Below are 57,671 nucleotides of genomic sequence, written 5' to 3'. Positions count from 1 at the left end.
CGAGAACGCTGACCAGCTGCTGACCACGAGTCTCGGAGGAGTCCGCCTTCTCGGTCATGATGCAACGTAGCAGCGTGCATCGAGTCGATCGGCTCGCGGCGACACGACGCTCTGCGAAGTTGCCCAAGGAAACTGTGTACCATTTGGTACATGCTGGTTCGGGAGCGGGCTGAGATGGGGGCGGCGGCCACCGCCGTGTGGGACGTCGTCGGGGACTTTCGCGGGCTGATCGAGGCGATGATCGAGGGCACCGGCGGACGGGTCGAGGTGGAGGGCGAGGGCGTCGGCGCGCTGCGCACCGTCACCCTCGGCACGGACGTCCTGGTCGAGCGGCTCGAGGACCAGGACGACGCCGCATGGCGTACCACCTACTCGATGCTGGTCACCGGCCCGTTCCCGGTCACCGGCTACCGCTCCACGATCGAGCTGACTCCCGCGGGCCGGGATCGCTGCGAATTGGAGTGGACCGGCACGTTCGAACCCGCTGGGGTGGACGACGACGTCGCCGACGCCGCCGTGCGCGGCGTCTACACCGGCGCGATCGCCATGCTGCACCGCCGATTCGGCGCCTGAACAGGAGAACCATGTCCCTGCACGTCATCGTCGGAGCCGGCGCGGTCGGCTCGGCCACCGCGAGGCTGTTGGCGCGGCGCGGCGACCAGGTGCGCGTGCTGACCCGCGGCGGCGGTGGACCCGTCGACCCGGGGATCGACCGCATCCGGGTCGACGCGACCGACAGCGCCGCGCTGACCGAACAGGCGCGCGGCGCCGTCGCCCTCTACCACTGCGCCGCCCCGCCCTACTGGCGCTGGACCACCGACTTCCCGCCGCTGGCCGACTCACTGCTGCGGGCCGCCGAGGCCACCGGCGCGGTCCTGGTCTCGGCCGGCAACCTCTACGCCTACGGCCCGGTCGACGGTCCGATCACCGAGGACCTGCCGCTCGCCGCGACCGGCGCGAAAGGCCGGGTGCGCGCCGACATGTGGCGTGCCGCGCTGGCCAGCCACCGGGCCGGCCGCGCGAGGGTCGTCGAGGCACGCGCCTCGGACTACATCGGCGCGGGCGCGCTGTCGATCCTCACCGAGATGGTGCTCAAGCCGGTCGCGCGCGGCCGGCGCGCGATGATCCCCGCCGACCTCGACGCCCCGCACTCCTGGACCTACACCGAGGACGTCGCCCACACCCTGATCGCGCTCGCCGACGACGAGCGGACCTGGGGCCGGGCCTGGCACGTTCCCAGCGAGCCGCCGATCTCGGTCCGCGACGTCGCCACGCGCGCGGCCGCGCTCGCCGGAGCGCCCGCCCCTCGGCTGTCCGTCATGCCGGACCCGGTGTTCCGGTTCGCCGGACTGCTCGCCCCGATCGGCGGTGACACCGCCAAGATGGCCCGTGAGCTGCGCGAGGTCGCCCACCAGCGGCAACGCCCGTGGGTGCTCGACTCCCGGGCCGCGACCACCGAGCTCGGGGTCGAGCCCACTCCGCTCGACGATTCGCTGCGCGACACAATGAGCCACATCCAAGGCGGCGGGTAGGGAGACGGTGCGCGGTGGCGGGGTCGAGCGGCACGACGGCGCGCAACTCGGCCACGGTCGCCGTGTGGACCCTGGTCAGCCGGGTGACCGGCCTGCTGCGGGTCGTCGTGGTCGGCGCGGCGCTCGGCGCCACCTACTTCGCGAACAGCTTCCAGGCCACCAACGTCGTACCGAACATCGTGTTCTCGCTGATCACCGGCCCGGTGCTGACGATGGTGCTGATCCCGGCACTCATCGGTGCCCTCGAACGCGGCGGCCCGGACGGTGCCCGCCAGCTGCTCGCCACGGTCGGGCGCTGGCTGGTCCTCGTCGCGGCCGCGGTGGCCGGGGTCCTCGTCGTCGCCGCGCCCGCGCTCGCCTGGACGCTGAGCCGGGGGATACCCGACCCCGCCCAGCAGCAACACGGCTGGTGGCTGACCACCCTGCTGCTGGTGCTGGTCGCGCCGCAGATCGTGCTGTACTGCCTCGTTCACCTCGGGATCTCCGCGCAGCGCGCACAGGGTCGGTTCGCGTTGTCCGCCGCCGCGCCAGCGGTGGAGAACGTGGTGCTGATCGGCGTCGTCGCGGCGGCCGGCTGGTGGTACGGCTACGGCCTCGACGTCGCCGACGTACCGGTCGGCCTGGTGATCGTGCTCGGGCTGGGCAGCACACTCGCCGTCGGGCTGCACGCGGCGCTGCAGCTGTTCGGCGCGGCCAGGGTCGGGCTGCCCGCCTGGCCGTCGCTGCGTCGGCGCGGGGACTCCCACTCGGCCGAGGTGATCGTGAGGCTGCGTCGTTCGGTCGGGGTGGCGGCGCTGCCGTCGTTGGCGATGTACGTCCTGATCGCGATCGCCAGCTCGGTTCCCGGCGGCGTGTTCGTCGTACAGATGTCGTACTCGGTGCAGTTCTCGATGTCCTACCTGAGCAGTCGCGCGGTGTCGATGGCGTCGCTGCCCGAGCTCGCCGACGCCCGCGCCGACACCTCGGCGTTCGCCACGATCTGGCGGCGCGGACTGGCCTACGCGCTGATCGCCGGACTCCCGCTCGCGGTGCTGCTGGCGGTGCTGGCCGCGCCCACAGCGGGACTGCTGGCCGCCGGTGAGCTGCGGGGCACCGCGCTGGTCGGGTCGCTCGCGGGCTGTCTCGTGCTGGTCGCGGTGTCGCAGCTGGTCACCGGGCTGAGCGACCTGGGAAACCAGGCGCTCTACGCCCGGCTCGAGGACCAGGTACCCCGGATCGCGAGCCGGGTGACGCTGGGTGTCACGGCCGTCGTGGGGCTGACCGCGCTGCTCGCCCCCGCCGGTGGTGCGCGGCTGGTATGGCTGGTCGCTGCCGTCCTGGCCGGCGAGCTGTGCGCGGCGGCGCTGGTGCTCGGCCGGATCCGGCGAGTGATCCGGCCGGAACGTTTCGTGGACCGTCGCGCGCTGGCCGGGACGGTATTCGCCGCGCTGGTGATGATCCCGGTGGTCGCCGGGACCTGGTGGGCGCAGCACGCCTACCCGGGCGGCCAGCTCGCCACGGTGCTCGTGCTGGCGGTCGGCTGCGGGGCAGCGGTCGCGGCCTACGCGCTGGTGCTGCGCGGGACCTGGCGCGCTATCTGACCGACCGCGCCAGCCGAACGCCGGCGATGATCACTCGTTTGGTCCTGTCGTAACCGGCGGATCCGGCTTTCGCGGTGCGGACCTTCTCGAAGTAATAGGTGCGAATCGGAACCTCGACCGCCCCGAACGAGGCCTTGAACCTGCGGAGGTCATCGGTCTGGGACAAACCGAAGTCATAGCTGCGTCCGCCGCTCTCACACGCCGCCTCGATTGCGTGCCGGTGCAGAATCTCGTTGGCGCCGGTGCCCCGCGCCAGGTCCTTGTCCATGGCCCCGCGCCAATAGGTGGCGCGACGGCCGCCGGACAGAACGATCAGGCCGGCAATCGGCTCACCGTGCAGTCGCGCAATCCACACCGTGCATTGTTCGCCCAGATTCCGGGCGACCTTCTCGAATTTGCTCATCGGGTGCTGACGATGGGACAGGAAGCGCATGAGGGGCAGCGGGTAGTTGCGCGCCCGCGCCCACCGGTCGACCGAGCTGCGGTACAGCTGATAGAAGACGGGGACCAGCCGGCCGGTGGTGTCCGACTCGACGGTGACGCCACGCCGGTGTGCCTTACGGGAGTGCGACCGGACCTTGCCGGTGAACCGGTCGGCCCAGACGGTGGAGAAGCCGCCGGTCAGGTCCAGGGTCTGGGCGGTACGCGCGGTGTAGTAGGTCCCGTCCGGCACCGCCGGATCCCAGTCCGCGACGTCGTCGCCGCCCACGACGATCCTGGTGCGCATCCCGGAGTTCCGGTGCACCGCGCGTACCAGCGCGGCGGTCTCCGCGCGGGACAGCGGCCCGCCCTCGGCCAGGAAGCCGTGCGCGTCGGCGCCGATGTTCCAGTGCCGTGAGGGCGAGGCGAAAACCCCGGGAACGCGTGGCACGCCGAGCCGGGGGAAAACTATTCGACGTCCGTCGCCGCCGCGGAACAACAACGTCTCATCGGTGAAAGAATCGCAGTCACAGATGCAGTCGATCCATCTCGGGGTTCGGGAGAGAGGCGCATCCGGATGGTCCGCCGCCAGCTCGTTCCAGACCGCTCGGGCCGCGCTGCCCGTCGCTTCCACGGACACCTGGTAATCGAGGACGATCGGCGCCATTCCAGGTCCACCTGAATCCGTCGGGCCACGAGCGGGACAAGTGCTCTGATCAATTGCCAGCGTAAGTTGGCCAACGCGGGGCGTCAAGAAACTCCGATGGGTGCACAACGTGGTTTTACGTTTCCGGTGGTTCTGTGGCCGCGCGCATCGCGACCTGCGACGATCATGCGATGGCGGCGACGATGGCGCGGTTGGGTTCGTTGCTGGTGGCCCTCGGCGTCCTGCTGATGACGGCGTTCGGCGCGAGCGGTGTGCACCTGGTCGGTCTCGGCCTGTGGTTCTGCGGCGCGGTGCTGCTGCTGGACTCGTTGATCGGTGGCGGGACGCCCGCGCAGTTCCTGTGGGCGGTGGCCGCGGCGGGCGCCGTGTACGCATACACCCAGACCACCGTGGCGACCTGGGCCACCGAAGGTGACGGGCGCCTGGTCGTCGCCGGTCTGACCGTGCCGCTCGCGGTGATCGCGGTGATCTGTCTACGCCGGAGCTGACACGGTGTGCTCGACCGTGCGGATGCCCGCCTCGCTCAGCGGGCCGCGCAGCCGGGGGAGGGTGAACAGCTCCTCGGGGTTGTGCACGCCGGGCGCGAGCGCGGGCAGACCGAGCAGTGCGTCGGCGAACACCACGGCGCTCGCCGCGGCCATCCGGTAGTCACCGGTGCCTTCGAGCGTGCGCACGCCGAGACGTCTGCCGTCTCGATACGCCGCCACCCAGTGGGCGACGGGTTCGCTGCTCGCCGCCCGATCGCCGCGCAGCGGACGCGACCGCAGTGCCGCCCTCGGCAGCCGGGACAGGAGCCTGGCGCCGTTCAGGGCGAGCATGAGTCGCGCCAGGCCGGGTTCCGAGAAACAGACGTAGGGCCGGACGGCCGGGTTCGTGCCGGTCAGCCAGCCGCCGTCGGGTTCGGCGAACCCCAGACAGCGCCGCGCACCGAACGGCGCGGGCAGGGTCACGGTCGTGGTCCGGTGGTGGACACGTCCGGTCAGGCCCCGGTGGACGAACGACGCACCCGCCGGACCCGCGGTGCTGGCCGCGCTGATCGTGAACACCATCTCCAGCTCGTCGGCGTCCGGGTGAGCGGCCACCAGGTCCGCCGCCAGGAGGTTCGTGACCCCGGGCGCGACGCCGGCGTTCATCAGGACCGCGCCGCGTGCCGGCCCGGCGTCCGATCGGAGCTCGGTCGCCGAGGCGGCGGGCATCGCGGACAGGTTGATCAGCACGCCGCCGTCCCGCAGCACCAGCCGCTCCGCGCCGAGCCGAGGGTCGGGCACCGTGTTGACGACGACGTCGGCCTGGGCGATCGCGGGGGCCGCGGTGTCGGGCTCGGTCAGGTCGAGCTGCCGGAAGCCGGGTGCCGCGCGCCGGCTCGCCGCGACCGTCCGCCACCCCGAGGCTCGGAACGCCTCGACGCACAGCGCGCCGAGCGACCCCCGTGCGCCCAGGACCAGTACCTCACGACCGCCGCCCATGATGTCCCTCTCGCCTCACCGATTCAAGGAACATACCGACTGTCGGTCTATTAGTAAACCGACGGTCCGTGAGGTGTCACAACAGGCCTAGGCGGGTCAGGTCCGCGGGGTACTTGTGGATCAGGGCGGGTGTGACGTGCGGGATGTCGCCGGTCGGGTCGAGGGCCAGCTCGTGCACCGCGGCCCGGAAGTGGCTCGTCGGGACGGTGGAGCCGGCGACCGGGTGCGTGGGTTCGGCGAACGCGTGCAGCAACGGCAGCAGGGAGTGGTGCCGCTGTCGCGGTGGCAGCGCGCGCAGGGCGGCCTCGAAGCGGGTCAGCCACGCGCGGTGGTCGTCGATCCGGGTGATCGGATGGCCCGCCTCGACGAGCCAGTCGACGTAGGTGTCGAAGGAGATCCCGTCGTCGTGCGGGTTGATCACGTTGTAGGTCTCGCAGCCCTTCACCGTGGCGGCGCCGAGAGCGGTGACGGCCCTGGCCACGAAGTCCACGGGCAGCCCACCGGAGTGCGCGCGCCCCTCGGTCGCGTAGAACGAGCGTGGCGCGACACCGGTGGCGAGGAGGCTCAGCACCAGCCGGGTGAACACGTCGGGCACGTTGAGCTGCCCGCCGTAGTGGCTGTGGGCCAGGATCAGGTCCGAGCGGAACGTCGCGACCGGAAGACCACACAGATCGTGTGCCTCCCTCAGCAGCACCTCGCCCGCCCACTTGCTGGCCGCGTAGCCGCTCGCGTAGCCGTCGTCGAGTCGTCGAGCCGGGATGGCCTGCCGAACGTCGGCGTCTTCGGCCATGTCGGCGGGCGCCCCGGTCAGCACACCGACGGTGGACACGTAGCTGACCGGTTTGAGCGTCGTGGTCAGGGCGAGGCGGATCACCTCAGCGGTGCCCACGACGTTGGGGCCGAACAGCTCGGCGTAGGGCAGGACGTGGTTGACGAACGCGCCCGCATGCACGATCAGGTCCACCGTGTCGGCGAGGCGTTGCCAGGTCTCGCGTTCGAGTCCGAAGCGGGGTTCGGCGAGGTCGCCTGCCAGCACGGTCAGTGTGGAGCCGGCGTGTTCGCGGTAGCGCCGGAGCAGGTCCGGGTCGCCGCTGTCGAACGCCGCGTCCAGCCGGGCGCGGGCGGCCTCGTCGTCGCCGCCACGGCCCACACAGATGAGGGTTCCGCCCTCGGGCCCGAGCCGCCGCAGCCACTCCAGGCAGAGGAACCGGCCGAGGTAGCCGTTCGCGCCGGTCAGCAGGACCGTCCTGGCACGCCCGGCCGGTTTCGGCAGGTTCGCGGCCGCGTCGAGTGTCTCGGCGTCGAGGAAGCCGTCCAGGGTGAGGTCACGAGCCCGCGGTTCGGTCAGGTCGGGGCCGTGGACGGTGGCGGCGGTGGGCCCGCTCCCCGGCCCGAGGGCGCGTTCGAGGTAGCCGGCCAGGGCACGCAGGTCGCCGGCAGGGCTGACGACGACGCCGACCGGGACGTCCACCGCGAAGATCTCGCGCAGCAGGTTCGACAGGCTCAGCGCGGACAGCGAGTCGCCGCCGAGGTCGATGAACCGCAGGTCCGGGGTGATCTCCTCGGCCGTGACGTCGAGTACCGCCCGGACCGAGGCGAGGACGGTGTCGAGCACCGGCTGATCGCGCCCGGTGGCGGTCAGCCGTCGCAGCTCGGCCGCTTCGCGCTCGGCGGCCTGGGTGTAGCGACGTTCGAGCAGGGCGCCGTAACGAGCGTCGAGCGTGGGGCGCTGCAGCTTCCGGACCGCGGACAGCAGCCCGTTCTCCGGGGTGAAGGGCTCGGTCTCGATCAGCAGGTCCCGAGGAACCTCGTACCCTTCCAGTCCCTCGGCGCCCGCGATCCGCCGCAGCGAGTCCCGCACGAGCGAGGCGACGCGGTGCACGTCGTGATCCACCTCGGCGAGCGACTCGGGTGTGGGCACGACCACCGCGAGCAGGTAGGCGCGCTCGCTGTTGCCGTAGAGGTAGATCTGCTGGACCACCGGGCTGGCGACGAACAACGCCTCCAGCCGGGAGATCGCGACGAACTCACCCTGGGACAGCTTCAGGATGTTCGTGCGCCGATCGAGGTAGGTCAGCTCGTCCGGTGCGACCTCGGCGACGATGTCGCCGGTGCGGTAGAAGCCGTCGGAGGTGAACGCCTCGGCGGTGGCGTCCGGGCGGTTGAAGTAGCCGGGGATCAGGGTGCTCGACCGGATCAGCAGCTCGCCGCGCGGGTGCGGCGAGTCGGTCGTGAAATAGCCGAGGTCCGGCACGTCGTCGAGGCGGTAGTCGACCACGTGCTCGCGCATCACGCGGCGGTCGAACAGCACCGCGCCCGCCTCGGTCGAGGCGTAGCCGTCCGACAACGGGACGCCGAGCGTGGAGCCGACGAAGTCCGTCAGCTCCGTCGACAACGGCGCCGATCCGCACACCGCCCACAGGACGCGGCCGCCGAACACGGTGTCACGCAGGTGCGCCTTCAGCCCGGACTCCTCGGCACCGTCGACACCGAGCTGCGCCTGGTAGCGCTGATACAGCAGGTCACAGAGGCGGGGAACGAGCATCATCACGGTCGGCCGGACGAGCGCGATGTCCTCGAACAGAGCGGACAGATCGCTGCGCACGGTGAAGAACGACGTCCCGCCCCTTGCCAGCGTGCTGAACAGCACCGCGCGGCCGGCCAGATGACTCATCGGCAGATAGGCGACATCGATCAGCGGAAGCCCGGGCCGTTCGGGGAAGAACCCGCGCCACAGCTGCGCGACCAGCCGCGCCGGGTACATCGCGCCCTTGGGCAGACCGGTCGTACCGGACGTGTAGATCAACAGGGCGAGCCGGTCCTCGTCCGCGTCGAGGTCCGGCGCCAGCGGCAGCGTGGCCCCCCGGTCGAGCAGCCGCGGCAGCGACCCGATCACCACGTCGTGGCCCGACGCGGTGAGGCGGGCGCGGGCGGCGTCGAGCCGGTCCCGCTCGTCGTCCACATCCGGGTGGTGGTCGAACACCACGACCCGTCGGATCGAGCTACCGGACTCGACGACCTCGACCGCCGTCGCCAGCTGCTCCAGGCCGACCGCGAGGACCCGGGGCTCGGTCTCGCCGAGGATGGGAAGCAGCTGGCCGGTCGAGGAGCCCGCCTGCAGCGGCACGGCGACCGCACCGAGCCGGACACAGGCCAGGTCGATCGTGGCGTAGTCACCGCTGGTGAAGCCGAGCGTCGCCACGCGGTCGCCGACCCGCACCGGATCGTGCTCGTCGTGGTGCAGGGCGGCGGCGACCGCGCCCGCCCGCCGCCACAGCTCGCCGTAGCTGACCGTGTCGAACCGGGGGAGCGCACGCCGTGTGGTCCGCCCGGTGACCGGGTCGACGACGAGCTCGACGGCACGCTCACCGAGCGCGGGCCGATCCGCGTACGCCGTCATCACCGTCTCCAGGAGCGTGGTCAGCGGCAGCGACGGCCGCCTGATCGCCTCCGTGACCTCGTCCGACGGACATGCGGCCGCGAACTGGGCATCGTGCGCCAGCAGCGCGGCCCGTCGAGCCTGGGCATCGTGGTCGAGTCTGAACACGTTCCACCTCTGTCAGCTGTAGGTCAACGGTCGCGCCGGAGGAAGTGGCTGGTCAGCGCGGCGAGAGTGGTGAGTTGCTCCGGGTCGGCGCCGACCGACCGAAGCCGGGCGAGCGCGGACTCGGTGTGCCGCGCGGCCTGGGCCTCGGCCCAATGCCTGCCGCCGCACTGCTCGATGAGGTGCGCCGCCTCGCCGGCCTCGTCGGCATCGAGCGCGTGCGGCCGGTCGTAGAGCTCGGCCAGCCGGCGCGCACCGGATTCGCCCGAGTTCAGCGCGGCGAGGACCGGCGCGGACTTCTTCCGTCGGTGGACGTCGGCCAGCACGGGCTTGCCGGTGTTGGCCGGGTCCCCCCAGATGCCGAGCAGGTCGTCGACGAGCTGGAAGGCCATTCCCAGGTGCGAGCCGAAGGCGGCGAACCCGCCGGTCACCGAGTCCGGCGCTCCGGCCAGCACCGGGCCGAGGCACGCCGCGCAGGACAGCAGGGAAGCCGTCTTGCCGTGCACCATGTCCGAGTACTCGTCCGGTGTCACGGAGCGTCGCCGCTCGAAGGCGACGTCGAGGGACTGACCGCGTACCAATTCCTGCACGGTGGCCACGAGCAGCTCGGTCGCCCGACGGCCGTGGCCGCCGCCGATCTCGGCGATCAGCTGCACCGACCCGGCGAGCAGGGCGTCGCCCGTCAGGATCGCGGCGGGTGTGCCGAAGACGGTCCACGCGGCCGGCCGGTGCCTGCGCTCGCGGTCGCCGTCGATCACGTCGTCGTGCAGCAGGGAGAAGTGGTGCACCATCTCGACGGCGACGGCGGCCCGTACCGCCACCGTCTCCCGCAGCCCGGCCGCCCGCGCCGCGAGCACCGCGATCACCGGTCGCACCGACTTGCCGGCACGGCCGATGGCGTCGTTCCCGTTCTCGTCGAGCCAGCCAACGTGGTAGCCGACGACGTGCGCGACCGACGGCATGAGCTGCTCGACGTACCGCCGTTGAGCGGGCAGGACGAGGCCACGGATGGTGGCGGCGACGGCGAGCGGATCCGGTGTCCGGTGCGAGCCGGCGTCGGTGGCGGAGATCGGCACGGGCGGTCCGTCCATCCGGCTGGTGGTCACGATCGGGACAGGCGGCGCCGCGCGAGCAGCCACAGCACTCGCAGCAGCTGCCGGCGCGACGGTAGGTAGAAGGCGAAGAATGCGGCACGCGACAGCCAGGCCGGCCGACCCCGGACGGGCATGCCCCAGGTGTCGAGGACCGCGTGCCCGGCGCCGAACCCGGCGGTGACCCCCGCGCTCATCCAGGTGAAGCGCTTCGGCGGTCGGCCGAGGATCGTTCGCGCGATGTTGCGGCCCAGCCAGCTGCCCTGCCCGATCGCCCAGCCCGCGTCCTTCGGGCAGACCCCACCCACCGACGTGCGCACACACGCGGCGTCGCCGCCCGCCCAGATGCGGGGCTCGATCCGCAGGTACTCGTCGGTCCTCAGCCGCCCGGCGGCGTCGGTCGCCAGGTCCGTGAGGCCGGCCAACGGGTGTGCCCGATTGCCGACCGAGGCGATCGTGGTCGCGCTGGGGAGCCAGGAGCCGTCGTCCAGCTTCACCCCGTCCGGGGTGACGGCGGCGACGCGAGCCGGGGCGACGACCCGGACGTCGTTGCGCGCCAGCTCCTCGGTGACCCGGTCGCGCAGCGTGGGCGACAGTTCGAGCGCCAGGGTCGTGGAGGACCCGACGAGGGTCACCTTCGCGCCGTTCGCGCCGGCCTTGGCGAGCCGTTGGGCGACGGCGACCGACGCCTCGATCCCGGCGAGCCCCGCGCCGGCCAGCACGACGTGCAGCAGCCTGGCCCGCTCCTCGGATGCCTCGACCGCGGCGGCTTCGGCGATGCACTCGTCCAGGTGCGCGGACAGCGTCGCGGTCCGGCCGGCCTCACGCAGCGAGAACGCGTGCTCCCGCAGGCCGGGGACGGAGTCGAGCTCCTCGACCGCTCCGATGCCGACGACGAGGTGGTCGTAGTGCAGGTGCGCCTGGCCGCCGTCCACGAGCTCCACCGTGACCGTCCGGGTCTCGCGGTCCACGCCGCGGGCCCATCCGCGCACGTGTTCGGCCTTGGGCAGTGCCTCGGAGACCGGGCTGAACTGGGCGTCCGGGGGCAGCTCGGCGGACAGCACCTCGCCGGTCCAGCCGTGGAAGACATGCATCGGCTGGGGCTCGACGACGGTGATGCGCACCCGGCGCGGCAACCGGCGGGTGAGTGCCCGGTACGCCCAGATCGAGGCGTAGCCCGCGCCGAGCAGGACGACGTGCGTCCGGTCCAGGGAGGTGCTCATCGTGTTCCCCGATCCGTCGGCATCACCAGGGATGGATCGGTGGCCAGGAGCACGCCGTCGGTGACCTGGTAGCGGTCGCTGAGGCCGGACCAGTCGAGGTTGCCGCGCATCCAGGAGCGCATCCCACCGGCGAAGGTGCGCATCGCCTCGACGGCCCCGGGTTCCAGCCCATGCCAGCGGTGCATCACGAACTCCAGCTCCGCCCAGGCCTGCTCGAACTGGTCGATCTGCCGTGCGACCAGCTCGTAGACCTCGTCGATCGCCTCCTGCAGCCCGATGCCCCGTTCCTCGGCGAGGACGAGCACACCGTTCGTGGTCTCCCCGGCGGCGAGCTCCTTGCGCAGCGACATGATGTCGTTGACCCACACCACGACGTCGGCGGTCCGGTTGAACATCGTGTGGACCTGTTCGAACTCGTGCAGCAGCGCGGGCACCTCCCGCCCGGTCGCCACCTGCAGCAGATCCAGCGACGGCGTGATGCCGCCGGAGGCCCGCCGCAGCTGGGTGTAGCCCAGCAGCTCCGGAACCCGCCCGGTGCGCCGGTTGACGGCCTCGTACTTGAACGCGGCCAGGAAGTGCCCCATGTGCTGGGCGAACCGCAGGCGCCACTCGGTGCTCATGTCGGCCGCCAGCCGATGCCACACGGCGGCGAGCTGTGCTTCCAACCGGGTGTCCGAGCGGTCGCGCGCGGGCTGCCTGGTCAGGACACCCATGGTGCGCGCGGCGGCCTCGTCATAGCGGCCGGTCCACGCCTCGTAGCAGTCGTCGATGACAAACGCCCAGGTGAACCACCCCGCGACCGCCTCGACCCTGGACGGGATGATCGTGGGGTAGGAGCGCGCCACGAGCTCGCCGAGCCGGGTGCGCGCGAGCTTCTCCCGCGCGCGCTCGTCGTCCAGAAGCTCGTAGCGGACCGCCCACTCGAGGATCGCGGCCTCGAGCTCGGCCCGGTGCGGGGAGACCGCCGAGGGAAGGTCGAGCAGCGGGTGCCCCGGCGGCGGCGCGACGGTCGGCCGCGCCGAGGGCCTGGTGTCGACGCCGGTCATGCCGAGTGGCCTTGGCGGCGTGCCTCGACGATCATCGGGAGGTCGCCCGTGGTCAGCTCCGCGTGCGCCACCGGCGTGAGGGTGTGGCCCGGCTTGTGCCGGAACCTCCACCGGGCGGCGATCGAGGCGAGCGCGATGGTCATCTCGTGGTTGGCCAGAGCGTCGCCGAGGCATTTGCGGGTGCCGCCGCTGAACGAGATCACCGCGTTGCGCGGCAGCTTCCTCAGATTCTCCGGCAGCCAGCGGTCGGGCACGAACGACTCCGGATCGGTGAACACCGCCGGGTCCCGGTGCAGCGCGTACGGGCTGAACAGGATGCTCGCGCCCCGGGGGATGTCGTACCCGGCCAGCGTCGTGTCGACGACCGCCCTGCGGGTGATGAACCACACCGGCGGGAACATCCTCAGCGCCTCGTTGACCACGCGGTTCGTGAACGGCAACGCCGGATAGTCCGCGTCGGTCGCCGTGCGGCCGCCCAGTACCGAGTCGACCTCCTCGTGCAGGCGGGACTCGGCTTCGGGGTGCTGGCTCAGCAGGTAGAGCGCCCAGGTCAGCCCCGATGCCGGGGTCTCCACCCCGGCCGCGAGCACGGTCATCAGCTCGTCGCGGATCTCCGCGTCGGTCAGGCCGACACCGTCTTCGTCCCGGCCCGACATCAGGACGGACAGGATGTCCTCGTGCGGGCCGCCGTCGCGGCGGTAGGCCACCAGCATCGACGAGATGACGTCCTCCAGCCGCTGGAGCGCGTGCCGGAAGTCCTTGTTCGCCCTGGTCGGAAGCTGATGCAGCAACGGAAGCGGCAGCATCATCCGGTGGTAGACGCCCTTCCACACCACCGGGAAGGAACGCTGGACCTCGGCGATCGCCTCCGTGCTGACCTGCTCGTCGGAGAACATCGCCTGGGCCGTCACCCTGGTCGTCAACCTGCTCATCTCCTCGGGCAGGTTGACCTCCTGGCCCGGCTGCCACGAGTCGACCAGGTCGGACACGTGCTTGGCCATCACCTCGGTGTAGCCGGAGATCTTCTCCTTGGTGAACGCGGGCTGGATGAACCGACGCTGACGTTTGTGGGTCGTCACGCTGCAGGTGCCGACACCGTCGCCGAGAATGACCCGCATCTTGTCGATGAACTCGCCGCCCTTGTCGAATGCGTGCGGGTTGTGCAGCACCTCCTGGACGACGTCGTGCGACACCGCCATGTATGCGATATCCCGGCCCAGTTTCACCCGGACCAGATCACCGTGGTGGCGCAAGGTGGGCAGATAGGTGAGTGGCTCACGGAATATCTGGATAGCATTCCCCAAGATCGGTACCCGCCCGGGAGCATCGCCGATCTTGTAATGACTGTTCGTCTGGGTGACGGTCATAAAGATCTCCGGATTCTGTCCACCTCGATCCGAAGAACGTCTGATGACTTCATCGCGAGGTCAGCGTGTATGTGGTTCGGGTCGCCTGCCGGAATGGCGCGGTGTTCGTTCACCGGTCCATGAAACGAGCAGGTGCTTCTCCGGGGGCCGCCACTCACCGACTGGTGACCGCCCCGCTGCTTGGACGAGATCCTTACACTCTTTACGTGCCAGTGCAAGCACTTTGCGTGTTGCGTAGGTCCAAGGTAGGCGTTTGAGCCCTTGATCCTCTAGCGGCCTTGCGTGTTCCTTACATTCTTTGTGTCGCATGTGGCGCCCGTCGTCTGACGTGCCGCCCTGCCGGTTGCCTCGCCCGACCACGCGGTCGGGTCAGCGGTACCGGCTCGGGGCCGGGTCTGATTTTCCTTTTTCCTGCTTTATCGACACAGGGCTTGACCGTCGAGCGGGTGGCTGTCATCGTCGCTGTTCGTACGCGCCCGATGGCGCGACTAATACCAGGACGGAGTGAGTTCAGTGGAAGAGGTGGTGCTGCTCGACGAGGCAGGGCGTTTTATCGGAAGTGCGGACAAGGCGACTGTCCACCATGCTGAAACCCCGTTGCATCTGGCGTTCTCGTGTTACCTCAGCAATTCCCGCAACGAGGTGTTGATGACCCGTCGTTCGGCGCGGAAGAAGACCTGGCCCGGCGTGTGGACCAATTCCTGCTGCGGACACCCGGCGCCCGGCGAGACGCTGGCGTCGGCCGTGCTCCGGCGGCTGAGGGAGGAGCTCGGTGTCACCCCGACGGGTCTCGACCTGATACTGCCCGAGTTCCGCTACCGCGCGGTGATGGGCAACGGCGTGGTGGAGAACGAGCTGTGCCCCGTCTTCCGGGCCTACACCGACGAGACCCCCACGCCCGACCCCGACGAGACCGACGACTTCCGCTGGGTCGAGTGGGCCGAGCTGTGCGACGCCGTCACCTCCGGCGCCTTCGAGGTGTCGCCGTGGTGCCGCGAGCAGGTCCAGCACCTGCTCCCCTGGGGCACAACCGTCTGCGACTGGCCCACAGCGCCCGACGAGCGTCTCCCGCCCGCCGCGCCTCGCAGCGACGTCGCGCACCCAGAGTGCACGTCGCACACGTCCCAACCTGTGCGAAGTGCACGCTAGGTAGGCGAAGTTCACTGCCAGAAGGTGTCAGGGGAGTGGCTTTAGCGTGGCTGCATGCCTTTTGTTGAGATCACCGGGTCGCGGCTGTTCTACTCGGAGTGGGGGCGGGGCCGGCCGGCTCTGTTCGTGCACGCCTGGGGACTGACCGGCGACATGTGGGCGTATCAGGTGGCGCATCTGGGCCGGGCCGGTCTGCGGTGCATCACGGTCGACCGGCGTGGGCACGGCCGCTCGGATCGGCCCTCCCTCGGGTACGACCTGGACTCGCTCGCCGACGACATCGCCGCCGTCATCGAGGGCCTCGGCCTCGACGACGTGCTGCTGGTCGCCCAGTCCATGGGTGCGGCCGAAGCGGTTCGCTACCTGACCCGCCACGGTGACACCCGCATCAGCGGACTGGTCCTGAGCGCGCCGACCACACCGTTCCTGGCGTACGCCGAGGACAACCCGGACGGCGTCACCCCCGAGATGACGGCCGCGAACGAGCGTGAGCTGCTCACCGATGTGGGTGCCTGGATCGACGCCCGTGCCGCCGGGTACTGGGGCATCGGCTACGACGTGTCGCCCGCGCTGATGGACTGGACCGCTCGCCAGATCCTGGACACCCCGGTCCACATCCTGGTCGAGACGACCCGCGCGTTCGCCACCGCGGACCTGCGCGGCGAGCTCGCCGCGCTGCGGGTGCCGACGCTGGTCATCCAAGGCGACGCCGACACCTCCGCGCCGATCGAGCGCACCGGCCGCCCGAGCGCCGCATTGATCCCGGACAGCACGCTCGTCGTTCTTCCCGGAGCTGGCCACGGCCTCTACATCAGCGAGCAATCCCGCTACAACACCGAACTCCTCGAATTCGCCACACGCACCGGGAGAAACTCGATGGCGCGGGAAATGCGTGACCGTTAGCGTTGTCGACATGAGCCAGAACAGCGGGAGCGGAACCCATCGCCGCATGCATCGCCAGGTCGCGCGGCGCCGCTAGCTGTTCTCTCGTGCAGTGGCTCAGCCGCCCGACCTGCCCAGGTCCGGCGGCTTTTTTGCGCGCCGGGCACTGTCGTGGTGACCATGGTGTAGCGGGCACGCACAGCCGGTTGTGATCCGGCAGGACAGGGTTCGAATCCCTGTGGTCACACCCCGCGCCGGTAGCTCAACGGATCAGAGCATCTCACTTCGAATGAGAGGGTTGGGGGTTCGAATCCCTCCCGGCGCACCATTCTTCAATTGCACAGGGCGTGGTAGCTCAATGGGAAAAGCGCGGCTCTCATAAAGCCGAGGACGCCGGTTCGAACCCGGCCCACGCCACCGTAGAGTCGAGCACGTGTACGTACTCCACGACCAGACCCCGACACCCGAGGACTTCGTGCGCCTGCGTGCGTGCGCCGGGCTGAGCCCCCGGTCGATCGAGGCCGCCCGGCGCGGCCTGCCGCGCAGCTGGGCCTCCGTCATCGCCACGATCGACGGTGGCCCGGTCGTCGGCATGGGCCGGCTCATCGGTGACGGTTCGCTGGCGCTGCAGGTCGTCGACATGGCGGTCGAACCCGAACACCAGCGCCGAGGCATCGGCCGCCGCATCCTGACCAGGCTGCTGGAGCTGGCGGCACAGAGCGAGCCGGACGTCTACCTGTCGCTCGTCGCCGACCCACCGGGGCAGGCCCTATACCGCGAGCTCGGATTCACCGGGTTCGCCCCGTCGATCGGCATGGAGCTGTACGGGCCGAGTACGAGTCCCGCACTCATCACGAGGTCATCGACGCCTCCCGGGCAGTGACCGGCTCGTTCGCGGTATGCAGCGCCGGCAGGCGGCCCAGCAGCCGCGCGGTCAGTGCGTAGCCGAGCAGCACGATGAGCGTGCAGCTCACCGAGGGCACCGTGACCTCGGGCAACAGCAGATAGATTCCGAACCCGGCGACCACCCAGCCCACGGCCAGCCAGTTGAACCCGGACCAGTACCAGTAGCGCCCCTTCCGGTCGAACAGCTCCGGGACGACGATGCTCATCCGCTTGCCGAACAGGTAGTCGGCGATCAGCACACCGGCGACCGGCGCGAAGAAGTTCCCCATCACCGTCATGAACCCGGTGAACCCGTTGACCAGCTCGGGCAGCAGCGACAGCGCGATGCCGATCACCGCGAGCCCCAGCGTCGCCCAGAACCGGCCGAGCCTGCGCACGATGTTCACCAGCGCCAGCCCCGCCGTGTACAGGTTCAGCACGTTGATCGTCCAGTTGTCCAGCACGATGTAGAGCAGGACGACACCCAGCAGCAGCGGGTTGTGCGTGATCTGGGCGAGCACGTCGAACGCGTTGGCGTTGCCACCCGATGCGGCCGCCGCGTAGCAGCCCACGAACGCGGTGATCAACGTGCCGATCACGGCGGCGGCCATCGTCCCCGCCCACATGTCGACCCGGCTGCGCGAGTAACGGCAGAAGTCGCTGGCGTTGGTGATCATCGAGAGCCAGGCGGACACCACGCTGCCCAGCCACAGTGCGATCAGCGGCCACTGCCAGGGGATGTGCCCCGCGAACCCGAGCACCTCGCCGGGGGAGTAACCCGGCGCATCGTTCGTCATCAACACCACGATGAACACGACCGACAGCAGGATCTTCACCGGGAACGCGACCCGCGACAGCACCTTCACCGAGTCGTAGCCGATCAGCGCCACCGCGGCCTGTATCACCGCGAACAGCACGCTGACCAGCGCGAAGCTGAACGTCTGGCCGGTCAGCCCGCGCAGCACCGCGATGATGCCCAGTGCGCCGGCGACCGTCTGGAAGGCGAACCAGTAGACCGAGCTGATCATGTGCAGGGCCGAGGGGATCCACTGGGCGCCGCGCAGCCCGAAGGTGATCCGGGTACCGACCTGACCGGGCAGCCCGTAGTCGACACCCACCGTTGCCATGACCGAGTACGCGGCGAACGCGACGACGATGCCGCCGGTCATCGCCGCGACCGCCGCCCAGAACGGCAAGCCCGCCGCGACCGCGCCGCCCGCGATCAGAATCATCCCCGGGTTGATCAGGAAGTTCAGGATCATGAACGACACGTCCCACCAGCGGACGGTCTTCTTCTCGTCGGGGATCGCCTCGACGCCGTACTGCTCGATGCCCTTCGGCTGCCGGTACCGGCGAGCCAGTGCCTCCTCGGACTCGCTCATGGCCGGACCCCGCAGTACTCGATCGCCGCGGCGGCGTACACCTTCGCGGTGTCGACGATCGACTCGACGTCGACCCACTCGTCGGGACCGTGCGCGTCGGCACCCAGCGCGCCGTAGATCAGCGGGACCGCGCCCGTCGGGCGGTAGAACGCGCCGTCGCACACCGCGACGAACCCGGTGACCTCGGTGGTGTGGCCCAGCTCGGCGCGCTGACGCCGGATGCTGTCGATGACCGGGAAGTCGACCGGGGTGTCGAACGCGGGGAAGTGCAGGTCGCCCAGCTCCCAGCGCACCTGTGGGGGATGGGCGCGCAGCCAGGAGTCCTGCGCGGCCCAGTGGGCGACGAACTCCTCGAACTCGGCCCGGATCCCCTTCGACGTCTCGCTGGGCAGGTACTTCAGGTCGAAGTCGAGCACCGCGACGTCCGGTGTGGTCGCCGGGTTCGTCATCGTCACCGGAAGACCGTCCTCTCCGATGCCGGAGCCGACCTGGACCACACCCGGATTGATCGTGGTGATGCCCGGCGGCAGCAGGGGGTGCGCCGGTTTCCGGCAGCCCCAGTCGCGCTCCAGCTGGCCCACGGCGGTGAGGAACCGCGCGGCCAGCTCCGCCGCGTTCACCCCGGGCCGCGTTCGGTCGCTCGTGTCGCGCTGCGGATAGATGTCGTTGTAGCGCCAGCCGGCGTGCGCGCTGAGGCCCCGGATGGTGACCCGCACCCACTCCAGCCCGGGCTGGCACGGCATCACCTGGCCCTGGGTGGGCTCGCCGACGATGACGGCCGACGCCGTGCGGCCCCGCCCGACCAGGTCCTTCGTGCCGAACCCGCCCGCCTCCTCGTCGACCACACTGTGTACCTCGAGGCGCCCGTCCAGCTCGATGCCGCACTCGTGGATCGCTCTCGCCGTCGCGACCGCGGCCGCGACGCCCGCCTTCATGTCGTAACCGCCGCGCCCGTACAGCCTGCCGTCACGCAGCTCGGCACCGAACGGATCGGTCGACCAGGTGGCGCGGTCGCCGACCGGCACCACGTCGATGTGCCCGTTGAGCACGAGGCTGCGCTCGTCGGAACCGGCGTGGAAACCGTAGACATTGGGCCGGTCGGGCACGACGTCGTACTGCTCGACGGTCATCCCGGCATCGGCGAGGTACCCCGCGACGACCCGCTGGGCATCGGCCTCCCGATTGATGCCCGCACCGGTCTCGAACTTCGGGTTGACCGTCGGAATCCGCATCAACTCCCTGGTCAGCGCAATCGGGAACTCTCGATCCCGCTCGAGGAGCGCGGTCACCATCCGGACTGCGGCGGCTGTCTCCATCACGCCTCGATTCGCTGGGAGCCTGGACGGATTCGATGTTAGACATATTACAGAGTGACGGTCAATACGAGTTTCTGGTAGGTTTGTTACAAGATTCGGGGGGAGGCACGGATGAGTACGGACAGCGGTCCGGGGAGTACGCCGATCACCGCGACGGTTGCCGAGCGCACCCGCCGTGGTCTGGCGCAGCTGAGCCACAGTGAGCTGAAGGTCGCGCGTGCCCTGCTCGCGGCCTATCCGGCGGCGGGTCTGGAGACGGTCGCGCAGTTCGCGAAACGCGCGCACGTCAGCGCGCCGACGGTGCTGCGTTTCCTGACCCAGCTGGGGTTCGGCAACTACCGGGAGTTCCAGGACACGTTGATCCGGGAGGTCCACGAGGAGATGGGCTCACCGCTGCGGCAGATCACCGCAGCCGACGGCGGGCCGGGGGAGCGGGGCGGGACCTCAGCGGCCGCCAAGCACTACTCCGAGGTCCTGACCAGCTCTTTCGATGCGCTGCCCGATGCGGAGTTCGACCGGGCCGTCGCCTTGCTGAGTGATCCCCGGATGCATCTGCACCTGCTCGGCGGTCGGTTCAGCCAGGTGCTCGCCGACTATCTGGCCTTCCATCTGGTCCTGATCCGCTCCTCGGTGCGCGGTGTGCCGGAGGCGGAGCTGGAGCGCATGACGATGCTGCTGGAGCTGGGCCAGCGCGACGTGCTGGTGCTGTTCGACTACCGGCGCTACGACCAGGAGATGGTGCTCTTCGCGCACGAGGCGGCGGCGCGTGGCGCGCACGTCGTCCTGTTCACCGACCCGTGGATGTCGCCGATCGCGCAGGTCGCCGAGATCGTGCTGCCGTCCAGGGTGGAGGCGCCGAGCCCGTTCGACTCGCTGGTCCCGGCCATGGCGGTGGTGGAGACCGTCGTCGCGGCCGTCACCGAGGAGCTGGGCGAGGCCGCGCGGACCAGGCTGCGGGCGATCGAGTCGCTGTCCAGGCCACCGGGCAGTGGGTGAGGTGATCATGACCGGCACCGTGTTCGTGGCGACCTGCGACCTCGCCGGGCTCACCAGGGGCCGCTCGGTTCCCGGCGCCGAGCACGACGCCGTGCTGCGTCGCGGCGTCGGCTGGGTACCGGCGGACCTGGCGCTGACCTGCTTCGGCGGCATCGCGGAGGACAACGTCTTCGGCTCGACCGGTGACCTGCGGTTGATGCCCGACCGCGCGACCGGCGTGGTCATCCCGGAGAGCGACGGCCATCCGGCGGTCCGGCTCTACCTCGCCGACCAGACCCTGCCCGACGGCACGCCGTGGCACTGCGATCCACGCACGGTCGCCCGCTCCGCGCTCGCCGAGCTGCGCGAACGGGTCGGGCTGGAGGTCGTGGCCTCGTTCGAGCACGAGTTCACGGTCGCCGGCCTGGAGCCGACCGCGCCGTTCTCCTTCGCGCGGCACCGCGCGGTCGAGCCCTTCGGAACCGAGCTGGTCGAGCTGCTCGGCGAGGTGGGGCTGGCGCCGGAGACCTGGCTGCCCGAGTACGGGGAGAACCAGTTCGAGATCACGCTCGAACCGTGCGACGGCCTGGTCGCGGCCGACCGCGCGGTGCTGCTCAAGGAGCTCGTGCGTGACCTGGCGCGGCGCCGGGGCCATCGGGTCAGTTTCGCGCCGCTGCTCGATCCCGAAGGCAGCGGGAACGGCGTCCACCTGCACCTGTCCCTCCGGGACGTGAGCACCGGCCGGCCGGTGCTGCTCGACGAGACCCGTCCGGGCAGGCTGTCCGAGGTCGGCGCCCGGTTCGCGGCCGGCATCCTCGCGCACGCCCGCGCGCTGACCGCGATCACCGCGCCGAGTCCGACGTCGTTCCTGCGCCTGACCCCGCACCGGTGGAGCGTCGGCGGGGTTTTCCTCGCCGAGCGCAACCGGGAGGCGCTGCTGCGCATCTGCCCGACCAGCACGGTCGGTGGCGGGCGGGCCGATCAGCAACTGAACCTGGAGTACCGCGCCGCCGACGCCACCGCCAACCCGTGGCTGGTACTCGGCTCACTGGTCCGCGCCGGGCTCGACGGCATCCTCGGGGAGACGGACGAGCCGATGGTCTGGCCGGAGGACACGACCGAGGCGCAGCTGGCCGAGGTGCTCCCGCTGCCCGCCACCCTGGCCGAGGCGCTGGGCGAGCTGGAGCGTGACGAGACCGTGCTCGGCTGGTTCCATCCTGACCTGGTGCGCACCCATCTCGACGTCACCCGCGCGCAGCTGGCGGTGGTCGAGGGCCTCACCGCCGAACAGATCTGCCGGAGGGTTGCCGATGTCTACTGACCTCAGCGCCGACCTCGACGCCATCGCACTGGTCGACCACCACGTGCACGGGCCGCTGCGCGGGTCGGTGACCAGAGCCGGGTTCGAGTCGTTCATCACCGAGTCGGACCGTCCGGTGCCGCCGTGGATGACCCAGTTCGACTCCCAGCTCGGCATCGCCATCCGGCGGCACTGCGCGCCGCTGCTCGGACTGCCGGTGCACGCGCCGGCCGAGGACTACTGGGCGGCGCGTGCCGAGTTCAGTCCCGATGAGCTGACCAGGAGGTTCCTCGGCGCCAGCGGCACCGGGCACTGGCTGGTCGAGACCGGGTTCCGGGGCTCGGAGATCCTCGACCCGGCCGGGATCCGGCAGCACGTGGACGGCCGGGTCGATGAGATCGTCCGGTTGGAGACCGTGCTGGAGTCGGTGGCGCCCGGTGCCACAGCCGGCGGGCTGGTCGATGCGTTCCGCGACGAGCTGGCCAGTCAAGCCGCCGGCGCTGTCGGGCTGAAGAGCATCGTCGCCTATCGGTACGGGTTCGACTTCGATCCCGACCCGCCGTCCGACACCGAGATTCACCGTGCCGCCGGCGCATGGCTGAGCAGCGGAGACGTCACCCGCGTCGACGATCCGGTACTGCTGCGGATGCTGCTGTGGGAGGGCGTCCGCACCGGGTTGCCACTGCAGCTGCACGCCGGCTACGGCGACCCGGACGTCGAGTTGCACCGGTGCGACCCACTGCTGCTGACCCGCTGGCTCAAGGCCATCGAAGGCTCCGGGACCGATGTGCTGCTCCTGCACTGCTACCCGTTCCATCGCAACGCCGGCTACCTCGCGCAGGCCTTCGCGCACGTGTACCTCGACGTCGGGTTGGCGATCAACTACACCGGCGCACGGTCCTCGGCGGTCATCGCGGAGAGCATGGAGCTGGCCCCGTTCGCCAAGATCCTGTACTCCTCCGACGCCTGGGGTCCGCCGGAGCTGCACTACCTGGGTGCTGTCCTGTGGCGTCGAGGTACGGCGGCAGCCCTGAACGCCTGGGTCGAGGAGGGGGAGTGGTCGCGGGCGGACGCCGTGCGGGTGGCCGCGATGATCGGCGGGGACAACGCGCGGCGGGTGTATCGGCTGCGTGATGACTGATCTGTTCGACGAGCTGACGGCGCAGCTCGCGGCGGCTCATGCGTTGCGTCGGCGGCTGCACGCGTCGCCGGACGTGTCCGGCGACGAGAGCGCGACCCGAGAGACGGTGCTGAGTGCTCTGCCCGCCGGGGTCGGCTCGGCCGGGGTCGCCGGTACCGGGGCGGTCGTGCGGATCGGTGGGCCCGGGCCGGCCGTCGGGTTGCGCGCCGAGCTGGACGCACTCGAGGTCACCGAGACGACCGGCATCGAGTGGGCGTCGCGGCGCACCGGGTTGATGCACGCCTGCGGGCACGACGTCCACCTCGCGGCGGCGGTCGCGGTCGCGCGCGCCGTGCACGCCGTGGGTGGTCCGGCTCCGCTGTTGCTGGTGCTGCAGCCGCGCGAGGAGTCCTACCCGTCGGGGGCGCGGGACGTCGTGGAGAGCGGCGCGCTGGCCGTGCACGGGTGCGCGGCAATGATCGGCGCGCACGTCCAGCCGGTGCTCGCACCGGACGTGGTCGCGTGTGTGCCCGGCGGGGTCAACGCCTCCTCCGACGAGTTCGAGCTGCTGGTCACCGGGGAGCCCGGCCATGCCGCCTACCCGCACCTCGCGCGCGACCCGGTGCATGCGCTCGCTCAGATCGTCGTCGCGGTGCAGAGCATCGTGAGTAGGAACCTCGACCCGATGAGCCCCGCCGTCGTCGGCGTCTCGTCCCTGCGGGCGGGCGCCGCGGCGAACGTCGTGCCGGGCACCGCGCACGCGTCCGGCACGATCCGCGCCCTGTCGCCCGAGACCAGGCTGCTGCTGCACCAGCGGGTCACCGAGGTGGCCGAGGGCGTCGCGCGGGCGCACGGCTGCGAGGCGAAGGTCAGCGTGACCCACGGCGAACCGGTGCTGACGAACGACCCGGCCCTCGCCGAGCTGGCCGCCGGCCAGCTGCGGCGCCGAGGGCTGACCGTCTGCGAGACCTTGCGCTCGGCGGGCGCCGACGATTTCTCCTACTACGGCGAGCAGGTGCCGTCCCTGATGCTGTTCGTCGGCACGGACACCGACGTCCCCCTGCACAGCGACACCTTCCTGCCCACCGAATCCGACCTGGCCCGAGTGGCGACCACGATGCTCGCCGCCTACCTGGCAGCAGCCGACCACCTGACCAACCCCGCCCCGACCCGATAACACCGCACCCCGCGCACCTCCCCTCCACCCCGCGCACCTCCCGTCCACCCCGCGCTAGGTGCACACCGCGCGCTGTGACCGGAAGGTGCGCGGGGTCGGTACGACGTGCGAGGTCGGGCGTGAAGTGCGCGGTCTGGGCGTGCGATGCGCGGCGCGGAGCCGGACACGTGGCGCGGACCAGGACGCGTGGGCCGGATGCGTGGCGCGTGGGCCAGGTACTGGCGTGCGACGAGCCAGGCTGACACCGCGCATGTTCCGTCCACGCCGCGCTAGGTGCACACCGCGCGGTCTGACCGGATGGTGCGCGGTGTCGGCAGGAGGTGCGCGGTGCGGAGCCGGGTGCGTGGCGCGTGGGCCGGGTGCGTGGCGCGTGGGCCAGGTACTGACGTGCGGTGGGCCAGGCTGACACCGGCCGACCCCGCGCACGTTCCGTCCACACCGCGCGGTGTCTACCTAGCGCGGTGTGGGCGGGACGTGCGCGGTGTGGCCGGGACGTGCGCGGGGTGGGCGGGAGGTGCGCGGAGTGGGATGGGGTCAGCGGATGTCGGATCCGTAGATGTGGTCGACCGTCATCGTCATCAGGACTCTGCGCTCGGCGACCATGGCCGCGCGGTACTCGTCCCAGTCGGGGTGTTCGCCCGCCGCGGTGCGGTAGTAGGTGACCAGCGCCTCGACCTCGGGGCCGTGCGGATCCGTCCCTGGGCCGGTGATCGTCGCTTCGCCCTCCGCGGTGGCCCAGGTCCGGCCGTCGGCGCCGGTGACCTCGAGCGTTGCTCTCGGGTCCCGGCGCAGGTTCACGGTCTTGGCGCGGCCCTCGGTCATCGAGACGTGGATGACCCCCGCCGACCGGTCGTAGTAGGGCATGACAGGGGAGAGCTGCGGCCGGCCGTCCGACTTGATCGTCGCCAGGATGCCGAGCCTGCTCTCCTCGAGCAGTGCGTACGGGTCGAATGTCGTCATGTCCGGGACAACTCCCGGCGGGCTGCCCGCTGTTCCCGAAATCACTCGGGTGGCTGGGACTCCCCGGGGTAGAGCTCCGCCATTCTGGCCGTCGCCAGCTCCAGGACACGGGCTGAGGCCTTGCTGACGTGGCCGGAGTCGTAGGGCGGCTGGGGGTCGTACTCGATCATCAACTGCACGACCTCGGCCTGCTCCGCGCCGTACAGCTCGCCGACCAGCCACAACGCCAGATCGATCCCGGCCGAGACGCCCGCGGCGGTGACGATCCTGCCGGAACGCACGATGCGTTCCTCCGGGCGGGACTCGGCGCCGAACTGCGAGAGCAGAGGCTGCGCCACCCAGTGTGTCGTCGCGGGGTGACCGTTGAGGATGCCGGCCATCGCGAGCAGGATCGCGCCGCCGCACACCGAGGTCGTCCACCGGGTCGTCTCGTGCACGCCGCGCAGCCAGTCGACCAGCTCACCCACCCGGGCGTCCTGCACACTCACGGCCGGGACGAGCACGATGTCCGGCGACGGCGTCTCGGCGAAGGAATGGCTCGCAACCAGCGACAGCACCCCGCCGTCGGTGAGGACCGGACCCGGTTCATGGCTGACGAACCGGACCTCGGCGTCCGGCAACAGCCGGAGCAGCTCGTAGGGTCCGACGACGTCCAGCGCGGTGACGCCGGGGGCTAACACGAACGCGATCTGAGTCATGCGACATCTCCTTATCGTTGGGCCTGTTTCGCGCGGAGTTTTTCTGTGACCACCCCGGCTCGCTAACGCTCGCTGGGGTACTCCCAGAAAAAAACAGCTCCTCCGTCGCTGAGCGCGCTTGTTGGAACCTTGGGAGCCGCCCTGACAGCTGGCGAGTCTGGTTGCGGACATTCACGGCGCCGGCCTTCGCCGGATCTCCTATCGGAGACTCGCGGAGCCGGCTGTACGACGGCTTGCACTGGCACTTCAGTGCGCCACCCCCGTGGTCGAACCGGGGCGGATGATCATCAGGACGACCACGACCGCCCAGGTCAGCGCAAACAATCCGGCGACCATGCTCATCCGAGCCAGCACCGGCGACGGGTCGCCGCCACCGTCGAGGAGGTCGACGACAGCGGCCTGGCCGGGCAGCAGCACGAGCGCGAGCAGGCCGGCCGCCACCGCCGTGAGGGCCATCGAGACCACCAGCCAGGACTGCAGCAACACCCCGAGCGCCGCCCCGACGGCGATACCGAACACCGGGACGCTGACCCCGAGCACCGCGTAGCTCCGGCTGATCCGGTGCAGCAGGTCGAGCACGCCGCGTGCTCGGTCCGAACCGTCCACCGCCGCACGCGCGTAACGGGGGAACAGGCTGGTGGCGACCGTGACCGGTCCGATGAAGATGATCGATGCCAGCACGTGGATCGACAGGAGGAACGCTTTCACAACTTGTAGTCTAGCTATAAGTGTGGCTTCAAGCTAGCCTTTTGGCCGTGGGGGAGACCGAGACCCGAGCGCCGCTACTGGTGTTCTCGACGACGATGCGGCTGATCGCCGTCGGCCGGGAGATGCAGCGCAAGCTGGAGGCCGAGCTGGCCGAGCTCGGCCTGACCATGCGTCATCTCGGCGCACTGGGGCATCTCTCGCACCGGCCGGACCTGTCCTACAGCGACCTCGCCCGGCGCTCCGGCGTCACGGCGCCGAGCATGCTCGCCACTGTCCGCGCGCTGGAGAGTCTGGGCGCGGTGAGTCGTACCTCGTCGGGGCAGGGGCGCGCCGCGCAACTGGAGATCACCACGTCCGGCCGGGAGCTGCTCGCCAAGGTGCGCACCATCGTCGCGGACCTCGACGGCGAGTTCCTCGGGCCGTTCGACGAGGACCAGCGAGCCGCACTGGACGCAATCCTCGCCGCGAACACGAAGCCCCCGTCCCGCTGAGGGGTGCGCGGGGGCCTTTCGGGCAACTCTGCGCACCTTCGTGCTGTGTCGCACACGTCCGGACATGTGCGACGCAGCACGAACGTACGCAAAGTGGGCCCCTGGGGTTCGGGACGCTAGGCGCGCAGGCCGGACAGCATCGCGGTCAGCAGGTCGACCAGCTCGCGCAGGGTCTGCTCCGGGTCGTCGGCCTCGGCGACCATGAGGGCGCCCTCGCCGATCGCCGCGCAGCACAGCCGGGACAGCGGTTCGACCGGGCGGCGAGCGAGTAGCCCCTCGGTCATCACCTGCTCCACCAGCTGATCCAGCAGCCGGCCCGCGTACTGGCGGTCGAGCTCGCGCCAGCGGGACCAGCCGAGCGCGGCCGGGCCTTCCTCGAGCACGATGCGCCGGTACCGGTCGGTCGCGCTGGCCTCGAGGTACTTGGTCATGGCGTCGATCGCGAACCGCCAGAGCTCGTCGGGCCCTTCGGCCTGCCCCACCTCGGCGATCAACGTGGTCATGGTGTCGGTCGCGACCTGGGCGAACACCGCCTCGAACAGGGTCTGCTTGTCCTTGAAGTGGCGGTAGACCGCGCCCTTGGTGAACCGCGCCGTCGCGCCCACCGCGTCCAGGGACGTCGCCTGGTACCCGCGCTCGATGAACAGCTGCTCGGCGGCGCGCAGCACGGCGTCGCGGGTCTGCTGCACGTATTCCAGGCGTTGGGGCTTGACGTCAGTCACGATACCTACAGTACAGTGCGATACTGTGAGTATCAGCGATGTGCAGAGTATCGAGGTTCACGAACAGGTCGTCGATGCATTCGCCCGGGGCTGGCTCGACCCGACACCGGACGCCTGGGACGAGCTGCTCGACGCCGACGTCGTGCTCAACCAGCCGTTCCTGCGGTGCGGCCGGGGCGCCCAGCTGTGGCGCGACGAGGTCGCGCGGCTGCTGGCGTTCCTCCCGGACGTGCGCGGTGAGGTCCTCAGCTGGGCCGGCCGCGACGACGTCGTGTTCATCCACATGCGGGTCAGCGGCACGGCGGGTGGGCGGGAGCTGACCTTCACCGCGACCGACCGCCTGGAGCTCGACCTGAGCCGAGGCGTGGTCGTCCGCAGGGACTCCTATCTCGACCCGACCCCGGTGGCCGCCACCTTGCTGACCCGGCCGGGCGCGTGGCTGCCGTGGTGGCGCTCCGGCGTCGGCCCGGTGCTCGGCCGACGGAAGTTCCTGACGCCACGATCCGAAGGAGAAGCGATGACCAGCGACTACAGCCGACAGATGACCCGAGCCCTCGGTGTGACCCGGATGGTGGTCGGGCTGACGACCGTCGCCCGCCCCAGTCTCGCCGCGACGGTCCTGTCCTCCGGTGGCGATCGCTCCGGCGACGGCGTCGACACGGCGGTCGGCCGGATGTTCGGCATCCGGGACGCGGCACTCGCCGCCGCCACCTTGAGTGCCGACCCCGCCGTGCGCGGCACGGGCCTGCGGCTGGGGGTGGTCGCGGACGTCATCGACGCGGGCGCGGTCCTGCTCAGCAGGCGCGGCGGCGTGACCGGGCGAGGCAAGGTGCTGCTCGGCGGCGCCGCGGCGCTCTTCGCGCTCGCCGGGTTCTCGGCCCTGCCTAGGCGTTGAGCCGCGGCTCGTGTCCCAGGGGATCGTGAGTGTTGAGGCTGGCTATAGCAAGCCTCAACACTCACGAGCTGTGAGCTGGGGACGCAAGGGGGCGGTCACCGCCCGGACGGGCTGTGCAGGGCTTCGGCGACCCAGGTCATCGCCCGGGTGACGGCTGACCGGGACTGTTCGGTGTGGTCGGCGCTGTCGAAGCCGTGCTGCCCGTCCGGGACCTCGATGATCTCCAGCCCGGGGCCGGCGGCGGCCACGAACGCGTCCTGCCCGGGCACGAACTCCGGGAACTCGTGGCCGACCCGGGTGAGCAGCAGCTTCGGTGACGGGGACGTCACCGAGGCGGCCACGTCGAACCGGGACTCGACACCCCATCCGGGCGGTGGTGTGAGCGCCGGATAGGTGAACGCGACACAGCGCAGCCACGGCGGTGGGGCCGCGAGCCAGTCGGCCGCGAGCAGGGAACCGCCGGAGAAGAACCACAGCGCGACCGCATCCGGGTCGACGCCGTCGAGGCCGCGGGCCTGCTCGACGGCCGACTCGACGTCCTTCGCCGCGACCGGGTAGTCGGTCGTGGCCCGCAGCCGGTGCTCGATCGTCACGCCGATCAGCCCGGACGCCGCGGCGAGCGCGCCGTAGCCGAGGAACGTCGGCCAGTCCCTCGGCCCCGGTTCCATGCCGGGCGGGATCGGGCCGCCGTGCACGAAGACCACCACCGGGCGCCGTCCACCGGAGGAACCGGGCGCGGTGTGGACGTCGATCGTGCCTCGACGTTCACGGTCAGCGGGCTCGGGGGAGAGCACAAAAGGCTGCATGTGCGGGGCAGGCATGGCGCTACTACAACAGGCCGGAACCCGTGAGGACAGCGGAATTCAGCGGCTCAGCTGGACTCGCTGGGCCTGCGGGGACCGGCGGCACCGGCCGTGGAGACCGTGCCGAGGTCTTTCGCCACCCGTAGTGCGAGCTGAGCCAGCTCACGGAGACCCGGGCGATTGAGCAGGCGGCCCACATCCTCGGCGGCCCGGGCGGCCGAGTCAGTTTCCGCTGGCTCCTTCATGCCGCCCGAGATACCCGCCCCATTTCCGGTTGAAACGCACAAATGGTGATGTCAACAGCACAGCGACGGAGGTCACAGCACCTGACTCACGTGGTAGGCGACCCCTCCGTCGACCAGGTATCCCGAGCCCACGCAGACGATGTCGTTCAACCACGCGTACTGCGGCGAGCCGGTCTCGAACAGCGGGTTCGTCCGGAAGTAGTCGTCCGGGCCGGTCGGTTCACCTCCGGTTCGCGGCGGGGTGAGCCAGCGGCCGCCGTAGGTCATGTGCACGAGGGCGTCGTCGTGTGTGCGCAGCGTCAGCCGCACATCCAGCAGCATCGCGCCGTCGGAGCGGAACAGCGCCCAGTCTCCGCCACCGCCGGCCACTACGGTGCCGTGCAGCCGGGGTCCTTCGAACGAACCGCCGGTCGCGCCGAAGAGGATTCGCCTGCCGAACGCGCCCTCCCCGAAGTCGAGCGGCGCGGCCAGGTCGACCACGACGTCGAACAGCGGAACGGTCTTGATCTCAGCGACTGCCTTGATCCGCGGGTCCATCAGTTCTCCCCGAACAGCGTGCGGCGCACGGCGTCGGTCGAGACGCCGGACTGGGCACACAGCGACGACAGGTCGAAGAAGAACCGTTCGCTCGCGATCAGGTCGTCGGCGAAGGCGAACTGGATGAACACCGGCAGCTCGGCCCGGGTGCCGTTGGGGGAGACACCGAACGCCTCGCCGGTCATGGTCATCCGCGCGGTGCCCCAGCAGACCAGCGTCTCACCGTCGTCGGCGTGACCGTGGAGGGCGACCTCGTAGTCGGGAAACACGGCGAAGAAAGCGGTCAGCGCGTTCGCGTTCTCGGCGAGACCCTTCGCCGTCGTCCCGAACGCGGACTCCAGGACCATGTCGCGGTGCAGGAACGTCAGTGCCGAGGGCACGTCCCGCTTGCTCTTCGCCACGGCCAGCCCTTGTGCCAGCTCGAACATTCGCCGGTTGTCCATGGTGCTCTCCTTCGTCGTGTTGAACTAACTATACGACCGGTCGTATAGTTAGTTCAAGCGGCGTGGGAGGATGCGGTCGATGAGCGAACGTCCTGACCAGCGTCTCGTGCGCGGAACCCGAGCGAGACGGACCATCACCCGCCACGCCGTCGATGTGGCGTCGGTCGAGGGGCTCACCGGGCTGAGCATCGGCAGGCTCGCGACCGACCTCGGGCTGAGCAAGAGCGGCGTCCAGGCACTGTTCGGCACGAAGGAAGCGCTGCAGCTCGCCGCGATCGACCGGGCGCGCGAGGAGTTCGTCGAGGCGGTCGTCCGGCCCGTGCTGGACGTGCCGCCCGGCGTCGAGCGGCTGCGCGCGCTGGTCGAGAGCTGGATTCGCTACGTCGAGACGCCACTGTTCCCCGGCGGGTGCTTCTGGGTGGCGAACATCGCGGACTTCGACAGCCGCCCCGGCCCGGTTCGTGACGCGCTGGCCTCGGACCAGGAGGCGTGGCGCGCCGGCCTCATGGCGGAGCTGCGCGCTGCCGTCGACGCGGGTGAGATCGCCGACCTCGACACCGAGCTCGCCGCGTTCCAGATCGACGCCGTGCTGCGCGCGGCGAACACCGCGCTGCGTCTGGGCGACACCGGCGCGGTGGCCAAGGTCCGCCGCGTTCTCGACGGACTACTCCGGCACTGACCTGCGCCGCTCGTCCAACGCCGTGCGCACCGCCTCGTCGTAGCTCATCGGTTCGAACCCGACGATCGAGCGGATGGCGTCGTCGCGCACCACGACCTCGTTGGCCATCGAATCGATCAGCGACCGCCCGGTCCCCGGGTCCACGTCGGTGATCAGCCGCAGCCACAGCGACGACAGTCGAGGGGTCAGCAGCGGAACCGGCACGATCAGCCGTCGCCTGCCCTGGATCGCCGCGACCCTGCGCATCATGTCGACGTAGGCCAGCACGTCCGGCCCACCGATGTCGAACGAGCGACCGGCCGCCTCCGGCTTGTCGAGCACCCCGACCAGGTAGCGCACGACGTCGGCGACCGCGATCGGCTGGGTCCTGGTCCGCACCCAGCGCGGGGTGATCATCGCCGGCAGGTGCTCCACCAGCTGCCGGGTCAGCTCCCAGGAGATGCCGCCGTGGCCGACGATGATCCCGGCGCGCAGCACCGTCACCGGGACACCGCCGTCACCGAGTAGTGTCTCCACCTCGCGCCTGCTGCGCAGGTGCGCGGACAGCTCGTCGCGGTCGTCGCCGAGACCGCCGAGATAGACGATCCGCTCGACCCCCACCTCGGCCGCGACCTGCCCGAACCGGGACGCGGCCTCGGCGTCGCGCCGCTCGAAGTCGTTCTCGCCGAGCGAATGCACCAGGTAGTAGGCGGCGTCGCAGCCGGTGAGCGCGCCGCGCAGCGAGTCGGCGTCGCCGATGTCACCGTGCACCGCCTCGCCGGCACCGGTGTAGGAGTCCGGGCGCCGGGTCATGGCGCGCACGGTGTGCCCGGTCTGCTCCAGCGCGGGGCACAGGCGCGTACCGATGAACCCGGACGAGCCGGCCACCAGGACCTTCACGCGGTCGCCCCCGGCCGTTCCAGCGGACGGGGCCACCGCTGGTCCAGGACCGTGCCCAGCTGGGCGATCGTGTCGTCGGCGAGTGAGTTCAGTGCGCCCTTGAGGAACGGTTCGGCGAGCATGGCCAGTCCGGTGAACGCGAACCGCGCCCGGTAGTGGATGCGGGTGCCGCCGTCCTCCTCGACGAACACGAGGTCGTCGCTCGACCGCACGGTCTTGTTCTCACCGGTGAAGGTCAGCCGCGCGGGTTCGCGGCGGACCAGGGTGTAGGTCAGCTCGGTCTCCTTGCCTCGGAACCGGGAGACGTTGCGCCACCGCGTCCCGACCGTGATCGGCCCGGGGTCGATGCGGGTGCAGCTGACGGTGCCGGAGTCCCACAGCTCGGCGTGGGCGAAGTCGGCCAGGAACTCGACGACCGCATCGACCGGGCCTTCGGTCCGGGCGGTCCGTTCGAGAGCGATCATCGGCGGGGTCCTTGTCTCACGACGGATTTCTCGGGGTCGGGACTCAGCAGCGAACCAGGCCGGGGGTGGCCGGCCGCGCCGAGCTGGTTCATGCGTTTCGGGACCGGGGCACCCTGGTAGGCCAGCTCGACCGGATGACCGTCGGAGTCGATCCCGCCCAGCGGCTGGTGGATCTCGACGAACGCGCCGCTGGGTAGCCGGGTGATGATGCCGGTCTCGATCCCGTGCTCCAGCACCGCACGATCGCCGCGCTGCAGCCCGACGCAGAACCGGTAGGTGACCCAGTAGGCCAGCGGCGGCAACAGGAACAGCCCGATTCGGCCGATCCAGGTCATCGCGTTGAGCGAGATAGCGAACTTCAACGCGATGATGTCGTTGCCCGACGCCGCGAGCAGCCACGCGTAGAAGACGATCGCCATGACACCCAGCGACGTGCGCACCGGGACGTCCCGGGGGCGCTGCAGCAGGTTGTGGCTCGCACGGTCCCCGGTGAACCGCCGCTCGATCGACGGGTAGGCGCCGGCGAGGGTGAAGATCAACGGGATGAACAGCGCGGTCGGGATGAACACCGCCGGCACCAGGTAGTCACCGATCTGCAGCTCCCATGGTGGCCACAGCCGGGGCATGCCGTCGGTGAAGCCCATGTACCAGTCGGGTTGTGAACCGGCCGAGATGTGCGCGGGGTTGTACGGCCCGAAGTTCCAGATCGGGTTGATCTGGAACAGCCCCGCCATCAGGCAGATGACGCCGACGCAGGCGAGCAGGAACGCCCCGCCCTTCGCCGCGAACACCGGCAGGATGCGGACGCCGACGACGTTGCGCTCGGTGCGGCCGGGCCCGGGGAACTGCGTGTGCTTCTGGTACCAGACCAGCCCGACGTGGACCGCGATCAGCGCGAGCAGCAGCCCCGGCAGCAGGAACACGTGCACGATGTAGAGCCTCGGGATGATCTCGGTGCCGGGGAACTCGCCACCGAACAGCGCCCAGTGCACCCAGGTCCCCATGACCGGAACCGACAGCGTGATGCCCGAACCGATGCGCAGCCCGGTGCCGGACAGCAGGTCGTCGGGCAGCGAGTAACCGCTGAACCCCTCGAACATGCCGACCAGGATCAGCACCACGCCGATGACCCAGTTGGTCTCGCGCGGTTTGCGGAAGGCGCCGGTGAAGAACGTCCGGAACATGTGCACGAGCATCGAGGCGAGGAACAGCAGCGCCGCCCAGTGGTGCACCTGGCGGACGAACAGCCCGCCGCGCACGTCGAAGGAGATCTGCAGCGCGCTCTCGTAGGCCCGGGACATCGACAGGCCGCGCAGGTTGTCGAACGAGCCGCCGTAGGTGACCTCGCGCATCGACGGGTCGAAGAACAGCCCCAGCCAGGTGCCGGACAGCAGCAGCACGATGAAGCTGTACAGCGCGATCTCGCCCAGCATGAACGACCAGTGCGTCGGGAAGACCTTGTTGAACTGTCTGCGCAGGCCGGCGGCGGGGTGGTAGCGCTGGTCGAGCTCGTCCAGCGCCCCGGCGACCTTCGCCCGTGCCGCGCCCGACGAGCGCGTCGGTGTCGTGAGACCGCTCATGACCCCGCCTCCTCACATGTCGGCAGGAGACAAGCGTTGCACAAGTTGCGCAGTCATGCATCGCTTACGCATCGATTTGGCGCTGACCTGGCCCTTCCGGTGCGCGCTGAAAGGTCGACCGGCTGCGCGGCAACCGGTCGTTGGCGATGAGCACCGCCATCCAGGGCAGCGGGATCGACAGGCAGATGACGGCCGCCGCGAGCCACGGGGTGTTGTAGAGCAGCGCACCGACGATCAAGCACGGGATGCGGAACGCCATGAGCATGCCGTACCGACGCTTGCGGGTGGCCAGCTCGTCGTCGTAGGACCGGGCGGCGTCGGTGATGACGGCCGCCGGCTGGCGTGGGGATCGACTGATCTGCCCACCTCCGGTTAGTGGGGGCTGGAATCCTGAACCCTACGCCGTTGAAGTGCTCCTGCGTCGTTTCCGCAACGAACCACCCGGTCAGTTCGTGAGTGTTGGGTGTGGCTATAGCCATACTCAGCACTCACGAGGGTGGAGGCTCAGGTCGTGGCGGGGTGGGTTGCTCCCAGGGTGAGCAGGACCGCCTCGCGCAGGGAGTCGGCCAGGATGACCTCGGACGGGAGGCGCTGCTCGGCCCAGCCGGAGCCGGCGGCGATGATCGTCGTGGCGGTCGAGGAGCCCGAGGTCAGGGCACGCAGGGCGGAGGCGCGCGCGGTCCGAGGGGTCTGCGCCCACACGACCACCGCCGCGGGGGTGATGCGGCGCACCGCGTCCGCGAGCGTGTCCGATGGGGTCGCCGCGCCGAGCATCCGGACCAGCACCCCACGTTCGGTCAACGCCGCGCACAGCGCGTCGAGACCCAGGGTGTGCCGTTCGTCCTCGGCGCAGGCCAGCAGTGCGCTCCGCCCACCGGGCCGGGCCTCGCCGGGGGACACCCGGTGCAGCGCGGCGGTGATGGCCCAGGTGAGCAGGTGCTCGGCGTCGATGCACTCGCCCGACGCGGCGGTCCGCAGGCCCAGCTCGGTGACCGCGGGCAGGCAGATCGTGTCCCAGGTGTCGATCACGCCGTGCACCCGGAGGTGCTCGGCGACCGCGGCGCTGATCGCGATGCTGTCCAGTCTCAGCGCCGCGCTCACCAGCCCGGCCACGGCGCGCGTCGCGCCCGGTGAGCGCGGCCGATCGGGCTCGGCGACGGGTGCGGCGGTCGTCACGGGCTGGTGCTGCACCCAGTGGGCGGCCTCAGATGGTGCGACGCCCTGGGCGATGAGCTGGCACATCTTCTCGAGCCGGGCGATGTCGTTGGCGCCGTAGCGACGATGCCGGCCCGAGGCGTGCTCGGTCGGCTCCAGCCCGTAGCGGCGGCTCCAGCTGCGCAGCGTCGAAGCGGCCACGCCCAGATGGCGGGCCACCGCTCCTGCTGTCCAGCCGGGCGTCCGCGCCGCCACCGGGGCCGCGTCCGCCGCGACGTTCTCCGCGACCACGCCACCATCGTGACAGACCGCGCCTCGAAGTCAGCGGATCTGGCGTCCCGCCGGTGCGGAGACGGGTGGGAGCTTGAACGGTAGCGCGGTCACCGAGACCGTGTCGTGCACCACGACCCTCGGAGGTGAGGCCGGCGTGAGGCCGAAGAAGAACACCAGCTGGACCGTGAGGTAGCCGAGCGCCACGACCATGCCGAGCAGCAGCGCGCCCATGCCCAGGGAGAGTTTGCGTTTCCTCGACCGGTCGGTCTTCACCCAGGCCGCCGTGTCGGGCTGCCACACCTCGTCCGGCGCGCCGTCGTCCGGTGGCGGCAGGACCGCATCGGACTCCGAGGCCAGTAACTCGCTGATCACGGTGTGCACCGCCGCCGCGGTGTGCACCCGGCCCGGCGTCGCGCCGCCGAGCGCGCCCAGCGCCAGCTCGGACACCTCGGCGGGCACACCGGGGCGGAGCGTGTCGGGCGACACCGGGGTGCCCAGCGCGTCCCGGGGTGCCGGGGTGAGACCGGTCAGCCGGGCGGCGTTCGTGTTGGTCCCGGACAGTCCGGTCAACAGTGCGTACAGGATCGCGCCGAGACCCCGGACGTCACTCTCCGCGGTCACCGACGGTCCGGGCAGCGCGAACGCGATCCGCGCCTCGCCCCACGGGGTGATCCGCACGCGCTGCGGATGCGCGCAGCCGAGCACCAGTCCCTGGCGGTGCGCGGCGACCGTCGCCTCGGTGAGCGGCGCGAGCATCTCCAGCACCGCGGCCGTGCGCAGCGGCGTACCCGAGACGGCCTCGGCGAGACTGCGCCCGCTCACCCACTCGGTGACCGCGAGCCCGTACACATCAGTGGGCAGCTGGTCGTACCCCGTCCCGTCGTGGCGAAGCACCTCCAGCACGCGCGCACAGCCTGGATGCTCGAAGTGCCCCCACCTCGTCGCCCGGTCCAGCACGTCCGCCGCGCGCCTGCCGCCGTCGGTCCTGCCGGTGTCGCACAGCACGGTCAGTCCGACGTCGTGCCCGGACACCGTGTCCTTCGCGCGCCAGAACTCGGCGTCCGCCGACTCGTCGCCACCGACCTGGACGAGCAGTCGGTAGCGGCCGGCGAGCGTCGCGCCAGGCCCTCGGCGGACCAGCACCGCCGTCGCCGATCCGGTCGGTCCCTTGTGCAATTCGTTGATCACGCTTGACTTCCCCCGGCACAGCCCGGGCGTCGTGGAAGCAGCGCTGGCCACACTCACGCTGACAAACCTCCACGGCCCCTACATATGGCCAACGCTCGGGACGGCCGATTCGTTGCGGCTCAACCACCGATCGAGCCGCAAATGTGATGGGTTCGGCGCGTCGTGCGGACAGAGCCTCGGATGGTGGCCTCACGGATTCCGCGCGCCGCGACGGAATATTTCTCTGGCAATCAATTCACCGCGCAATGTCGGTGGGCGTTTCTCGGCCATCTGTCGCCCGCCCGGGTGGCCATCCGTGGCCGGTCTTCGATCACGCGGCCATCGGCCATTCGGACATGTCACGACGATGGCCGTGGCCACGATCGGCAGCCGGGAGTCGTGGCCGTGACCGAGCCGCCGGCGGTCAGTGGCACCGGCCACATGGCCGGCCGCGCCGGCCGAGGGAGGCCGGAGGAGACCGGCCGCTCACCGCGCCGGACGGGATGCCGGTCCGGCGAACCACGATGATCGCCAACTCGGATGGCGAAGATCTCCCTAACCGTTTGCGATGAGCTGAAGTATGGGTTAACTTTACGTCGAGGCCTATCTCACAGGGTTCGCCGCGACGTCAGTTCCCAGGGCTGCGCGGGCACGATCGACTTGGTTGCACACGGGCACGTGGACGTCGGCAGCCGAGGATGTGTCGCCAAGCGCGGCACCGATCCGCTACCTGAACCCAGATCAGGCTTCGAGCACACCCGATCGACCTGGTCGTGCCTGCACCGCGCAGCACCAACCAGAGGATGTACCGCAGCGTGACCTGCACCGTTGCCTGGTACCGATCACTCCACCGAAAGCTCTCCCGCTGAAGCGTCGTCCCCACGGTCACCCGTGCGTCGACCTTCACGGACCGCCCTCCCCAGTCCTGGAGTGACTTCACGTGAAGACCGCGATCTCGGCAGGCAGGTGGTGCGCGAGCACCGTCGTGCCGCTGGTGTCGCGCGCGCTGCTGTCACTGTCGTTCGGGAAGGTGCTTGCCGGAGCAGGCCTGGTGTGGATCGCTGCGGCGTTCATCGCCGGCGGTGGCCACGCGCGGATCGCCGAGCCGGCGTCCCACGCCGCGGCCACCGGGGTCACGTTGGCCGCGGCCACGACGGCCGACCTCGGCACCGGCGGCGAAGCGGTCGACGACTCCGGGCTGACCGACTGGACGACCATGTCCGGTGGTGGCCGCCCCACCGCGGCCACCGGAACGGTCAGCGACGTCACCGGCGACGAAGAATTGCCCAGCTGGTCCGACACCCTCGGTCAGCGTCCCGCCGGAAACGGTGGCGGCTATTCCGCCCAGAATTCGGCGACGCGGGAATCGATCGGCGATTCTCCCGATTCTCTGATCGACCCGGTGCTCGAATTCATTCAGGGTGTCGCGCACAAGGTGACCGGTGTGGTGACCTCGTCGGTCTCATCGGCCGCCGACGACGCCACGGCCGACGCGATCCAGGACTTCGTGCCGAGCGACCCCGCCGACCGCCCACGCGTCCGGCAGTCCAGCTCCGCGCCCGCCTCTTCTGGCTCCGGCCACGCCTCACGCACGCGATCGAGTCAGCTCGCCGCCGACGTCTCCGCCGACGTCGACGAGTTCGTGACCGACCAGCTGGCGCGCGCCGGTTCCGGACAGTTCGGGCGGGCCTCGAACACCGGAACCAGCCAGGCGCCCCGGGTGCCGCGGTCCGGACAGGGCGTCGACGAACTGTTCACCTCGGTGGTCGATCTCGCCTCCGGGATCGTGTCCACCGTCGCCGGGCGTGACGCGGGGCAGGCGACCCACCAGGCGCTGTCCAAGGCAGCGGACCAGGTGGAGTCGGCGCTGGCGCGAGGCGCCGCGCTGAACCGGAACCCGAGCAACGCGGGCGCCGGATCCAACGCGGCCCAGTGGGGCGCGACGGACCCCCGCCCGAGCCGCCAGTCGGCCAAGGCACAGGACCCCGACCAGACGCGAGCGGGCAGCGGCGGCGGACACAAGGTGACGGACGGGACGGCAGCAGCCCCGGCAGGGCGCGCCACCGGATGCACCCTCGACAACGGCCGCGCCTGCGAGGCCGCGGCGACTGTGCGTGACGACGTTCTCTCCGCGCTGCGTGGCCGAGGGCCACCGGCGCAGCGCACCGACTCGCACAGCACCACCCATGACGGTCTCGGCAGTGGCAAGAACAGCGGTAGCAGGAACAGCGATCTGGACGAGCGGATCGAGAGCGCGGTAGCGCAGCTCTCTTCGCGGATCACCTCGCTGGTCAAGGATTTCGTGTCGGAGCGCCAGAACACCGGCGCCCCGGCGGGCGGCGAGAACTTGGGCACCGGCCCGACGACCGGCGGCCAGAGCGGTCCCGGACAGGGCAACGCCGGTGGCGCGGCCGGCGGGACCGCCGGTGGCGTGCTGAAGCTCGTCGGCCACGTGTTCTCCGAGGTCGGTCAGCTGCTCCAGCAGATCGGCGGTAAGAGCTCCGGCGCGACCGGCCAGTCCGGTTCGCAGCAGGGCTCCCGTCCGGGCCAGTCCGCGCAGGCCGGCCAGCTCGGCCAGAACGCGCAGGGTGGTCAGTACGCGTCGAACCCGGTGGACCAGCTGACCCAGCAGATCACCCAGGTGGTGCAGAACTGGCTGGTCAGCAATGGCCTCACCGGCTCGGCCCGCCAGCCGGCGCCTTCGGCTCAGAGCCAGGCCCAGGCCCCGGCAGTGAGCACCGGCCGTCGGCCGTCGGCGGCCCAGACGTCGCCCCAGGACAGCGAGCAGCCGCTGCCGGTCGTGACCGGGTCCGGTCCGGGCCGTCCCACCGGAACATCGAACGGCGCCGCCACCCCCCGCGTGCCTGCCGGGCAGGGCGTCGACGAGCTGTTCGGCTCGGTGGTCGATCTGGCCTCGGGCGTCGTCTCCACGGTCGCCGGACGCGAGGCCGGGCAGCGGACCCACCAGGTCCTGTCCCAGGCCGCGGACGAGATACAGTCCGCGCTGGTCAAGGGCGCCGCACTGAACCGGGGCCAGAGCGGCACCGGCACCAATACCTCCGGGTGGGCGACGACCACCCCCCGGGTCGCCCACCCGGAGGCCGCGAGGCAGGGCGACCGTGGGGACGGTGACGGCGGCCGTGGGCCGGCCGCCGGCACCGTCCCCACCACCCGCGGCGTCACCGGGTGCGACGCCGACGGCGGCCGGTCCTGCGACCTGGCGAGCAAGGTGACCGACAGCGTGTACTCGGCGTTGCGCGGCCGGGGGCCTCCGGCGTCGGCGGAGGACTCACGCAACAACAGTGGTGACGGTTCGAACGGTCGCGCGGTGCGGCTGGTCGGCCAGGTTTCCTCCCAGGTGGGCCAGTTCCTCGACCAGCTCGGCGACAGCATGAGCTCGAGTTCGAACGGCCGACCCAGCAGCGGCCAGAGTGCGCGGGGAAGTGTTCCCCAGCAGCCCGGACAGGATCTCTCCGCCTCGATCACCGAGTCGGTCAACGGCTTCGTACAGGATCTGCTCGGCCGCATCGGTGCGGCACGGCCGACCCAGCAGACCAGCGCCCAGCAGCCGATGGGCCAGCCCGCTCCACGGCCCTCGGCGCCCAGCCTCGACGAGGCGATGTCACGGTTCGTGGACCTGTCGTCCGGGGTGGTGTCGAAGGTCGCCGGCCGCAAGGCGGGGGAGCGGACGCGCGAGAGCCTGAGCGATCTGGCCGACGGGCTGACCGACTCGCTGCGCAAGCCCGCCCGCCAGAGCGGCCAGAGCCATGGGCAGCGCGGCTCGGCCCACGGTTCGGCGAAGGGCTCGATCCAGGAGCCGGTCAACGACTTCATGCAGGACCTGTTCCAGCGGCTCGGCATGGCGGACCCGAAACGGTCGGGCGGCTCCGGCGGCGGTTCCAGCGAGCAGCAGCCCCGGGGCGGGAGCGACCTCGCCCGCTCGATCCGCGAGTCGACGAACGACTTCGTCCAGGACCTCCTCAAGGACCTGGGCATCGGTCAAAGCCAGCGAGGCAGCGGCGGCTCCGGCCAGCAGAGTTCCGGCAACCAGGGCTCCGGCAACCAGGGCTCCGGCGACCAGGGCTCCGGCAACACCGTCGGGAACGGCCCCGGGAACCGAGGCGGGCAGAGTGCCGGGCTCCAGGACTTCGGTCAGGTCCTGTCCGGTGTGGTCGACATGGTGTCCGGTCTGGTGACCGCCACCGCCGGTGAACAGGCAGGCGGGCAGACCCGCGAGATGCTGACCGGTGCGGCACAGGACGTGCTCACCGCGCTCGCCCAGGGCAACCGCGCCGGCAGCGGCGGCGGAAGCGGCTACGGCGGAAACGGCAACCCGGGCATGAGCGGTTCCGGCGGTGGCAAGCAGACCGGCGGCCAGCAGAACGGTGGCGGGCAGTCCTCGCTCGGCGCGGAGCAGGGTCAGTTCGCCGGTACCGAATGCCAGAGCGACGCCGAGTGCGCGCTCGCCGACGGGTCGCTGCGGACCCGCCAGCCCAGCAGCCTGGGTAGCAGGGCGCCGCCGCCGCTGCTGGCCGACGACACGCAGGACACCGACCAGTACCAGCTGGCCTCCTGGTACGACTCCAGCTCCCCGACCGCGACCAACCAGGCGCTCGACGACCACCTCGCGGTGATCAACGGTCAGAAGAGCGTCGACGAGGCCAAGGCGGCACTGGCCAAGGGGTCGATCACCCAGGCCGACTACGACAAGAAGGTCGCCGCCCAGAAGACCCTGCAGACCAAGGCCGACGAGTCGATGGGCCAGCTGTCGGACTACGACAGCCAGCTGATCACCGACACCGTCACCGGCCAGCAGAAGCTCGCGGCGGCGAAGACCGCGCTGGACAAGGACAAGGAACAGCTCGACGCCGGCAAGCTGGACAAGGCGACCTACGACAAGCGCGCCACCGCCTACGCCGCGCAGCAGGACGAGGTCTACGGCCAGACCGAGCAGCTGCGGTGGGAGACCGGCGGCTCGCAGCTGCAGGACCCGAACGCCGGACGCGGCGGCGCCGGGGCGGCCTGCTCGAGCACGGGCGCGTTCGGTGAGTGCGCCACCGTCGCCGAGGACGCCAAGACCGGCAAGACCGAGCAGGACCGCAGCCTGTGCCTGACCGGCATCTCCACCTGCAGCAGCTCCTCGACCGTCGGCGACCGCAAGGCCTCGGCCTCGTGTGACCTGAAGGGCTGCAAGACCACCAGCGAAGCGGGCAAGACGACCGCCGCGACCACCTGTGGCGCCGGCGAGTGCAACACCTCCACGGTCGCCGACTCCCGTGGCACGGACACGTTCTGCCAGGCCAAGGCGGGCTGCACCACGTCGGGCAAGACCCCGACCACGCCGGACGCCGCCGACCTCGCCGCGGGCAAGCAGGAGGGCTCGTCCGAGGCGACCGGGACGTGCACCAAGAACTGCGCGCTGGCCTCGTTCGCGACGAAGTCCGAAGCCGGTTCGGACTGCAACACCTCCAACGGGGTGTGCGACACCAACTCCACCGGGCGCCGCGCCACCGAGACCAAGCCGACCGGAGAGACCGCGGCCGACACGACGCAGCTCGCCGCGAGCAAGACCCCCGCCAACACCCCCGCCGCGAGCACCGAGGCGAGCAAGGACAACGGCGAGGCCTCGAGCAAGGCGCACTGCGCGGCCACCACGGTCGGCTGCGACGTCAGCTCCTCCGTCCGCGCCGGAGGCGTCACCGAGAACGGACAGCGTGGCTGGCTTGCCGACCTGCTCTACGGCGACGACGAGAACACCACTACCTCGCAGCCGGCCGCCCAGGCCTCCGTCCGTTGCGCCCAGGGCGCCACCGGCTGCACCGGCACCACCGAGACCAGCACCGGCGGAAAGACCGAGAAGACCACCACGACCTCGGCCACCCCCGCCGTCGCCGCCGACCCGGAGACCGGTCAGGCCGCGGTCGCGGCCACGCCGGCCAAGACCAACACCGACAATCACGCCCGCTCCGGCAAGGCCGGCTGCGACGTCAAGGGCGGCTCGTGCACCTCGTCCTCCGGCCTCGGCGATGGAGACGACGTCCTGTCCTACAGCAGCGTCGACTGCGACCAGGTCAAGGGCTGCACCGGCAAGGGCACCACCGCCACCACCGCCGAGGTCACCGCGGGTATCGATGGCAAGACCGCGACCCGCAAGACCGACGCCAACCACGAGTGCACCGTCACCGGTACCTCCGGCGGCTGCTCCACCGACGCCAGCTCGACCGCCGTCGACAACGGCACGAACCTCGAGGTGACCCCCACCGTCACGCTGGCCGCCACCACCGCGGGCACCGGCGCCGAGCCGGCCGCGAAGACCGACCCGGTCGCCGAACTGGGCAAGGGCCTCACCGCCTACTCCCGTACCGACTCCACCCTCGAGTGCGGTTCGAAGGACTGCACGACCTCCTCGAAGGGCACCACCTCTGGCGAGGCCTCCGGTGACGTCAAGGGCGTGCGGGACTCGAACGGCACCACGACCTGCGAGGCGCACGGCGTCGGCGGCACCTGCGGTTCGGTCGGCGACACCGAGGTCGCCCACCGCGAGGCCCAGCCCGCCGCGAACGGTAAACCGGCCACCCCGGCCGGCCCGGTGAGCGTCAGTCACGCCGACGCCCAGGTCCGCTGCGAGGACTCCACCCAGTGCGGTGGCAAGTCCTCCGCCGCGACCAGCGCCCGCGACACCGGAATCTCCGAGCACCGCCGGGGCAGCTCCACCACCGCCGACTGCACCGTGCAGGGCGGCGGCTGCCTCGGCCAGGCCAGCTCCGACGCCTCGACCGTCGCCGAGTACGTCCAGCTCGACCCGAAGACCGGCCAGCCGATCAAGGGCCAGCCCACCTCCGGACCCACCTCCACCTCGCGGTCCGCCGCCAGCATCGACTGCCGGACCAGCACCTGCTCGGGCACCGCGCACACCACCTCCGCCGCGTTCGACGGCGCCGTCGCCGACGGAAAGCCCCGCACCTCCGAAGGAACCGTCGACTGCCAGACCGGTTCGGGCAGCTGCCAGGTCCAGACGCTGTCCACCGCCAACACCGGTCCCGGCGCCGCCCGCGCCTACGCCGACGGCGACATCAACACCGCGCGGATGCCCGCCGGTCCGTCCGCCGCCTCCGTGGTCGGCGGCAAGATGACCTGCGAGGGCACCGACTGCACCGGCAAGATCACCGCCACGGTCACCGCAACCGACCCGTCGGTCTCCCCGGACCCGCGCGGCAACCGCAGCGTCGGCACCTGCTCCGGGGTGAGCGGCGGCACCTGCCAGGCCGTCGTCAACGGCGCCGCCTCCTCCGGCCCGGATGCCAACAGCATCGCCCCGATGGTCCAGGAGTCCTCCACCGACAACGCCACCGTCACCTCCACCAACACCGGCGGCACCTCCGACGAGGGCACCAGCGCCACCGGCGGCGGTTCGAGCAACGGCGAGGGCAAGGACGCGCAGGGCAGCACCGCCTCACAGGGCGGCAAGAACCCCTCCGGACAGGGCGGCCAGAACTCCGAGCAGCCGGCCACCGCGCCCGGCTCGTCCGCGAACTCCGGCGGCCCGACCGTCCCCGGCGCCTCCAGCTGGTCCTCGGCATCGGCCACGCTGACCTGCGACGGCTCCGGCCCCTGCAAGGGCACCCCTCGGGGTGTCGCCACCGGCATCGACGGCCCCGACAACCACAACGGCGCGGCCGGATCCCGGGGACCCCCGGAGGCCACCGGGACCACCACCAGCACGTGTGACACCACCGGCAGCGCCTGCCAGGCCGTCTCCAGCTCCTCCTCCGCCTCCGGCCAGGTCGTCGCCGACATCTACACCGAGCAGTACAAGAACGCGGCCACCCAGGCCACCACCCAGGCAACCGAAGCGCGTCAGGCAGCCGACCAGGCCGCCGCGACCGCCGCGCTGCCCGGCGCCACCGCTGAGCAGAAGAAGGCAGCCACCGAGGCGGCCAAGACCGCCGACGACGCGAAGAAGACCGCAACCGCCGCCACCGAGGCAGCGAAGAAGCCGATCCCGGCCGACGCGCTCCCCGCGACCTGGTCGCAGTCCAGCTCGATGGCCCAGTGCACAGGGCCCGGCTGCACCGCCACCACCACCGGCGACACCAGCGGCATCCCCGGCGCCTCACACACCGACGCCACCTGCACCTCCACCTCCAGCGGGTGCGCGGTCACCAGCGACGCCACCGCGACCCTGATGCGCGACTCGGGTCAGCGGACGAAGGCGGACAAGAACGACAAGGACGGGGCCCCGGTCCCTGGCTTCTCCGGCGAGGCGGAGACCGGCTCCAACCTCATCTGCCCCGAAGCGGGCTGCACCGGCAAGGTCACCGGCACGGCCAAGGCCACGGCGGGCCAGGATGGACACAGCAGCACCAGCACCGGCGAGGGCGACACCGCGTGCGACGGCTCCGGCGAGTGCAACGCCGGCATCCGGGCCAGCGTCAGCACCGCCTACAGCGCGCCCGGCGTCACGCAGGACCAGCAGTTCGCCACCACGACCGCGACCATCGCCGCGAGCTGCGACAACGGTACGAAGGCCGGTTGCCCGATCCACGCCACCAGCACGACCGACTCGGTCGGCGCCAAGGGCGTCAAGTCGACGACCACCGCGACCTGCGAGGGCGGCGCCGGCTGCATGACCGGCACCAGCGGAACCGCCACGCCGGACATGTCGCAGGTCAGCTTCCAGTGCGGCGGCGCCGGCGGCTGCAAGGCGATCAGCGAGGGCAAGGCCGAGGCGGGCAAGGCCAAGGCGAACGCGGCCAACGACTGCACGGTCGGGGCGAACGGCCAGTGCGCCGGCAGCGTCCAGGTCGGCGCCTCGGCGGACGGCAGCGCACTCGCCGGAGCGTCCTGCCAGGGCACCAAGGGCGCGCAGTGCCACTACAGCTACGAGGCCTCCACGTCCGACTCGGCGTCCAGCGGCGGCGCGAAGGCCAACGCGAACGCGCACGGCTCGAAGTCCGGCGAGATGGGTGGCGGCGCCGTCCAGGTCATGGCCAAGACCGTCGCCAAGGACGGCACCGCGCAGGCGGCGGCCTCCTGCCAGGGCACCGAGGGCACCGACTGCAGCTACCACTTCGAGGCCTCCGCGTCCTCCCGCTCGTCCGACCCCTCCTCCAAGGCATGGGCGAAGGCGGACGCGCACGGCTCCGAGGACGGGAAGATGGGCGGTGGCGCCGTCCAGGTCATGGCGTCGACCTACGCCAAGGGCGCCGACGCGCAGGCGCAGTCGACCTGCGTCGGCGCGAAGAACTGCTCCTCGACCTACTCCGCGCACGCCGAGGAGCACGACCGGGCCGACCAGACCGCGAACGCCAAGCAGCCCGACATGCCGAGCGGCTACTGGTCGGCCAACGGCGCGGGCACCTGCTCGGGCAGCGGCAAGGGCGGCTGCGGTGTCCACGCCTGGGCCCAGGCCGGCCCGGGTGGCAGTGGTGGCGCCAGCTGCTCCGGCGACTGCTCGGGGTTCCAACTGGAGCAGTCCGGTAACTCGTTCACCCAGACCGGCCCGTCCTGGAACCAGATCCAGGCCGCGCGCGCCGCCGCCGCCGCGCGCGCCGCGCACCAGGTCAAGAACCTCGACGAGTTCATGGGCGGGCTCAAGGACGGCGAGTCCGCCATCGGCTACAAGAAGACCAAAGACGGCTACGACATCTACACCAAGGAGGGCGACGGCCCGGTCAAGATCGACAAGTGCTCGGCGGCCGACTGCGCTCCCGGCAAGAAGATCGAAGGCGGCGGCGGCCAGATCGTCATCCCACAGACCGGCAACCCGGAGACCAGCCGCCACACGACCGAAGGACAGGGCGACCACAAGTGCGACGCCAGCGTCGGCTGCGCGCTCTCCGGCGACGACAAGGGCAAGGGCGACGGCAAGTACTGGATCGAGGGCGACGGCAACGTCACCGACGGCATCACCGCCTCCACGCTGCACTACCAGGACTCCAAGCCGGCCGGTAACTACCCGGCGAACCGCAACGAGGGCAGCTTCGGCAACACCCAGGGCAAGCCGTTCACCTTCACCTGCAACGGCGGCTGCCAGGGCACGGTCAGCAACTACGACCTCGGCAAGGGCAAGTTCACCGACAAGATCGACATCCAGGACACCTCGAACCTGCTCGTCGGCCGGGACGGCCTTGGCAACCTCGGCAACTACTCCCACTACGGCCCGGGCACCATCACGCTCGAGGGCCGCGACCACAAGATGATGGAGCCGATCAAGTCCGACACGACCGACGGGCTGACCCCGGAGAAGTGGGCCGACGTCACCACGAAGTACGGCTACACCCCGTGGGACGTGCCGACGCTGAAGAAGGTCCTGGGCAAGGGCGACACCCTCACCGGATTCGTGCCCGACGGCCACGGCGGCATCTCGATCGTCACGAAGGACGCCGACGGCGAGGTCCAGAGCCGGCCGTGCGGCGCCGACGAGTGCACGGGTGGCAAGCCGCCGATCGCCGGCGGCGGCAACGGGACCGTCGAGTTCGGCGCGAACGGCGACGGCACCGTCACCCAGCCCTCGGTGGACGGCAAGGACAAGAGCACCTGCACGTCGAACAGCACGTGCGGTATCGCCGCCACCGAGGACGGCAGCGGCATGTGGTGGATGAACGGCAACGGCAACGTCCACGACGGTGCCTCGCGCTCGGTGGTCACCTACTCCGGCCAGGACAAGAACACGGCCAACGGCGGCACCCTCGCCAACCACTCCGACCAGACGTTCAGCGCCAGCTGCGCCCAGGGTTGCACCGCCGACGTCGGGTTCGCCGCCAAGCCCGGCGACAAGCTCGACCACTTCGACCTCAACGACGCCGCCGGCGTCCAGATCACCGCGCGCGACGCCGACGGCCACGCGGGAGTCATCAAGTGGGCCGGCAAGGGCCATTTCCAGAGCGTCGAGGGCGACAAGGTCTGGGCCGACCAGAAGAAGGCGGCCTGGAACCCCGACGAGGAGACCAAGCAGTCCTCCGACAACGCCACCCTGATCATCACCCGCGACGCCGCCGGCAACCCCGGCTACTACGCCCTCCCGACCGGCCAGTCAGGCCGGATCGAGACCAAGGAGGGCTACGTGGTGGACAACCGCCACAACGACCACGTCGACCAGAGCGACTACAGCCCCGAGGACGCCTACAACTACGAGCACATGGGCGACGTGCTCAAGGTGATCACGCCGAATGGTGATGGCAAGGGCGGAACCCTGGAGTGCGGCGGGGACTGCACGGTCAGCGGGCCGGGCCTGCCCGCCCAGAACACCCCGTGCGCGAACTGCCACTGGGTCGAGCACCTGGCCACCGGCGAGGGCCCGCACCCCGGCGGCTACCGCGAGATCACCAACCTCGGTGAGAAGAAGACCTGGTACACCCCGACCGGCGACGCACAGACCTGCGACGGCTGCTCGTTCACCCAGTACAACCGGGACAAGGACGGCAACGGCGGCGGCGCGATCTGCACGGGCATCGTCAGCGGCGTGAACGCCGGGACGGCGTGCTCCGGCAGGAGCCGGGAGGGCACTGAGGTGTCCGATCCGCAAGGTACCCGTCTGCTCTACGCCAACGCCGACGGCACCCACACAGGGTGGTCCTGCCAGAGCAACTCCGACTCCTGCGGCTCCGATCCGAAGAACCTGCGCTTCGACTGGGGCCCCGGCTACACGCCCAACGACTACTGGGCGCTGGCGATGGACGGCGGCTTCAGACGGCCGCCGACGGGCTCCCCGATCGACAAATCGATGGCCAACGACCTGGGCCTCAAGCCGGGGGACGCGCTGCCGGCCCTGGACGCGGACGCCCTGGCCCGGATGAAGGCCGAGGACGCCAAGAACGGCACGAACTACGCCGACGAGTACGCGATGAACCTGCCCAAGCTCACCTCTGGGCAGCAGGACTCGATGGCCTTCGAGTACCTGAACCAGCAGAGCACCGACCGGCGCCTGCAGAACAAGTACGGCGACATCTACACCACGAAGATCAAGCCGGTCATGGACGCCTACCGGAACGCCAAGTCCGACGGCGTGCTCACCGGCGCGGAGAAGACCGACCTGGACAAGAAGTTCGACTCCCTCGACGGCATCGACCCGGGCCTGGTCTACGAGTGGTCCGCCGCGCGCGGCGTCATCGACGGGGTCGCCGACGCCAACTACGTCCGGCCGGACATCAACAAGACGAAGGCCGACATGGCCGGGAACCCGAAGCTGGTCAACGAGCTGGCCGGTCCCGCGAAGCCGGGTGACACCCGCGCGCCGATCGACCGCGCGCTGGACAACGTCAAGGGCGCTCTCGGCGTCGACGACAAGGGCAACCCGAACGCTCCGTACAACACGAGCCAGAACTCGATGCTGAGCCTGCGGCCCATCCAGACCCAGCTGGACACCATGAACGCCAGTTATGCGCGCGACGTCGCCGACTTCAACTCCCGCGCCCTCGCGTTCCAGCGCAACGGTGGCAGCGAGGCAACGCGCGAGAAGCTCAATGCCGAGCAGCAGACGCTCGACGCCCGATCGGACCAGATCACCAACAGCAGGGCGCTGCTCAACGCGGCGACCGAGAAGATCCAGGGCTCGAACAAGGACCCGGAGAAGGACGCCAAGCAGGCCACGCTGCGCACGCTGGACGAGAAGTTCGGCCGGGGCAGCGGCGACACACACTGGTCCGATCGGATCACCGCCGCCAACTCCCAGCTGAGCGACGTCACGGACCTCTACAACAGCCTCGACCAGAACGACCCGCAACAGAAGAAGTGGGCCGAGAAGCTGGGGATGGCCAAGAGCCTCAGCTCGCTCAACTACACCGCGGTCACCCGCAACATGACCGAGCGCGCACCCGGCAACCCGATCGACCGTCTCGAGCTGCCCTCGACCGGCAAGCAGGACCTGCTGTTCGCACTGACCTCGGCGAAGAACCGTCCCGGCTACCAGAACTGGACCGAGGACGACCTCTCCGAACAGTTCAAGAAGTGGTCGCCCGACGAGCTGGCCCAGCAGGCGTCGCAGATGTCGGCCAAGGAATACCAGCAGAGCATCCGAGGCCGGGCCCTGACCTACGACGAGAGCCCGGACCGGGAGGTCAACAAGAAGGCGGCCGACTCCATCCGCAGGCTCGGTGGCGCCGACGGCCAGGTCGACGCCGAGCGGATGCTCTACCGCAAGGGCAGTGGGGACGACTGGGTCCCGACGATGCTCTACCGGGTCCGGGACGCCGACGGCAACGTCCTCGGCTGGATCGACGCCGACGGGTCGAAGTACACCTCGCTGGACGACTACAAGAACCAGAACTCGATGGCCGAGGACTCGGACCTCATCACCAGGGAGAACTGGGATAAGCCCGACAGTCCACTGAAGATGACCTCGGCGCACTACACGTCGCCGGTGGAGAAGGCGATGGACTACGTCATCGCCCCTGCCATGATCATCGGCGGGACCATCGCGACCTTCACCGGCGTGGGTGCCGTGGTAGGCGTGCCACTGATCGCGGGCGGAACGACCTGGTTCGTGGGCAAGGCCGGCATCAACATCTACGAGCGAAGCCAGCACTGGCAGTCGAACAGCTGGAGCAACCCGGCCGCCGCCGCCGACTACATCTCCCTCGGCGCCACCGCGCTGGTCGGCGCCGGTGCGTTCCTGCGGCCCGCCGCGGTGGGCGCATCGCTCGGGGTCAGAGCCGCGGCCGCGGCGCCGGGTGTCATCGGTATGTCAGCGTTCACCGGCATGTACGGCGCCAACCTCGGCACCACGCTGATCAACTGGCAGACGATGACCCCCGCCCAGCAGGACGAGGCGATCGCCGGCCTGGTCAGCGGCGGTCTGATGCTGGCCTCGCCAGCCGTGGGCAAGGGCCTGCGGGGTGGCCTGGAGTCGGGCCGGGTCCCCGGCGGGCTGTTCGGGATCCGGGACGGCAGCCCGATGCGTCCGATGGTCGACACGAGCGTCAGCCGTCCCGCGATCGACATCCTCGGTGACGTCATGCGCCCGGGCCGCCCGGTGCCGCTGCGCGATGTCCTGAACCACACCGGGCTGACCGAGGGCGCGGTCCGCAACGCGGTCGGCAGCGGCCGGGGCGGTTCCAACCCCCGGTTCCGGCTGACCGAGGACAGCTCCGGCAACGTCCTGCTCGACCCGGGTGGCCGCGTCCGGCCGGGGGCCGAGGGACTCCGCATCCGCGACATCGTCAGCCGCCAGGGCGTCAGCGACGGCAACGGCGGCAAGACCATGACCATCGACCAGGTCAGGGCCGAGCTGGAGCACCAGGGCGTGCGGGTGCCCGACGACGCCGCGATCTCCCGCATGATGGGCCGCATCGACGGCGCCTCGACCAGCGGCCGCGGTTCGGACATGGTCGTCTCGGCCCGGGCGGCCGAAGGCACATTCCGCACCGTCGCCGACCAGGCTCCGGTGCGGCCCGCCGAGACCGGCGCCCCCGAGACCGGCGCGACCCAGGGTGGTCGTCCCGGCGACGTGACCGGTGCTTCCGAGACCGGCGGCTCCGGCGCGACCCAGGGTGGTCGCCCCGGCGACGCCACCGGAACGCCGGCTCCGGTCGCCTCCCCGGCTTCGAGCACCGGCACCGGCACCGGGTCCGGCCCGGTCGCGGGCGGCACGACCGGTTCCGCCACCTCGGGCACCGGCGCCGCCGCTCAGGGCTCGGGTCAGCAGGGTTCGGGTCAGCAGGGCAGCGGAACCCAGGGCGCCGGTTCCCAGGGCAGCGGAACCCAGGGGACGGGTTCCCAGGGCTCCGGCGCCCCAGGCTCCGGCTCGGTCGTCACCGGCTCCGGCGAGGCGCCCACCAACATCACCCTCGCCTACCGCATCACCGAGACCACCGGCCCGAACGGGCCGGTCTACATCATCACCCCGATCACCCCGGGCACGGGCGGCACGGGCGGTTCGGGCGGGGGCGGCTCGGGCACCTCGGGTCCTGTGGGGCCGAGCGCGCCCGGCAGGCCGTCCGCCACCCCGACGTCGAACCCGGCCACCGGCAACCCGACGGCGGGCACCCCGGGCGCCACCGCCACGTCCGGCAGCAACCCCTCCGGGGTCGTTGTCGGTGAGCTGACCGGCAACCCGGGTGGCCTCGGCGCCCCCTCGGCGCCCAGCGGAACGGTCCTCGTCAGGGGCGGCAGCGGCGGCGGACACTCGCCGAGCGCGCCGAGCCAGGACCCGGCGGCGCCGACCGCCCCGACCAGCCCGACCGGTCCCGGCGGACAGCGTGCCGGTGGCGGCGGCAACGGCTCCGACGGCGGAACCGTGCTGGCCGACCTTCCCGGCGGCCGGTCCGGCATCGGCCGCCCCGCGGGGACGTCCCAGAAGCCCAACTCGGCTCAACCGGAGCCGACCAGCCCCCTGGAGTACTCGCCGAGCCACGGCCCCCCGGGCGGAAAGAACTCCACCACCACGACCAAGCCCACGAGCGAGGAGGCACCGCCGGCACCGAGCACCAAGCCAGAACGTCCCGTTAACCGCCCGGACGAGCAGTCCGGCGGCCCCAAGAACGACGCCGAGCCACCCCTCGGACCGGACAAGAAGTGCGCCTGCGAGTTCTTCGACCGCGCCAGCGCGGAGAAGCCGCAGAACGTCGATCCGGACCAGGTACGCCCGGCGACCAAGGAAGACCAGAACACCTCCACGCAGCAGAAGAAGGTGGAGGACACCTTCGACGGTCACACCGAGAAGGGCACCGCTGCCGAACTCGACCAGAAGATGGCCGACGCGGCACCCGGCACCCGGTTCGCGGTGTGGATCAAGGGGACCGGTGACAACGCCGGCCACATGATCTTCGGCTGGAAGAACGCCGAGACCGGCAAGGTCGAGTTCTTCGACGGTCACCGCCCGGTGTCGAACAAGGCACCGGAGAACACCCGAGGCTTCACCGAGCTCGGCGCCGGCAAGCGCGACAACGCGCCGAACATGGCCGACGAGATAGGTGAGTACGTCGGAGCGCAGCACGGTAGGCCGATCGAGCGCGGCGGCTCCGGTGAGGAAGGCCGCAAGGCGCAGGAGGGCACGCGTGCCCAGCCGACGCGCAAGGGTCTGCCCGGCCCGAGCGAGCTGCCCGCTGGCCTGAAGCCGGCCAGCTCCTCCGAGAGCTCCGGCGGCACGACGGCCCAGATGCCCGGCCGCGGCGCCACCGAGGTGGGCGGCAAGCCGTCGAGCGCGAGCGCCCCCGGTGGGAAGACGGTCGAGCCGGCCGGCACGCCGACCGCGGGGAAGGACGTCACACCGGTCGCCTCGAAGCAGCCCTCCAAGTTCCGTGCGGCCCTGACCCGGGTAGGCCGTCAGATCGCCGCGGTCGTCGCCGCGATCGGCCTCGTGTTCGGCGGTGTCGCCGCGCCGCACGAGGCAGGTGCCCAGACCGGTGGTGGTCGCCCGGTCGCGGCGGCCGGCCAGCACGCCGGCGCCGAACGCCCCACCGGTGCCCGGCACGGCGACCAGCCCACTGGCCGGGACGGCGGCGTCAAGCCCGGAGAGCAGCGGCCCGGCGAGGCGCCCGGTCAGTCCCCCGAGCGGCCCTCCGGCCAGGCGCCGGAGCAGACCCTGGTCCAGCAGCGGCCCGCGACGGACGGTCCGCAGACCGGCCGTACCGGTGGCGCTCCCGGTCAGAACCAACCGGCCCCGCCGTCGGCGCCGATCACCGCCCCGGTGCTGACCGTCCCGTTCTTCGACGTCCGGGTCATCTGGGAGTTCGGCCGCATCACCCGCGACTTCGGTGGCCGGGGCGTCAACAACCCCGCGCTGAACCGGATCCTCCGGTCGCCGCAGGGCATGTCGCACGCGACCTTCGTGATCCTCAACGCGCTGGACCGCCACGTCACCCTCGAGCGTAACCCGAACAACGGGTCGTTCCAGTTCGTCGAGCGCACGCCGAACAAGATCGAGGCCTGGGCGCAGAACAAGATCCAGACGGCCTGGAGGAACCAGGTCCCCACCGCCCGCGCGGAGCGCAATGCCCCGGCGATCGAACAGGCGCAGCGCGATCACGCGTACTGGACCGGCGTGGCCGAGCGGGCCACCGCCATGGCGAAGGGCATCCGCGCGGGAGCCCAGGGCCTGCTGGGCAGGGCCAACCGACCGGTCGACAAGAAGGGCCCGGGCCGCCACCAGCAGCACAGCTGGAAGAAGGAGGCCGCGAAGGTCCAGAGCCAGATCAACGAGCTGGAGGCGGAGGCCGCGCACGCCCGTGACCAGGCCGCCGCTGCCGCCGCCGAGCTGAAGCGACTCGGCCCGACACCTCAGGAAGTCGCGGCCGCGCAGCAGGCGGAGGCCAAGAACCACCAGACGTTGTGGCAGATCGTCTGGAACTGGGTGAACAGCCGCACCGGCTGGATCTCGGTCGGGACCGGCGTCGTGTTCACCGGCGCCGTGATCGGTGCGGTGGCGTGGCCGGTCGCGTTGCCGGCCATCGCGGCGATGGTGGCCTTCCAGGTGCGCGGCACGCTGAACACGGCCAAGCCGTGGCTGTCGAACAACAAGTGGGTGCAGCGCATCACGATGACCACCATCGTGGTGACGCTGACGGTGAACCTGCCGCTGCACATCCGGGGCACCATGGACGCCGCGAGCACCGGGCTCAACCGGTGGATCGCCGCGCTGTTCGGCGTCGGTGACGTCACCACGTTGACCGGCGCGCTCGTGGCGATGGTCGCGCTGTGGTCGGCGAAGGACATCAGCACGATCGTCGCCAACAAGTTCTGGGCGAAGGTCACCGCCCGGGCCGGTCTCGTCGGCGCACTGGCGACGCTCGCCTCGATCCCACTGCTGGTCATCGGCACGATCGTCGCGCCGGACTCCATCCAGACGATCAACCTGCTGGTCTACGGGCTGACGGTCGGCACGTTCTTCGGCTTCGGTGGCGAGGCCGCGTACACGCTGGGTGAGAAGGCCTGGACGATGTTCGGCGGCAGTGCGTTCGCCAAGGGCCTGACGAAGTTCGTCACGGTGTTCTCTGCCGCGACGATCGCCGCCTACGGCATGCTCTACCAGCTGCACAGCCTGCCGACGCTGCTCATCGCCACCGGTGCGCTGGCCGTCGGCCTCGGCGCCCACTGGTTCGCCGTCCAGCCCGCTCGGGCCGTCCGGGTCCTCGGCAGGGTCGTGGTGGTCGTCGTGACGGCCGGAGCGTTCTGGCTCCTTCTCGGAGGCGTCGCCGACGCCGCCGCGCTGAGCACTTCCTCCGGTGGGCCCGGCCTGTTGGCGATGCTGGGTGGCGGCACGGCGCAGGCGGTCATGATCGGTCTGACCTCGGTGATCGCGGCGTTGCCGTTGCTGAGTGCGCTGCGGTCGTGGATTCAGGTGCGTGGCCCGCCGGCGCTCGACTGGTTGCGTGCCGCGGTGGACGCCGTGGCTGTGAGCGGGCCGGTGGTTGCGGTCCGTGTGTGGTTGGCGCAGACGCAGTCGGGTCTGGAGCTTGTCCTCGGTGTCCGTCCGGCGCCGTTGAAGACGCTGGTGGTGGCGTTCAAGTGGTTGGTCAGCCCGGTCGGTTTGTCGTCCCTGGGTACCGCTGCTGGGCTTGTCGGCAGTTACTTGATCGTCGATGCGCATCCGTTGCCGGGCTGGGTGGGCATGATCGCGTTCGCGGTGCGCGGGTTGGTCAACTGGTTGCCGGTCAGCTCGTGGTTCGCCGAGAGTTTCCTGTTGAAGGACAAGGCGGATGGCACGCACACGTGGTTGAAGTCGGTGCTCAACACCGTGCGCCCGATCACCCAGTTGATCAACATCAACCTGTTGGTGCTGGGGATGTTGCCGTTGGCGTTCTGGAGCATCGACTACCAGGTCAACCTGATGTTCGTCATCGCCAACGCCGGTTTCGTGGTCATCGGGGTTCCGGCGGCGATCGCGTCGTGGAACGGCAAGCAGAACCCGGCCGAGGCCTCCAAGGTCTGGGGTCACGTGGTGCGGTGGTCGGCGATCGTGGCGTTCGGCGCGGTGATCGTGTCGATCCCGTTGATGGGTATTCAGCTGACCGAGCCGCAGTGGCACCTGGCGCCGACGCAGTTCCTGCTGATCTGGAGCACCTATCTGGGGTGGATGGGTGAGTCGGTGTTCGAGATCTGGCACGACTTCGCCGCGAAACGAGCCGTCAAGAAGGGCACCACTCACGCGGTGCCGATGACACAGAAGCGGTTCTGGGCGAAGGCGTCCGCCGTGTCGCTGGTGGTCTACGGGATCGTCTACCTGCTGGGCAACACCCCCGTTCTGGTCGGTACGAGCGCCGCGCTGGTGAGTGTGACGGCGTTGTTGATGTGGGTGATCAACCGCAACGCGCCCCCGGCCAGCAAGGTCACCTTCACCAGGGCGTTGAAGGCTCTCGGCTCGCCGATCGGGCGGACCGCGATCGGCTACACGGTCGCGGCGACGGCGGTGGCGGTGGCGATCGCCGTCGGGCCGATCCCGGGTTACGTGGCGGTGGCCGGGTTCATCGCCTTCGCGGTGCGGGGCACGGTGAACCTGCTCAACGTCTGGTTCCCGAACATGCCCCGCTGGGTCAAGGCGGGGCTGGCCGCAGTGGTCGCGCTGTCGTGGTTGGTGAACCTCACGCTGCACCTGCCGGCCGCGTTCGCCGCGGGTGGTTTGCCGGCACTGATCAATGGGCTGTTCTCGGCTGCTGATGTCCTGTTCCTCGTCACGGCGTTGCCGACGGCGCTGAACCTGCTGGTCAAGGCGCGTGCTCCGGACAACCAGGCGACCCGCTGGGCCACCTGGCTCGCGTTCCCGACCATCACCGTCGCCGCCGGGCTGCTCGCGGTGCAGCTAGGGTTCCTGACCGGCCCGTGGGTCGCGGTGCTCCCCATCGCGGCCTTGACCGCCGGGTTCGTCTACCTCACCCAGACCAAGCTGGCGGCCACCCCACTCGGGTCCAAGGCCATGGGGGCATGGACGTGGTGGGCGGGTGCCCGCTTCCTCCCCACCGCACTGGTGACCGCCAACATGGCACTGGCCGGCTACGGGCTGTTGCGCCTGTGGCTCGAGCACCGTGCGGCGGCGTTCCCGACCACGCTCGCCCTCGCCGTCGTCGCGGGCGCGCACTGGTTCGCCGTTCAGCCGGCCAAGGCCGCCCGAATCCTCGGCAGGGTCGCGGTGGTCGTGGTGACGGCCGGGGTGTTCTGGGTACTGATGGCGGGCACTGCGCACGCCGCGATGTCGGGACCGGGCCCGGTCGCGGCGGGCCTGTCGGCAATGCTGAGCGGCGGCACGGCGCACGCGATCATGATCGGCCTGACGTCGGCCCTCGCGGCGCTGCCGCTGATCAGCGCACTGCGGTCGTGGATTCAGCTGCGTGGCCCGCCGGCGCTAGACCGGATGCGTGCCGCGGCCGATGCCGCGGCCATGAGCCGGCCGCTGGCCGCTGCCCGTGTGTGGCTGGCGGAGACGCTGTCCGGTCTTGCACTCGTCCTCGGTGCCCGACCCGCCCTGCTCCAGATGGCCGTGACCGCAGCGTCGACGTCGACAGCCGCACCGGCGGTCTCGGCGCCGCGCAGGGTCTGGAACTGGATCAACAGCCGCACCGGCTGGGTCTCGATGGCGACCGGAGCGGTGTTCGGGGCGGCGGTGGTGGGTGCGGTGATCTGGCCGGTGGCGTTGCCGGCGATCGCGGCGATGGTGGCGTTCCAGGTGCGGGGGACGTTGAACGCGGTCAAGCCGTGGCTTTCGAGCAATAAGTGGGTTCAGCGTGTGTTGTTGAGCGCGTTGGTTGTGACGTTGACGGTGAATCTGCCGTTGCACATCCGGGGCACTCTGGATCCGGCGTCGAGTGCGACTTATCGGTGGATCGCGGCGTTGTTCGGGGTTGGTGACGTCACCACGTTGACTGGGACGTTGGTGTTGTTCGTCTTGGTCTGGGCGGTCAGCAATCCCGGCACGGTGTC

38 protein-coding genes and 3 tRNA genes are annotated in these 57,671 nt (G+C 70.7%); 18 read left to right on the top strand and 23 right to left on the bottom strand.

The window, feature by feature from the left end:
* The first annotated feature begins 150 nt into the window (after positions 1-150).
* Genes G406_RS54085 through G406_RS0116445 form a run of 3 tightly spaced genes read left to right on the top strand, consistent with a single transcriptional unit; the run spans position 151 to position 3,112 of the window.
* Positions 151-573, top strand: a complete 423-nt coding sequence (locus G406_RS54085; RefSeq protein WP_051342201.1) for an SRPBCC family protein — start codon at positions 151-153, stop codon at positions 571-573.
* A gap of 11 nt (positions 574-584) precedes the next feature.
* Positions 585-1,532, top strand: a complete 948-nt coding sequence (locus G406_RS0116450; protein ID WP_028934667.1) for an NAD-dependent epimerase/dehydratase family protein — start codon at positions 585-587, stop codon at positions 1,530-1,532.
* Positions 1,533-1,546: 14 nt separating this feature from the next.
* Positions 1,547-3,112 (top strand): lipid II flippase MurJ, encoded by a 1,566-nt coding sequence (locus tag G406_RS0116445; protein WP_028934666.1) that lies wholly within the window; start codon positions 1,547-1,549, stop codon positions 3,110-3,112.
* Here G406_RS0116445 and G406_RS0116440 read toward each other — a convergent pair.
* Positions 3,105-4,199, bottom strand: a complete 1,095-nt coding sequence (locus G406_RS0116440; RefSeq protein WP_028934665.1) for a GNAT family N-acetyltransferase — start codon at positions 4,197-4,199, stop codon at positions 3,105-3,107. The two genes, G406_RS0116445 and G406_RS0116440, sit on opposite strands and share 8 nt — an antisense overlap.
* 134 nt (positions 4,200-4,333) lie before the next feature.
* On the opposite strand from G406_RS0116440, the gene G406_RS57800 reads away from it, so the two are divergent.
* The gene (locus G406_RS57800; RefSeq protein WP_028934664.1) at positions 4,334-4,687 is read left to right on the top strand and encodes a hypothetical protein; all 354 of its coding nucleotides are present in this window, start codon (positions 4,334-4,336) and stop codon (positions 4,685-4,687) included.
* Here the strand turns inward: G406_RS57800 and G406_RS0116430 are convergent.
* From G406_RS0116430 to G406_RS0116405, 6 genes are all read right to left on the bottom strand, one after another.
* Complete coding sequence (locus tag G406_RS0116430) at positions 4,673-5,665, bottom strand: NAD-dependent epimerase/dehydratase family protein (protein WP_028934663.1); 993 nt, start codon at positions 5,663-5,665, stop codon at positions 4,673-4,675. The two genes, G406_RS57800 and G406_RS0116430, sit on opposite strands and share 15 nt — an antisense overlap.
* Before the next feature lie 76 nt (positions 5,666-5,741).
* On the bottom strand, positions 5,742-9,212 hold the full coding sequence (car, locus tag G406_RS0116425) for a carboxylic acid reductase (RefSeq protein ID WP_156934939.1): 3,471 nt from the start codon (positions 9,210-9,212) through the stop codon (positions 5,742-5,744).
* 23 nt (positions 9,213-9,235) lie between these two features.
* Entirely contained in the window at positions 9,236-10,300 is a 1,065-nt protein-coding gene (locus G406_RS47410; protein ID WP_084216121.1) for a polyprenyl synthetase family protein, read from the bottom strand.
* An 11-nt stretch (positions 10,301-10,311) separates the two neighbouring features.
* On the bottom strand, positions 10,312-11,523 hold the full coding sequence (locus G406_RS0116415; RefSeq protein WP_028934661.1) for an NAD(P)/FAD-dependent oxidoreductase: 1,212 nt from the start codon (positions 11,521-11,523) through the stop codon (positions 10,312-10,314).
* Positions 11,520-12,569 (bottom strand): terpene synthase family protein, encoded by a 1,050-nt coding sequence (locus G406_RS0116410; protein WP_028934660.1) that lies wholly within the window; start codon positions 12,567-12,569, stop codon positions 11,520-11,522. The genes G406_RS0116415 and G406_RS0116410 overlap by 4 nt, the downstream gene beginning before the upstream one ends.
* Positions 12,566-13,936: a cytochrome P450 gene (locus tag G406_RS0116405; protein ID WP_051342199.1), complete on the bottom strand. Its 1,371-nt coding sequence runs from the start codon at positions 13,934-13,936 to the stop codon at positions 12,566-12,568. The genes G406_RS0116410 and G406_RS0116405 overlap by 4 nt, the downstream gene beginning before the upstream one ends.
* A 513-nt stretch (positions 13,937-14,449) precedes the next feature.
* Between G406_RS0116405 and idi the strand changes: the two genes are divergently transcribed.
* From idi to G406_RS47395, 6 genes are all read left to right on the top strand, one after another.
* Positions 14,450-15,085 (top strand): isopentenyl-diphosphate Delta-isomerase, encoded by a 636-nt coding sequence (gene idi, locus G406_RS47405; RefSeq protein ID WP_064742943.1) that lies wholly within the window; start codon positions 14,450-14,452, stop codon positions 15,083-15,085.
* A gap of 54 nt (positions 15,086-15,139) precedes the next feature.
* Positions 15,140-15,988, top strand: coding sequence for an alpha/beta fold hydrolase (locus tag G406_RS47400; RefSeq protein WP_051342198.1), 849 nt, complete (start codon positions 15,140-15,142; stop codon positions 15,986-15,988).
* A gap of 153 nt (positions 15,989-16,141) precedes the next feature.
* Positions 16,142-16,214, top strand: a tRNA-His gene (locus G406_RS0116390).
* Positions 16,215-16,218: 4 nt separating this feature from the next.
* Positions 16,219-16,295: transfer RNA gene (locus G406_RS0116385), tRNA-Arg, on the top strand.
* Between the two features lie 16 nt (positions 16,296-16,311).
* Positions 16,312-16,384 (top strand) — tRNA-Met (locus G406_RS0116380).
* Between the two features lie 16 nt (positions 16,385-16,400).
* Positions 16,401-16,850: a GNAT family N-acetyltransferase gene (locus tag G406_RS47395; protein ID WP_051342213.1), complete on the top strand. Its 450-nt coding sequence runs from the start codon at positions 16,401-16,403 to the stop codon at positions 16,848-16,850.
* Here the strand turns inward: G406_RS47395 and G406_RS0116370 are convergent.
* Together G406_RS0116370 and G406_RS0116365 are read right to left on the bottom strand one after the other, a co-directional pair.
* The gene (locus tag G406_RS0116370; protein WP_028934658.1) at positions 16,819-18,234 is read right to left on the bottom strand and encodes a purine-cytosine permease family protein; all 1,416 of its coding nucleotides are present in this window, start codon (positions 18,232-18,234) and stop codon (positions 16,819-16,821) included. The genes G406_RS47395 and G406_RS0116370 overlap by 32 nt on opposite strands.
* Entirely contained in the window at positions 18,231-19,550 is a 1,320-nt protein-coding gene (locus tag G406_RS0116365) for an ArgE/DapE family deacylase (RefSeq protein ID WP_037076979.1), read from the bottom strand. Before G406_RS0116365 ends, G406_RS0116370 begins: the two co-directional genes overlap by 4 nt.
* A 111-nt stretch (positions 19,551-19,661) precedes the next feature.
* Here G406_RS0116365 and G406_RS0116360 point away from each other — a divergent pair, with 111 nt between their 5' ends.
* Genes G406_RS0116360 through G406_RS0116345 form a run of 4 tightly spaced genes read left to right on the top strand, consistent with a single transcriptional unit; the run spans position 19,662 to position 24,122 of the window.
* Positions 19,662-20,546, top strand: coding sequence for a MurR/RpiR family transcriptional regulator (locus G406_RS0116360; protein WP_051342197.1), 885 nt, complete (start codon positions 19,662-19,664; stop codon positions 20,544-20,546).
* A 7-nt stretch (positions 20,547-20,553) separates the two neighbouring features.
* Positions 20,554-21,846, top strand: a complete 1,293-nt coding sequence (locus G406_RS0116355) for a type I glutamate--ammonia ligase (RefSeq protein ID WP_037077003.1) — start codon at positions 20,554-20,556, stop codon at positions 21,844-21,846.
* A complete protein-coding gene (locus G406_RS0116350; RefSeq protein WP_028934654.1) occupies positions 21,836-22,966 on the top strand; it encodes an amidohydrolase family protein in 1,131 nt (376 codons plus the stop codon). Before G406_RS0116355 ends, G406_RS0116350 begins: the two co-directional genes overlap by 11 nt.
* Positions 22,959-24,122 (top strand): M20 metallopeptidase family protein, encoded by a 1,164-nt coding sequence (locus G406_RS0116345; RefSeq protein ID WP_028934653.1) that lies wholly within the window; start codon positions 22,959-22,961, stop codon positions 24,120-24,122. Before G406_RS0116350 ends, G406_RS0116345 begins: the two co-directional genes overlap by 8 nt.
* Before the next feature lie 534 nt (positions 24,123-24,656).
* Here the strand turns inward: G406_RS0116345 and G406_RS0116340 are convergent.
* The 3 genes from G406_RS0116340 to G406_RS0116330 all read right to left on the bottom strand — a co-directional run bounded on the left by G406_RS0116340 (position 24,657) and on the right by G406_RS0116330 (position 26,488).
* A complete protein-coding gene (locus G406_RS0116340) occupies positions 24,657-25,082 on the bottom strand; it encodes a PPOX class F420-dependent oxidoreductase (protein ID WP_028934652.1) in 426 nt (141 codons plus the stop codon).
* A gap of 41 nt (positions 25,083-25,123) precedes the next feature.
* Complete coding sequence (locus tag G406_RS47390; RefSeq protein WP_037076977.1) at positions 25,124-25,780, bottom strand: DJ-1/PfpI family protein; 657 nt, start codon at positions 25,778-25,780, stop codon at positions 25,124-25,126.
* A gap of 246 nt (positions 25,781-26,026) precedes the next feature.
* Positions 26,027-26,488: a hypothetical protein gene (locus G406_RS0116330; RefSeq protein ID WP_028934651.1), complete on the bottom strand. Its 462-nt coding sequence runs from the start codon at positions 26,486-26,488 to the stop codon at positions 26,027-26,029.
* 47 nt (positions 26,489-26,535) lie between these two features.
* Here G406_RS0116330 and G406_RS54080 point away from each other — a divergent pair, with 47 nt between their 5' ends.
* On the top strand, positions 26,536-26,979 hold the full coding sequence (locus G406_RS54080) for a MarR family winged helix-turn-helix transcriptional regulator (RefSeq protein ID WP_028934650.1): 444 nt from the start codon (positions 26,536-26,538) through the stop codon (positions 26,977-26,979).
* Between the two features lie 116 nt (positions 26,980-27,095).
* Here the strand turns inward: G406_RS54080 and G406_RS47380 are convergent, their stop codons facing one another.
* Entirely contained in the window at positions 27,096-27,701 is a 606-nt protein-coding gene (locus G406_RS47380; RefSeq protein ID WP_051342195.1) for a TetR/AcrR family transcriptional regulator, read from the bottom strand.
* Positions 27,702-27,726: 25 nt separating this feature from the next.
* Between G406_RS47380 and G406_RS55205 the strand changes: the two genes are divergently transcribed.
* Positions 27,727-28,596 (top strand): nuclear transport factor 2 family protein, encoded by an 870-nt coding sequence (locus G406_RS55205; RefSeq protein WP_064742942.1) that lies wholly within the window; start codon positions 27,727-27,729, stop codon positions 28,594-28,596.
* A gap of 95 nt (positions 28,597-28,691) precedes the next feature.
* On the opposite strand, the gene G406_RS47370 is transcribed toward G406_RS55205, so the two are convergent.
* The 4 genes from G406_RS47370 to G406_RS47365 form a co-directional block, all read right to left on the bottom strand.
* Complete coding sequence (locus G406_RS47370) at positions 28,692-29,417, bottom strand: alpha/beta hydrolase (RefSeq protein ID WP_211241172.1); 726 nt, start codon at positions 29,415-29,417, stop codon at positions 28,692-28,694.
* 50 nt (positions 29,418-29,467) lie between these two features.
* Entirely contained in the window at positions 29,468-29,644 is a 177-nt protein-coding gene (locus G406_RS56930) for a hypothetical protein (protein ID WP_156934938.1), read from the bottom strand.
* Between the two features lie 72 nt (positions 29,645-29,716).
* Positions 29,717-30,181, bottom strand: coding sequence for a DUF3237 domain-containing protein (locus tag G406_RS0116305; RefSeq protein ID WP_037076975.1), 465 nt, complete (start codon positions 30,179-30,181; stop codon positions 29,717-29,719).
* Positions 30,181-30,624: an ester cyclase gene (locus G406_RS47365; protein WP_037076973.1), complete on the bottom strand. Its 444-nt coding sequence runs from the start codon at positions 30,622-30,624 to the stop codon at positions 30,181-30,183. The genes G406_RS0116305 and G406_RS47365 overlap by 1 nt, the downstream gene beginning before the upstream one ends.
* Positions 30,625-30,703: 79 nt before the next feature.
* Here G406_RS47365 and G406_RS0116295 point away from each other — a divergent pair, with 79 nt between their 5' ends.
* On the top strand, positions 30,704-31,303 hold the full coding sequence (locus G406_RS0116295; RefSeq protein ID WP_245607134.1) for a TetR/AcrR family transcriptional regulator: 600 nt from the start codon (positions 30,704-30,706) through the stop codon (positions 31,301-31,303).
* Here G406_RS0116295 and G406_RS0116290 read toward each other — a convergent pair.
* From G406_RS0116290 to G406_RS47355, 6 genes are all read right to left on the bottom strand, one after another.
* Positions 31,289-32,182: an NAD(P)H-binding protein gene (locus G406_RS0116290; RefSeq protein WP_028934647.1), complete on the bottom strand. Its 894-nt coding sequence runs from the start codon at positions 32,180-32,182 to the stop codon at positions 31,289-31,291. The genes G406_RS0116295 and G406_RS0116290 overlap by 15 nt on opposite strands.
* The gene (locus G406_RS0116285; RefSeq protein WP_028934646.1) at positions 32,179-32,646 is read right to left on the bottom strand and encodes an SRPBCC family protein; all 468 of its coding nucleotides are present in this window, start codon (positions 32,644-32,646) and stop codon (positions 32,179-32,181) included. The genes G406_RS0116290 and G406_RS0116285 overlap by 4 nt, the downstream gene beginning before the upstream one ends.
* A complete protein-coding gene (gene qcrB, locus G406_RS47360) occupies positions 32,643-34,226 on the bottom strand; it encodes a cytochrome bc1 complex cytochrome b subunit (RefSeq protein ID WP_051342193.1) in 1,584 nt (527 codons plus the stop codon). The genes G406_RS0116285 and qcrB overlap by 4 nt, the downstream gene beginning before the upstream one ends.
* Positions 34,227-34,290: 64 nt before the next feature.
* Positions 34,291-34,551, bottom strand: a complete 261-nt coding sequence (locus tag G406_RS0116275) for a DUF3099 domain-containing protein (protein WP_281172455.1) — start codon at positions 34,549-34,551, stop codon at positions 34,291-34,293.
* Between the two features lie 179 nt (positions 34,552-34,730).
* Positions 34,731-35,672, bottom strand: coding sequence for a MerR family transcriptional regulator (locus G406_RS0116270; protein ID WP_051342192.1), 942 nt, complete (start codon positions 35,670-35,672; stop codon positions 34,731-34,733).
* A gap of 30 nt (positions 35,673-35,702) precedes the next feature.
* The gene (locus G406_RS47355) at positions 35,703-36,842 is read right to left on the bottom strand and encodes a protein kinase family protein (protein WP_051342191.1); all 1,140 of its coding nucleotides are present in this window, start codon (positions 36,840-36,842) and stop codon (positions 35,703-35,705) included.
* A 919-nt stretch (positions 36,843-37,761) separates the two neighbouring features.
* Here G406_RS47355 and G406_RS47350 point away from each other — a divergent pair.
* Positions 37,762-57,671: hypothetical protein (locus tag G406_RS47350; protein ID WP_037076970.1), on the top strand; the 19,910-nt coding region annotated here is incomplete at its 3' end.

Source organism: Actinospineispora spinosispora DSM 44797 (genome assembly GCF_000429025.1).
GTDB lineage: Bacteria > Actinomycetota > Actinomycetes > Mycobacteriales > Pseudonocardiaceae > Pseudonocardia > Pseudonocardia spinosispora.
This window is presented reverse-complemented; position numbering and strand designations above follow the sequence as displayed.

Coding starts and splice junctions, on each gene's coding strand:
- G406_RS54085 (WP_051342201.1), top strand. CDS start 151: ATGCTGGTTCGGGAGCGGGCTGAGATGGGGGCGGCGGCCACCGCCGTG.
- G406_RS0116450 (WP_028934667.1), top strand. CDS start 585: ATGTCCCTGCACGTCATCGTCGGAGCCGGCGCGGTCGGCTCGGCCACC.
- G406_RS0116440 (WP_028934665.1), bottom strand. CDS start 4,199: ATGGCGCCGATCGTCCTCGATTACCAGGTGTCCGTGGAAGCGACGGGC.
- G406_RS0116430 (WP_028934663.1), bottom strand. CDS start 5,665: ATGGGCGGCGGTCGTGAGGTACTGGTCCTGGGCGCACGGGGGTCGCTC.
- G406_RS47410 (WP_084216121.1), bottom strand. CDS start 10,300: ATGGACGGACCGCCCGTGCCGATCTCCGCCACCGACGCCGGCTCGCAC.
- G406_RS0116415 (WP_028934661.1), bottom strand. CDS start 11,523: ATGAGCACCTCCCTGGACCGGACGCACGTCGTCCTGCTCGGCGCGGGC.
- G406_RS0116410 (WP_028934660.1), bottom strand. CDS start 12,569: ATGACCGGCGTCGACACCAGGCCCTCGGCGCGGCCGACCGTCGCGCCG.
- G406_RS0116405 (WP_051342199.1), bottom strand. CDS start 13,936: ATGACCGTCACCCAGACGAACAGTCATTACAAGATCGGCGATGCTCCC.
- G406_RS47400 (WP_051342198.1), top strand. CDS start 15,140: ATGCCTTTTGTTGAGATCACCGGGTCGCGGCTGTTCTACTCGGAGTGG.
- G406_RS0116370 (WP_028934658.1), bottom strand. CDS start 18,234: ATGAGCGAGTCCGAGGAGGCACTGGCTCGCCGGTACCGGCAGCCGAAG.
- G406_RS0116365 (WP_037076979.1), bottom strand. CDS start 19,550: ATGGAGACAGCCGCCGCAGTCCGGATGGTGACCGCGCTCCTCGAGCGG.
- G406_RS0116360 (WP_051342197.1), top strand. CDS start 19,662: ATGAGTACGGACAGCGGTCCGGGGAGTACGCCGATCACCGCGACGGTT.
- G406_RS0116355 (WP_037077003.1), top strand. CDS start 20,554: ATGACCGGCACCGTGTTCGTGGCGACCTGCGACCTCGCCGGGCTCACC.
- G406_RS0116350 (WP_028934654.1), top strand. CDS start 21,836: ATGTCTACTGACCTCAGCGCCGACCTCGACGCCATCGCACTGGTCGAC.
- G406_RS0116345 (WP_028934653.1), top strand. CDS start 22,959: ATGACTGATCTGTTCGACGAGCTGACGGCGCAGCTCGCGGCGGCTCAT.
- G406_RS0116340 (WP_028934652.1), bottom strand. CDS start 25,082: ATGACGACATTCGACCCGTACGCACTGCTCGAGGAGAGCAGGCTCGGC.
- G406_RS47390 (WP_037076977.1), bottom strand. CDS start 25,780: ATGACTCAGATCGCGTTCGTGTTAGCCCCCGGCGTCACCGCGCTGGAC.
- G406_RS47370 (WP_211241172.1), bottom strand. CDS start 29,417: ATGCCTGCCCCGCACATGCAGCCTTTTGTGCTCTCCCCCGAGCCCGCT.
- G406_RS56930 (WP_156934938.1), bottom strand. CDS start 29,644: ATGAAGGAGCCAGCGGAAACTGACTCGGCCGCCCGGGCCGCCGAGGAT.
- G406_RS0116305 (WP_037076975.1), bottom strand. CDS start 30,181: ATGGACCCGCGGATCAAGGCAGTCGCTGAGATCAAGACCGTTCCGCTG.
- G406_RS47365 (WP_037076973.1), bottom strand. CDS start 30,624: ATGGACAACCGGCGAATGTTCGAGCTGGCACAAGGGCTGGCCGTGGCG.
- G406_RS0116295 (WP_245607134.1), top strand. CDS start 30,704: ATGAGCGAACGTCCTGACCAGCGTCTCGTGCGCGGAACCCGAGCGAGA.
- G406_RS0116285 (WP_028934646.1), bottom strand. CDS start 32,646: ATGATCGCTCTCGAACGGACCGCCCGGACCGAAGGCCCGGTCGATGCG.
- qcrB (WP_051342193.1), bottom strand. CDS start 34,226: ATGAGCGGTCTCACGACACCGACGCGCTCGTCGGGCGCGGCACGGGCG.